The following is a 42838-nucleotide window of genomic DNA, read 5'->3' as shown; positions in this document are numbered from 1 at the left end:
ACGCCGATGCAGCGAGCTCCAGGTCGGGGCCGTTTGCGCCTCCGTTGCCTGGCTAATCCCACTTCGACCGCAACCGATACCTCGGTTGCCGGTTCGAGAAAGGGACGGTTCATGCAGGACAACGCGCCACGCTCCGGCACTGGAGCAAACACGATGCCTTCGCAGGTGAGTGGCAAGCTGACGATCTTCGACCGCTTCGCCACCGGTGCGGCCACACTCACCGCCAAAGCGGGGTTTTTCGTATTCTGCGTGCTCCTGGTCGTGGTGTGGGCGCCGACGTTCCTGGTCTTGCCCAGCGTCGACACCTGGCAGCTGGTGATCAACACCGCGACCACGATCATCACCTTCTTGCTGGTGGCGTTGCTGCAGAACACGCAGTCCCGCTCCGACGAGGCGGTCCAGCAGAAACTCAACGCCATCGCCGACGCACTGGCCGACTTCATGGGCGAACTCAGCGTCGACCATCCAGAACTCCTGCGCCACCGCCAGGAACTCGCCGACGCCGTCGGCCTCGAACGACGCGAGTCAACGTAACTTCGACCGCATAGCTCGCGTGTCAGCGCAGGCTGGCTTGGGTAGGACTTGACGTTGATGACGCAGGAAGGCAGGCAACGCCGGCCACAGCGTACGTAGTTTTGCCGCTTTCGGTCTGCGAGTCGACGATCGATTTCAGCCACGGCAGTTCGATCGGGCCGCGAATCTTTTGGCCGGTGATGAGGTCGTACTCGGCGTATGTCGGTGTGTTGTGGGAGTCGAGGTGTGAGACCGTGGTGCCGGTCACCGTTGCTTGATGCCCAAATCCCGTCGCGCCGAGGTCCCAGTCTTTGCGGACTTCGGCTGGCTGATTCAGCGGTATGGAAAGTACTGCCCCGTCGTCGCCGTTGATCCAGTACAGCCGATCCCCGGCCCGGGTCAGTGTGTTCGGCCGGGACCATGCGGAATGCCCGGCCATACCCACGTGTGACTGGGTGCGCGCACCGGTAGCGGTATCGAGTTGCACCAACTCCAGTCCGAGCGTGCCGGTCTCGTTGTGCCGCGCTTCGGCCGAGCCGTACAGATTGACGAGCGCCGAGCCGTCCGCCGAGCATGCCGCTGTCCGCGACTCGCTACGGAACCCGTTCTGCCACTCCCATTCACCGCGGAGGACGGGTTCGCCGCCCTCGATGGGGAGTTCGAATAATCGGTGCTTGATCATCGGTTGATCCGAGGTGAGGTCGTCGAACGCGGCTACTACCCCGAACGCGCGCTCGCCGCAGTGAGCCGCCGAGAGCATGATCCCAGGGACCGAACCGGTGAGTGGTGCTGTGTCCGGGGCTGTCAGGACGTAGTTGTGCCGGTATTCCGTGGTCGTTCCGCCGCGCTTGCCCGTGTTGAACCACACTAGGCTTCGGCCAGACGCGAAATCTTGTGCGATGCCTTCGACCGCGTCCTCGTCATTCGCGAGCACGTTGCGGCCGGATCGGCTGACGGATATCACCGAATCAGCTGTGGCAAGGGTGAATCCGCGATTCCAGCCGACAATACTCGCCGAGTCGATCGCACCGCCCTGAAGCTTGCCGACGACGTTGCCATCTGCGTCGATGGCAAAGGCTGAGGTGTGATCGGTCTTGGTCATGATGGGAGGTTGTGACGGCCCGACAGTGACCACGGCGATCGCCTCGCTCGGCACAGTCGCCATCTCGGCCGCAGTGATCGGAGCAGGATCTTGCCCGCAGGCCGACGCAGCGAGCACGATCGCCGTCAACGCGGCGAGGGCAGGTACGGACGACCGAAACACGGTCACTCTCCTTCGGCGGGTGGTGGATTCGGCCGGGCGGGGACTTGTGCGTGTACGGCAACGCACATGTCCCGCCACGTCCGAGTTCATCCCAGCAATCAATATCGAGTCACCCAGTTGGAGTCGCGGATGTCTTTCGGCCACACACCCCACCCGCCGTCCTTGTCCAGATCGATGCCGGCGTTGGAGACGTTCATATACGAGGCCCAGACCAATTGCGAGCAGTTGTAGGTGCCTGCCTCGCCGTCTTTCCAGTCTCGACGGTTGAACGCGAAGTCGCTGTTGTAGCCCGAGCCGACTCTTGTGCGAGCGTACGCGGCGGCTTTGGCGCGTTTCGCGTCATCGGTGTGTACCTCCTGCATGATCGGGTTGTACACGCCTTTGGAGTTGTTGCCGAGGACCAATTTAACGCCTTGGTCCGGATCCAGCGCTTGAACTGTGTCTTCTGTGTTGATGAATATGCCGTTGTGGCCGTGTTCGTACTGCACTCTGGCCACTCCGGTCGCGGCGTCGGAGTAGAAGATGTCACCGGCCCGCCTCGCCGGTGGGAGGTGGACCGCGTCTTTCTCGTCACGGGGCGTGCTCCTGGAGTCGCTGTTGCCGCTGGCTTCGCGCAGCGCCTGCTCGATCGCTTCCCTCAGTGATCGGCCGAGTCCTTCGATCGCCTTGCGTGCGTCAGCGAGTACCTGCTCGGGCGTGGCGGGCAGGTAGTCGGCCAGCTGCACCGTCGTCGGGCCGGGCGCGGTGATCGTTCCGCCCTGGAAGCGCTGTTCCACAGACACTCCGTTGTCGGGACTGGTCTGTGCCGCAACGGGATACCGGTACTGCCCGCGCTCATAGCCGGATGCGGCCCACGCGTCGAGGATCCGACCCGTGACCGGCTGCGCACCGGTCGTCGAATGCCAGTAGACAACGCCGCGTTCGAACCGGTTCATGCGCCCCTGTCCATCAGGGAGCGCAGTCTCGTCGCTGGTCGGATAGCCGAGCCAGCCGCCCTCCCAGCCTGTTTCGCCCCACTTGTCGCGGATCGCGCCGGCGATGTAGTAGGCCTCGTTGAGTTTCCAGTAGATGGTGCCGCCTTGGAAGTATTGGCGGCGGCCGACGTTGTCGGGGTTGATGATCTCGTCGGAGGTCGGATAGCCGAGGACCCCGCCTTCCCAACCGTTGCGCTGCCAGGCAGCGAAGAAATGATTCGCCACCGGGTGCGCTCCCCCGTCAGGGGACCAGTAGATGGGGCCGTTCTGAAAGGTGGAGCGTTTCCCGACCCCGTCGGGGTTGCTCAGCTCGTTGGAGGTCGGGAACAGGAGGAAGCTGTTCGGGCCGCCGAGTTCGTTGTATTTGTCGCGAATCGCGCCACACACCTCATATGGTGCCGGCCAATACACCTGACAGCCGTCTGCGGCCCGCGCCGAACGCTGCTGCGGGCGGGCTGCGAGCGCGGCCTCCATCGTTTCGGCCTTTTCGGCCTGCTTTTTGCTGAACCCGCCGGGGACCTGCTGGCAGTCCGAACGCATCCGCCCCGGCACCACACTGGACTGGGGATTGCTGGTGGGCTCCCACTTTTGGGGAGCCTGCGCGCGAGTACCCGGCGCACATGCCGGACTCGCTGGTGCGGTGGTCGGCGACGAGGGTGCGGTCGGTGCTGCGGGTAATGACGTTGTGGGCGAGGGTGATTGCGGAGCGCGGGTGGTCGGCGCTGCCGTCTTACTGGGCGATGATGGCGTGCTGCTCGGCGTCGTTGTCGATGATGCCGGTGGCGGCGGGCTCGTTGTCGGGTCCGCGGTCCCGGATTGCGCCCCTGCTACGAGCAACAGCACCGCGACACCAGACACCGCGGTACGCAACGGAATTCGATGACCTGCCCGACGCTGCCACGACAATAATATAGATGAACGCCTCATCCTTTGCCCCTCCGCGTTCGGATTGCCAGTTCATTGCTGGCGTGGGATCAGAGTCTCATGCGTTCCTGTTCCTGTCACCGGGTAACCACAACTGGGGAAATCCAACTGGACTCCGTCGGTCAGCGGGAATCCCAAGTGACAAAGGGTATTTGCCGGGCTGGGCAGGACACATCGGCAGTCGAGATCATGGGAAACTTCGCCGAAGTGGCGACGCACGGTGAACATCCCTCGGCCTGGCCCCGTTGGGGCGGTGGGCGCATGCACAAGGCACCGGCAGCCCATAGGCGGGAACGAGCGCCGCTACGCGACCGCCACCACAGCGCGGGAAAGGGCCGCTGTCAGGCGATTACGAGCTAGGAAGTGGCATTTGCACGGGGCGAAACCCGGCGGATATTCGCGCACCAGCAGACCGGTGTCGGCGGCTGTCATAGTCGACGCTCGAGACACTGCGCAGTACCCGCGCCACCCCGGTTGCGGAGGCCCACGGAATTCCGGCGGCACGGCTGATCCTGGGCGACGATGGGAACTCCGCTGTCACCACGCAGGCGTATGTGAACCTGGAACGACCGGTGGTCGATTTCGTGGACGCCCGGTGAAAAACGTTCACCCGGCGTCCACGAGTGAATGAGTTCCGGTGTGCTAGCTGCTAGAGCCCTCCGCAGGCTGCAATTTCAGTGAGATGGAGTTGATGCAGTAGCGCTTGTCGGTGGGCGTGTTGTATCCCTCGCCCTCGAACACGTGGCCGAGGTGGCTGTGGCAATTCGCGCACAGTACTTCGACTCGGTGCATGCCGAGGGTGTCGTCGGTTTTGAGGATTACCGCGTCGGATTCGGTCGGGTCGAAGAACGACGGCCACCCGCAGTGTGAGTCGAATTTCTCGGTGCTGCGGAACAATTCGGCGCCGCAGGCCCGGCATTCGTAGACGCCGTCGGTCTTGGTGTCGGTGTATTCGCCGACGAAGGGCCGTTCGGTGGCGGCCTCGCGCAGCACCGCGTACTCCTCGGGGTTCAGCTTGGCGCGCCATTCCTGGGGCGTCAGCTGGATCCGCGGCGCGGGCAGGGACGTATCGGCTTCGGAACTCATCACTCCACGCTAATAGGTTTCGCCACCGCCGTCGCGGAACCGTCGGCCGACCTGGGCGAATCGGGCGTGGCAGGCACCGGCTTGATCCAGGTGGGATCGATACCGAACTGCAGGCGGCCCTCCCGCTTGGCGGTCAGGTATCGATCCCCGAGCACGCAGAACACCACGATCAGCAACAGCCCCCAGCCGAAGGTGACCCGCAGGTAATCGAGGTCGCGGCCGAAATGCTGCCAGCCGGGTCGGTCCGACAACCACTTGTCGTATGTCATGAACCCGAAGATGGCCAACCACGCGGGCCAATTTCGCAGCACCGAACTCCGCAAGACCACCGTCATCAGGAACGGGAACAGCATCATCGAGTAGTACATCTGCCCCAGCGACGGCAGCAGGAAATACGCGGTGAGCAGCACGCCGGACGCGGTACACACGAAGAACAGCTCGTCTTGACGGTAGTAGCGCCACAGCAGCCACAGCGAGAGGGCGACCAGCACACCCATGCCGAGCCGGATGATCCAGATCAGCCACGGCGACAGCCCGTAATACTCACCGTTGCCCGGGATCGAGCTGTTGAAGTAGTCGCGGGTCTCGAACAGGTAGGGCGCGGTACGGCTGAAGAACTGCTCCGGGTCCTTCGACATCGGCCAGGCGATCGCGGTGAGCACGATCGGCACACCGAGGGCGGTGATGAATACCTTCCACTGCCCACGGACCAGCGCGATCAAAAGCAGCGGTGCCAGCGTCGGTTTCACCGCGATACTGAGTCCGAGCACGACGCCGGCCCACAGGTCTCGTCGTTTGAGCAGCAGATGCAGGAAGAGCATCTCGGCCAGCAGAATGCAGCCGTTGACGTTGGTGAAAACCAGCGTATTGGTGACCGTTTCCGACATGAACATCGCGAACAGCAGCACCGGCGCGACAACGGAATTCACCGTGAAACGGAACAGCCGAAGCAGCAGATACCAGGCGAGAATGATCGCGGCCGCGTTCAGCAGGATGAACAGCCAGCGCGCCTTTTCGTAGTCGTGCACCCAGGCCACCGGCGCGATGAGCAGCGTGCCGCTCGGGTAGTACAGGTAATGCGGGTCGACCGAGTCGAAGTTGGCCGTGTACACCGGTCGCCCGTTGAGAAAATCTAGCGACGCCTGGTAAACCGGTCGGAAGTCGTCGGTGATGAAACCGTTGACAGCCTTGATGAAAACTCGGTTCAGCACAGTCATGACCGCGAACGGCCAGAGTGCGAACTTGATCACCTCGGCGGTGGTGCGAGCACTGCGGGGCTCGAGCTGTCGAAGTAACACTGGGGCACGGTACACCGGATCAGGTTCCGACGGTTGTCCGGACCTCTTCGACGCGCCGCTAGAAGCGCTATTCGGGCAGCCAGGTCAGGCCGGGCAGGCGGTCCCGTCGGCGGGCAGTTTCGCGTCCTTCAAGTAGTCGACCATGATGCGCTGTGCGCAACTCGAGTGGGTGGACACCGGGTGCCCCCAGCCCTGCCAGGTGACGCCGGCGTGCCGCGCCCCGGCCGCGCCGAGCGCGCCGGCGACCGACGCCTGGCCCGCATTGCCGACCACCGGGTCGGCGACGCCGCCGAGCACCAGCACCGGAATGGTGAGCTTGTCCGGCATCGCGGGCGCGGTGGACACCGGCCAGGCCGCGCATTTCATCAGCCCGATCGCCATGTTCTTGCCGAACACCGGATACTTGGCGCCCCACGTACCCATCAGTTCCTTGGCCTTGGTCGGCGTCGGCGGCTGCTGAGTGTCGGTGCAGCGGTTCACGAATTGGCCGTCGCCGCTGATCGCCGCGGACTCGCGCTGGATCAGATTGCCGAGCGCGCCGCGGTCGCCGCGCCCCGCCGCCGACAGCGCGTCGGCGAGTTCGCGGACCCGGGTGGCCTGGTCGGCGCGCGGGCTGCCGAGGAAACCGGAGACCGCGGTGAGCAGCGCGTTGGCCGAGATGTCGCCGAGCCCACCGGAACCGGCCCGGTTCACCAGATCGGTGATCGCGGCCCGCGGATCCGCGCCCAGTGAACAGCTGAGCCCGGTGCAGCGCTGAGCGAACGCGGTCAGCGCCGCCTCCGCGCCTTCCAGTTGCTGCTCGGCCCGGGTGATCGCGTCCGCGCCGACGGCCTCGGGGGAGTCGACGACGAGTCTGGCCAGGTGATCGCCGTACTTGCGGGCGTAGCTGAGCGCGACCTTCGCGCCGTTGCCCGAGCCGAGCAGCGCGATGTGGTCGACCTGCCACTGCTTGCGCAGCTGCTCGATGTCGTCGGCGGCGTGCTGTGCGTCGAAGGCGCCCTCGTAGGGCTGCAGGAAGTCGCGGCAGGCGATGGTGCCGTCCTGGCTGTACGTGGTCATCGCCTCGACGGGATCGTTTGCGTCAGGCCCGAATTGGGCGTTGTCGGCCAGCCCCTTGCGGACCTCGGGCGGCAGGCAGTCGATCGGCTGCGAGCTGCCGATGCCGCGCCGGTCCACCGCGACGATCGGACGCGCGGCAAGCAGCGCGCTCGCCGGACCGACGGCCAGGCCGGCGAGGGTGGCGGTGGAGGAGCGGTCCGCGCCGGAGGTGAGCAGCAGCGGGGCGGCGTCGGCCGGGGTCTGGGGCAGCCGGGCCCGGATCGCCGCGGTGCGGAAGTTGCCGAGCACGGCGCCGCCCCCGTCGATGGGCGTGGTGTATTCCGCGCAGTCGAGCACCAGCCCGGCGGGGGCGGGACCGAGGCCGAGCAGATCGAGCGTCGGCGCGGTGCAGTCCTTCCACGCCAGGTCGGTCTTCGGCAGCTCAGCGGTCGGTGGCGGGGCCGGGGCGACCGAGGTCGGGGCGACGCCGCCGACCCGTTGGCGCTCGACGGCGACGCCGGGACGGTCGGAGGGTCCCGCCCCGCATCCGGCGATCATGGTCGAGAGTGTCGCGGCCAGCACGACGGCCCGAGTCCAGCGCATGCGCTACAGCCTGCCAGGTTCGGGCAGTTGTTTCATGCACGGGCCCATCGGGTCAGCATCGTGCCGTCGTTGTCGAGCAAGATATGCGCGCGCGACATGGGGCGGTGGAACTCGTGCGCGGACAGCGAAATTCGCCGGGCCGTGCCGCCGACCAGCACGGGTGCGGTGGTCAGGCAGAGCTCGTCGACCGCGTCGGCGGCCAGCAGCTCGCCGAACAGCTGGGGGCCGCCCTCACACAGCACGCGATGTAGTCGGCGCTCGGCGAGCACCCGCAGCAGCGCCTTCGGGGTCACCGCGAGGTCGCCCGCCTCGATGACGTCCGCGCCCGCGTCGGCCAGTTGCTGTTTGCGGTCGGCGGGGGCGGTGGTCGTGGTGATGATCAACGGCGCGACGGTGGTGTCGGTGAGCAACCGGGCGCCGAGGTCGATCGCCGCGCTCGCGGTCACCACCGCGATCGGTGGCGCCGCACCGTCCGGATGACCACCCACACCCCGCTCGTGCAGCGCACGCCGACGCCGCGGATCGGTCCTGGCGCCACCGTAGTTCTCCGAGCGGACGGTGCCCGCGCCGACGAGCACCACGTCGGCCAGTTCCCGCAGCATCAGGAACACCGCTTTGTCGGCGGGCGTGCCGAGGCCCGCGGATTGGCCGTCGCTGGTCGCGCCGCCGTCGATGCTGGCCACGAAATTCGCGCGGACGAACGGTTCGCGAAGGTCGTCCGGGTACGCGTACAACTGCGCGAGATCGTCGGGTGTCAGGTCTGTGAGCTGGATCGCATTGTGGATACGCTGCATGAACGTAGATCTCACCACGTCATTAGGCTTCGCACATGCAAGAACGCCTCGTCGACCGCCACCCTGAGGTTCCGGCCGACCAGCTCGTCGCCCAGATGGTGCCCCCGCCGATGTTCGACGAGGTCAGCTTCGGCTCCTACATTCCCGACCCGAAGGAGCCGAGCCAGGCGGCGGCGGTGCGCAAGGCCGAGGAGTTCGCCGGCGAGGTCGCCAAGATCCATCAGGCGGTGAACAAGAAGAGCCTGTTCGGCAAGAAGAAGCAGGTGTCCGGGGCCGGGCTGTATCTGGACGGCGGGTTCGGTGTCGGCAAGACCCACCTGCTCGCCTCCATCTTCCACAGCGCGCCGGCGCCGAAGTCGTTCGGCACCTTCGGCGAGCTCACCAATCTCGTTGGCGCCCTTGGCTTCACCAATGCGGTGGAGCGGTTGTCGGCGAACAGTGTGCTGTGCATCGACGAATTCGAGCTCGACGATCCCGGCGACACCATGCTGGTCTCGCGGCTGCTGACCGAGCTGTCCGCGAAGGGTGTTTCGATCGCGGCCACCTCCAACACGTTGCCGGGTCAGTTGGGCGAAGGTCGTTTCGCCGCACAGGATTTCCTGCGGGAGATCAAGAAGCTCGGCTCGATCTTCGAGCCCGTCCGGGTCGACGGCCCGGACTACCGGCACCGCGATCTGCCGCCCGCGCCGGAGCCGACCTCGTCGGCGTTGCTGACCGAACGTGCCACTGCCACACCGGGTTCCACGCTCGACGACTTCGACGAGCTGCTCAAGCATCTCAGCACGTTGCACCCGTCGAAGTTCGGCGCGCTGATCGCCGGGGTGTCGTCGGTGTTCATCGCGAACGTGCACCCGGTCACCGATCAGGCCGTGGCGTTACGCATCGTGGTGCTGGCCGACCGGCTCTACGACGCGAGCATTCCGGTCACCGTTTCCGGTGCCAAGCTGGACCAGATCTTCTCGCAGGAGATGCTCGACGGCGGGTACCGCAAGAAGTATCTGCGCGCGGTGTCGCGGTTGCTCGCGCTGTCGCGGTTCGAGGTTCCGGCGTAAACCCCCCTGGTTTGAACAACCGATGTTTCATTTGGTTTGCTGGGGTCTCGGGGGACCCGATGATTGGAGCACCCGCATGACCCGCTCGCTTCGTACCCCGATCGCGCTGGCGGCCGGACTGGCCGTGGCCTTCGGGCCGGTGACCGGTGCCGCGCTCGCCGAGCCGCCCGCCGCGTCGGCCGTCGCGTTCGACCGTTCGCTGAACCTGCAGGGTGTGCAGAACGCTCGTGACATCGGCGGATACCGGACCGTCACCGGCAAGACCGTCCGCACCGGCCTCGTCTACCGCACCGGTCAACTGAACAACGCCACCCCGGCCGACCTCGCCGAGCTGTCCGGTCGTCAGGTCCGCGTCGTCGACGATCTGCGCACGGTCTACGAACGCGCGATCGGCCCGGACAAGGTACCCGCGGGCGCGACCGCGAACTGGGATGACGTCATCGGCCAGGCCCCGCCCGAGGTGATGGCCAGCACCCTCACCGGCGGCGACAGCCTCTACCGCGCGTTCATCACCGCGCCCGGCGCCAACCAGGCCTTCGCCTCGGTGCTGCGCGACATCATCGACACCGACGGCTCGGTGCTGTTCCACTGCACCGCGGGCAAGGACCGCACCGGCTGGACCGCCGCCGTCCTGCTCACCGTCCTCGGCGTCGACCGCGACACCGTCAACCAGGACTACCTGCTGTCCAACCAGTACCGCAACGCCAACCCGAACGACCCGATCAACGGCGTCCAACAGCCCTGGCTCGACGCCGCTTTCGACCAGGCGAACCAGACCTACGGCAGCTTCGACAACTACGTTCGTGCGGGTCTGAAGCTCTCCGACGGCGACATCGCCGCACTGAAGGCGAAGCTGCTCGCCTGATTCCGGCGGGTGCTCTTCGTGTCATGTCGGGGTAGCGCTTGTGCGAGTAGCAGCAAACAGACCGTAAGGTATTGAATCATCCGCCGCTACGATCCGATCATGACGAAGTTCAAGACGTGGGACGGCCTGGAACTCAACTATCGGGTGTGGGAGGGCGAGGGTGTTCCCGTCGTGTTGCAGCACGGTGTGGTCGCGGATACCAACGCGAACTGGATGAGCCCCGGAGTGGTCGGCGCGCTGCAGGCGGCCGGGCGCACGGTGGTGTCGCTCGACGCGCGTGGGCACGGGCGCTCGGACAAGCCGCACGATCCGGCGCAGTACTCGTGGGAGTTCATGGCCAAGGACGTGCGCGCGCTGTACGACGAACTCGGCTTCGATCGTGTTGTGCAGGTGGGTTATTCGATGGGCGCGATCATCTCGCTGCTGGTCGCCGCCGCCGACGAACGGGTCGAGCGGCTGGCCATCGGCGGTATCGGTTCGGGGGTGCTCGATTGCGGCGGCGTCGATCGCCGGGTCGTCGAGCTGACCGACCTGCAGCTCGCGATGGATGACGACAACGAGCAAGCACCGCCGACCGCCATGATGTTCCGGATTCTCGCGGACGCGGTGCATGCCGACCGGCACGCCATCCAGGCGGTCGCGGCCGGCCTCGATTCCCGGCCGATCGACGGGCTGTCCGATGTCACCGTGCCGACGCTGGTGCTCGCGGGCGACAGCGATCCGTTCGCCGCCGAGCCCGAACGCCTCGCCGACGCGCTGCCCAACGGGACGCTGCACGTGGTGCGCGGCGATCACCTGATGGCCGTGGTCGCGCCGGAGTTCCACAGCGCGCTGGTCGACTTCGCGAAAGCTACTTAGAAGGCCAGTCGCATCACAAAGTCATCGTGCCGTTGATTGCCGACGGTGTTGGTCTTGGTGCCGACCGAGTGGAATCCGTGCTTCTCGTAGAACCGCCGAGCCCGCGCATTCTCCTGGCTGACACCGAGCCACACCCCGGCAAACTGCCCGTCCCGTGCCCGCTCCAGACAAGCGTGCATCAGCGCCGTCGACACTCCGCTGCCGTGATGGCCGGGCACCACATACATCTTGTTGATCTCCACCACCGGCCGCAGATCCACCGCCTCGGCAACCGCCGGATCCGCCGGGTCGCCCGCGATGAGCATCGCGTACCCGACGATCTCGTCGCCCGCGACGGCCTTGAGCACGGTCCGGGCCGGATCGCTCAGATACTCGCCGAACTGTTCGCCGGACAGCGCCTCGCTGATGAAGATGTCGATATCGTCGGCGCTCGCCTCGGGTGGGCAGGCGAGGGGAAAGGTCGCGGCCGCAACGTCACTGAGTTCTTCGGCGTCCCACAGGCCGGCCCGGTCGACGGTGACTGGGATGTTGCTCATGCCTCCGCCTCGCTAGCGCTCGGCTCCGGCATACGCAACGCGCGCTGGCACATGATTCGCTCGCTGCGCTCGCTCATGTGTCCAGTAGAGCATGATCACCCGAAGAGGTGGGATGTTTGTCTGCTTCAGGCCGCGAGTGGAACACCCGCGCCAGCCCGATCAGCACCGCCGCGAACACCAGCGGAATCACGAAGCCGATCCGATGCCCGAAGCCCGCCGCGACCGCACCAACCACCCCGCCACCCACCAAAGTGCCTGCGTAATTGAACAGATTCAGCCGCGCGATGAGCGCGTCCAGGCCACGACCACTGGTCAACTGCCCGGCCTCGCTGAAGCACAGCGGCGCGATCACCGGCATGCCGATGCCCGCGATCAGGAATCCGACGATCGCGACAATCGGCCCGGGCGCGGCGATCACAATCGCCAAGCCGACCACGCCGATGGCGGCCGCCGTCCGCACCACGCGTCGCGGTCCGAACCGGCGCACGAACAGGTCGCCGGTGAGCCGCGCGACCAACGAGGTGCCTTGGTACGCGGCCAGCCCCAAGGCCGCGGTCGCGGAACTGGCAAGGAGGTCGCCGGTCAGATACAGCGCCGACCAGTTACCAACGGCCAAATCGATGGCAAACACCAACGCCATCGCGATACCGAACACCAGATACGCACGGAAAGCGACCGGCGCGGGCTCCACGACCTCCTCGGCCGGGCCCGCCTCCGCCTCCTGCGTTCCGAGCAGCCGCGGTCCGAGCACCAACCCGATGACGAGCACGATCCCCGCCGCGCCGAGCAGTGACTCGCGCAGCGTCACCTCCAGCGCCTCACACCCCGACACGAACAACGCGCCGGTAATCGACCCCGCACTCCACGCCGCGTAAAACGACGACAGCACGAACTTCCCGTACCCGTGCTGAATGAACACCGCCTGCATGTTGGTGCTCGCGTCGACGATGCCGACCGCGATCCCGTAGCAGCTGAGCGTGCTCAGCAGCACGGCCGTGTTCGGCGCGAACGCCACCCCGGCCCCGGTGATCGCGATGAGCAGCAGCCCGATCCGCACCGTCGCCCGGCTCGACCACCGCAGCGCCAACCGCTCCGCCGCCACACTCCCGCCACCCGCGAGCAGCGACACCAACACCACCGAGCCGACAATCAACCCATCGGATAGCCCGAACTTGTCCTTCTGCTGCGGCAACTGCGTCAGCACCACGGCAAAGAAGAAACCCTGCAGCCCGAACGCGAACGAGTTCGCGATCCGGGCGCCCCGCAGGATGGGCGCGATCGAACTCATCTGCGCAGGGTAGCGGGGCAACCGGGGTCACGCGCGCGGAATGAATCGGGCGCGTCGGTGCCGATCCGCACCCGCGATCGCGACGAATGAACCGGATGCGGTGGTGATCGGCGAGCGCGCTCGGACGGGCGATGGCATCGACGCTGGCCGCAGGTGGTGGCGCGTGTCACTATCGAAGAGCCGCAACGATACTCGCGCAACGGGGAGGCCAGCGTAGATGAGACAGCTGCCGACGGACTTCTTCCAGGCGCCGTATGCCTTCTACCGGCAGCTGCGAGCCGAGGGTTCCGTGCATCAGATCGGCCTGCGCACCGGCGTCCGCGCCTGGCTGGTCGTCGACTACGACGCGGCCAAGGAGGTGCTGCGGCACCCCGATATCCGCAAGGACCCGCACTCCGCGACCGGCGCACAGGCCAGGCATGCCGCGGCGGGTAGCAGCGGGGTCACCGCGACCAACCGGCGATTGAGCTATCACCTGCTCAATGCCGATCCGCCGCATCACTCGCGCCTGCGCAAACTGGTCACCCCCGCGTTCGCGCCCGCCAGGATGGCGGCGCTCGAGTTCCGGGTGGCGGCCATCGCGGACGAACTGCTCGATCGGATCGATCCTGCCGCGGGCCGAGTGGATCTGCTGGAGGAGTACGCCTTTCCGCTACCCATCACGGTGATCTGTGAGCTGCTCGGCGTGCCCGTCGAGGATCGTGAACCGTTCCGTGAGTGGTCCGCCGCCGTGGTCGACACCCCGATGTCCACGCCGGAAGCGATGCGCGAGGCGACCGACGCCATCGTCGAGTACTTCGACGGTCTGGTGGCCATGCGGCGCGAGCACGGTCTCGGCGACGACCTGATCTCGCACCTGCTCACCGTCACCGACGACGGCGACCGGCTCAGCCACGACGAACTGATCTCGATGGCGTTCCTGATCCTGGTCGCCGGGCACGAGACGACGGTCAACCTGATCGGCAACACCGTGCTCACCCTGCTCGCCGATCCGCCGCGCTACCGCGCACTGCGCGACCAGCCCGACGCCGTCGCGCCGCTGATCGAGGAGGTGCTGCGACACAACGGCCCGGTGAACATCGCGACGCTGCGTTACACCACCGCCCCGATCACCCTCGGCGAGACCGAAATCCCCGCGGGCGAACTCGTCTTGGTCGCGCTCGGTTCGGCCAATCGTGACGAACGTCATTTCGCCGATCCCACGGCCTTCGATCCGGACCGCGCCAGCAATCACATCGCCTTCGGCTACGGCATCCACTACTGCCTCGGCGCCGGCCTGGCCCGCATGGAGGCTCGCATCGCCGTCACCCACCTGGTCACCCGCTTCCCCGAGCTGCGCCTGGCCGTCGATGACGACGAACTGCGCTGGCGTGAGAGCATTCTGATCCGCGGCGTCCAGGATTTGCCGGTGGATCTGGCCGGTGCCCCGGCGCTGCCTTGAATCGCCGATTAGGGCAACCGACTTTGCTGCGCGCCGTAAGCGACGTAATCTCCTGCGCATGACGAGCGGAAACCGCATCGCGATCGTTGGTGCGGGTATCGCAGGTCTTGCCTGCGCGAAAGTGCTGATCCAGAAGGGTTTTCCGGTCGAGATCTTCGACCGGGCGCCCGATGTCGGTGGCGTGTGGAGTGCGACCCGCAGGTACCCGGGGCTGCGAACCCAGAATTCCAAGAACACCTATCACTTCTCCGACTTCCCGATGCCCTCGGATTACCCGAAGGTGCTCGACGGCGAGCAGATGCAGGCGTATCTGGCCGCCTACGCCGACCACTTCGGCCTGCGTGCGCACCTGCGGCTCAACACCGAGGTCGTCGCCGCTGATCCGGTGGACAGTGGCTGGCTGCTGGAGATTCGTGACCAGGGCGGTATACATCGGACCTCCTGCGATCATCTGGTAATCGCCAATGGGGTGTTCAGCGAGCCCGCCATCCCGGACTTCCGCGGTATCGAGCTGTTCCGTGCCGCGGGCGGCCAAATGGGTCACGTGTCGGAATTCTTGGATGTCGAGGCGGTGCGCGGTAAGTCCGTCGTTGTCGTCGGCTACGGCAAGTCGGCCTGCGACATCGCCGAGGCCGTGAGCGACGTCGCCGGCTCGACCACCGTGGTGGCGCGCCGACTGCTGTGGAAGATGCCGCGCAAGCTGGCTCGGGTGCTCGACTACGAGCGACTGATGCTGACCCGCTTCGGCGAGGCACACTTCCATCACCTGGAACCCGGCCGGATGGACCGCTACCTGGACGGCCCCGGCGTTTCGTTCCGGACCGCCAATCTCGACCTGATCCAGGAACTCGCCACCAAGCAGATGAACCTGCGCGAGCTCGGTCTGCTGCCGGAGGGCCGGTTCGAGCAGATCGCCGAGAGCACCGTCAGCCTCGCCACCGAGAACTTCTACGAGCAGGTCGCGAACGGCCGGATCGTGGTGCAGCGCGACACCGCCATCACCGAAATGCGTGGTGGCGGTGGCGAAACGCCCGCGGTGCAGCTGTCCAACGGGCATCTCGTCCCGGCCGATATCGTCGTCTGCGCAACCGGATTCCAGCAGCGGGTGCCGTTCCTGACGCCGTATGTCCAGCGCAGGCTCACCGACGAGCACGGCAACTTCCGTCTGCACCGCCAGATCATGCCGCTCGACGTGCCGAACCTGACCTTCGCCGGCTACAACTCGTCGGTCATCAGCACCCTCAACGCCGAGGTCGGCGCGCACTGGACCGCCGCACTCCTCACCAACCAGCTCGACCTGCCGCCGCGCGACGAAGTGAGCGAGCAGATCGACGCCAGGCTGCGCTGGATGGAGGAACGCACCCACGGCCACCACGCGCGAGGCACCGCGATCACCCCCTTCTCCATCCGCAATGTCGACGAAATGCTGGCCGACCTGAAGTTCCGTCTCCCCCTGCGAACCCGTGCGTCCCAATGGTTCCGCACGGTCCGCCCGGAGTCCTACCGCGGCCTGACCACCAAACACGAGCCCGCGCCCTCCGCACCCCCCGAACACCCGATCGAGCACGCCGATGTCGCTCCCCCAGGCCCCAGCCTCGGCGCACCCCGAACCCCCGACCAGGGGATGCCGCAGACAACCGATCTCATCACCCAAGTGCCCGAGTCCCACGGTGCGCCAACGGCCCACAACCTGAACGCCGCCGCACCCACCCCACATGGTGTGCCGAGCGCCCACAACCCGAGCGCACTCGACGTACCAAGGACACACGACCTGAGCATCGCCGCCCCCACCAACCTCCTACCCGGCTCCCAGGGCAAGTAACCCTCAACCGGCAACACCCGCACCGGATTTCGATGTTGTGCGGCCGTGGCTTTTCTGAGTACGTAGTGGATGGCTGATCGCGAGTACTGCGGATCTCGGCATCGGCTGCGGGGCGTTCGGGGGTGCGGGTGGCCGGGGTGTCGAGACTCGCCGGGGGTTATCGCTAGCGCAATGTTGGTAAAGCTGCATTGCGCTGGTGATAATCCTGGGGTGGAGGCGCTGGACATGAATCTGCTGGTGGCGCTGGATGCGCTGTTGGAAACGAACAGCGTTACCCGGGCGGCCGAACGGCTGCGTACCTCGGCGCCGGCGATGAGCCGGACGCTGGCCAAGCTGCGTCGGGTGCTCGGCGATCCGCTGCTGGTGCGCGCCGGTCGCCACCTGGTGCCGACGCCGCGGGCGCTGGAATTGCGTTACGAGGTCGGCACTCTGGTCGAGCAGGGGCGGGCATTGCTGACGCCGCGGGGCGCGATCGATCCTGGCGTGCTGAAGCGGAACTTCGCGGTGCAGGCGGGGGACGCGGTGCTCACCGAGTTGGCCGCGCCGCTGCTGGCCGCCGTGCGCGCGCAGGCACCGGGCGTGACGCTGCACTTCCTGCCGGACCTCGAAGGCACCGCGGCACTGCGCGACGGCCGGGTCGATATCGAGGTCGGGGTGATCGACCATGCCGATCCGGAGACGACGGTGCGCCGAGTGCGCGGCGACCGGATCGTCGGGATCGCCGCCGCCGATCATCCGCTGGTCACCGAGCGGGTGACGGTCGCGCGTTTCGCAGCGGCCGCGCACCTGAGCATTTCGCGCAACGGTCACGCGCGCGGCCCGATCGACGACCGGTTGGCGTTGCACGGTCGCACCCGCCGCGTGGTCGCCACGGTGCCGAATCTGACCACCGCGCTGTTCGCGGTGCCCGGCAGCGATCTGATCTGCTCGGCACCCGCGTTGCTGAGCCGCTCGGCTCTGCCCGCGCTCGGGTTGCGCGCGTTCGAGATTCCGCTACCGCTGCCCGAGGTCGCGATCGGCATGGCCTGGCATCCGCGCAACACCGCCGACAGCGGTCATCGCTGGCTGCGCGAGCTGATCGAGACGATCCTGACCGGGTCGGTGGACCCTACTTAGGCGAGTTCGGCAACGCGTTGGTCGCGTCGGTTGTCGTGCTGGTTGCTGGCGCGGGGTCGGTGACCCTGGTCAGGCGGGCTCGGCAATCGTTGTCGCGTGGGTTTTCGGTGCCGTCGCGCTGCTAGCTGACCAGGTCGAAGGCCCTACTTCGGCGGACTCGACAACCGGTAGTCGCGCGGCGTTTCCGTGCTCCGCTCGGGCTGGTAGCTGTTCGAGTTCAGGTCTGTCGCGGGCGGTCCGAAGACGTCGGAGCGGCCGAGCGGGGCGGCCGCGGTCTTCTTCAGTTCGTCCAGCATCGCCTGCAGCTTGTCGACGTGGGAGTTGTCGACCGGGATCAGGTCTTCGTCGGCGCGGTGCGCACCGGTCAGCGCGGTGCCGTTCGTCCCGATGGCGGTGCCGTTCGTGCCGCGGCTGTAGTCGCCGCTGTCCGGCGCCGAGGGAACCATGCTCTCGTACGGATTCTCGTGCGGGCTGGTGAAGTTCTGATACGACGAGGTGGCCGGTTCGCGTGGCGCGGTGAAGCTGGACTGACGGACAGGCAGCGGTTCGCGTGGCGTCGGTGCGGTGAAGTTCGTCGATGGCGCCGGGCTCGGTTCGCGCGGTGTGGGCGCGGTGAAGTTCTGCGACGGTGCCGGGCTCGGCTCGTGCGCCGCGGGTGCGCTGAAGCTGCGTTGCGGCACCGAGTTCGCCTCGTGCGCCGCGGAGTCGCGTCCCGGTGGCGTGTCGCGGGGGCTGGGGGAGCCCTCGTAGCGGCGGGACACGCTCTCCCTGGTCGCCGCGGCGTTCTCGCGTGCCGCCGTGGTGTTGTCGCGGACGGTCTGGGCGATCTCGTGCGAGTTGCCGATGCTTTCCCGCGCGGTGGGAGTGGTCGCGGCGGAGGCGGATTCGCGTTGCGGCGGGACACTCTGCTCGACTGTCGCGGAGTTCCTGCGGGACGCGGCGCGCGGTAGGGGACGCTCGGCGCGCTCGGTGTCCGGCGCGGCATGCGATGGGCCACCGCCTGATTCGACCTTCTCCAGCCGCCCATCGATGCCTGAAATGTCCTGCCCGGCACGGAAAGCCCAGGCCTCGAGCTTGGCCAGTCGCGCTTCGACGCTGCGATCAGCGGGAAGCACGGTGGCAACGCTGACCCCATCGACACCGTCGACCCTGACCGCCACGGCGTCCAGTTTGTCGCTGACCTCACGGAGAACCGCCGCGATGCTCGACAGCATCGCGCCGATCGACTCGCCGGCCGCGTCTTGACCGTGCTCCATCCAGTAACCCACTTCCCCGTATCGGCCCAGCTCGCACTCGGCCGGACGATTCTATCCGTCCAGTTGGAAATACGCGGTGCGCGACGGTGCCCCGCGCACGCGCGGCTCCGTCGTGTACCGACGCTGTTGTCGGTTCGCAGACCGGCTCTGACACCGGCCCCATGGATCTGATCGAAGCAGCGTAGGCGGGCCGTCCCACGCCGGTGCAGGCGGAGGTCGACGCGATCCGGTTTGTCCGGAACAGATCTGCTTCCCATCGGCAACCAGCCGAGGCGCACCCCGACGTAGCCTAAGCGTTTTCTCGCTCCGACGGCAGTCCGAAGTGCGTGCGACAGCGCACATGGGCGCGTGGCGCGGCGACGTCGCAGGATGGCGGTTACTGTCAATCCGCCGACATATGCGTGTCGTTGTGGCCACCTGCTACGGCGAAATTCCTTGTGCCGCAGCCTACACCAGGCGTTCGACCGGAAATCTGACAATGTGGCGCACCCGGGCGCGGGGTAAAGGGGACTGGCGAGGTCGGCGAGTCTGACGCACTCTTGATCTATGGCGTAGGTCGCCAGACCTGCGGTGGTTTGGGCAGGGGAGTGGTCGCGTGAGAACGAAGCAGCGGGCGGAGATCGCCTGCGGTCGCCAGGCGATGCTCGCCGAGTTGGGTATAGCGGGTGGTCCGGGCAGAGCCCGCAAGCTGTCCGGCGGATACGGCTGTCAGTGTCCGGAATGTGACGCCGCGCAATGGGATATGCGTCGGTTGAAATATTGGGTGTGCGGCCGGTTGCTGGCATATGGCGCCGACGTGGCCGAGGTGGATCGACGGGTGGATGGGCTGCCGGTCGACATCTACTGGCGCAAGGGCGACCGCGAGTTCGTCATCGAGGTGCGCAGTGGTGCGCTGGAACGCTCTCTCGCGCAGGAACATACGGATCGGTTGCGGGCGGCGGGCATCGAGGACGTGCTGTGGCTGTGCCCGCCCGGCTACTGGGTCGATCATCTGCACGCGCTAGGCGTCGCCGATTTCGCCCCGCCCGCATGTGATTACCAGACGGTGACCGGTGTGCTGGACACCGTGCACAGCGCGGTGGCTTCGCCGCGCAAGCACCCACTCGAGCTGCGCGACTTCATCCACGGCTGGGTCAGCGGCGACATCGTCTGGGGATATCGTGATGTGACGACAGGAGGTTGGGCCACCGTGGCCGACTGGGAGCACCACACGAAAACGCAGGCGATGATCATCGCCCGGCAGCGTCAGGAGCTGGTCAACCAGCGCACGACGCTGGCCCTGTCCCGGAAAACCGTGCGCGACAAGCAGAAACACCTGATGAAGCTGACCACTCGGCTGGAGCGGGCGGAGCAGGAGGCGCAGGAGCGGGCCGATTCACTCGCGCAGGCGCGGCGCAAACTCGACGACCATCACCGGCTCGACACGTCGCTGCGCAACACCATCAAGCACCTGCAGCAGACCATCAATCACTGGCAGCTGGTGACCTGCTGCGCGATGATGCTGATCGTCACCTTCCTTGCGGGCGCGATGGTGGTGCGCTGAGCCGGAACGGGCCACGGTCCCAGCGCCATTCGTTGCGCAACACCAGCGCGATGAAGTCGAGCAGCTCCAGGCCGGTCTCGTCGCGGACCTGCCGGATGGCCGACCACGGTGCCGGTCCGTGCTCGACGACCTCGGCCAGCCTTGCCGCGCTGTTCGCGTCGACCTTTCTGGCGAGCAGATCGGGGAGGCCGAGCAGGCTGCCGGTCCAGACGAGCCAGCCCCACCCCTTGCCGTGCGCGTACGCGCGTCCCGCGGCGGCCTTCGTTCGATTGACGTGAAAGGCAACGTGTCCGAGCGGTTGCACATCGATCAGCACGACCCGGCCGTCGGTGAGCCGGGCGGCGATGCTCGGATAGCTGAGTTGTTCCGTGCCGTTCAGCTCGAATCCGACGGCGGCCGGTTGCTCCTGGAATGAGTCGACGAGATCGCTCGCGTTGAGGATCCACAGCAGCCGCGCCGCCAACCCGGAGTCGAACGGCACGTCGCGCCCGACCTTGTCCAGGTAGAAGTGTCCTCGGCCGTCGTCGTCGCTGTCGACGGTGCGGGCGGAGGCCACCGGTAGCGCGTCCGGGGTCTTGGACCCTGGCCAATCCACTTGCCCCAGCCACGGATTCAGCTGACTGGTCGCGCGCGGTTCCGCGTCGCGTAGTTTGGCCAGCCGCCGATTGGTCTTCTTCTGCCAGGCCGCGATCCGCTGCGTCACGAATCCCGCGACCCGCTTGGCGTCCTCGGAGGCGTGCCCGGCCAGCCGCAACTTCAAGTACGACAACTCGTTTGCCGCGATATCGGTGTCGGTGGCGTAGGTCTCCACCAGCAACGCGCGGACCAGCTGCTGGTCGCGCGCACCGATCGGATAGCGCTCGGCGAACACACTCGCCGCCCGATGTCCGCTCAGTTGGGCGTTGCGAATCAGCTGAGCCACGGCCTTGGTGTGCAGCTGCCGGATTCGGTCGCGGGACAGGTCGTAGCGCGCGCCGATCTTTGCCAGCGTCTCGGGTTGCGCACCGGTGACGCCGAGCCGATAGGACAGGATCTCCCCGTCCTTGGCCTTGCGATCCGCCTGCAGCGCGATCAATTCGGCCAGCAGCTCGTTGACTTCCTCGAGCCCGAACGAAATATCGTCCTGCAGATCGAGTAGCTCGGGGTCGGTCCCGTCGGGCGCCTCGACCTGCTGGCTTGCCGTCACGCTGTGACCCCCTGGCTCGGTTTCCTGTGCGGCTCAGCCTAATGCCGGCCACCGACAATTCCGGCGTACCGACCTCGACCAGGGGGTCGGTACGTGTCAGACTCCTAGCTGCTCAGCGGCCAGTGCGGTGCCCTCGACGCGCGCCCTGATCTTGGCGAACGCGGTCTCCCGCGACGTCGAGGTGTCGTCGGCGAACGGGGAGAACCCGCAGTCGTCGCAGGTGCCCAACCGGTCGACCGGCAAATGACGGGCCGCGGCCAGCACCCGGTCACGCACCTGCTCGGGCGTCTCGACCGCCGGATCGATCGGATCGATCACCCCGACGAAGATGCGCGCGCCGGCGGGCAGATACTCGGCGATGACGGCGAGCACCTTGTCCGGGTCCGGCTCGCTGGCCAGTTGGACATAGAAATTGCCCGCCTTCAGCTGCAGCAGCTTCGGCAGCAGCTCCGTGTAGTCGACATCGAGGCTGTGCGTCGAATCCTGATCACCGCCGGGACAGGTGTGAATCCCGATCCTGGCCCGCTCCTCGGGCGAGAAGCGTTCGAGCACCAGGTTGTTCAGCTCGATGAACTGGTCGAGGATGCCACCGCTCGGGTCGAGCTTCAACGACAGCCTGGCCTCGGTGAAGTCGAGCTGGACCACCGGCGCCCCGGCGTCCAGGCAGCCGCGAATGTCGGCCTCGGCCTCGTTGATCAGGTCGGTGAGAAAGGCTTCCCGTGAATAGCCGTCGATGCCGGCTGCCGGATACAGCAGGCTCATCGCCGACGGCGCGATCACCGCCTGCTTCACCGGCGCGGTCGCGTGCGCCTGCGCCGCCCGCAGATAGTCGGCCGCGTGGGCTTGATACCGGAACGGCCCGGCGGTGAGTACCGGCAGTTGCCGCTGATGCCCGTCGGCGAACGGAATCGCCACGCCCCCGGGCGCCAGCGTGCTCAGCCCGGCGATCGGATACGTGACAAAGCTCGGTTTGCTCTGCTCGCCGTCAGTGACGACCGGCGACCCTATCTCCTCTAATCGGTGGACAGTGCCACTGACAGCCCGCTGCTGAACTTCAGCCAGTGCGGCGTCATCGATCTTGCCTGCTTCGTGCGCCGCCATCGCGGCCTGCAGCTCTCGCGGACGTGGAATGCTTCCGATCGGCTCTGTGGGGATGGTCACACTTACGAGTGTAAGCGAATAACTCCAGGTGGAAATATCAAATCGACTGTGCTGGTACCAAATTCACGCGATCGGTCCGTCGATTGGGCGATCAGGTCTGAGCTGCGGCGAGGGGGTCCTCGGCTTCACTGCGTGCCGCGGCGATCAGCGAATCGAGCAGTCCGGGGAACCTGGCGTCGAGGTCTTCGCGGCGCAATGACTGCAGCGTCTCGCGGCCGGATACCCGTTGCCAGATGATGCCCGCGTCACGCAGCACCCGGTAGTGGTGGGTCAGGTTCGACTTGGGCACACCGTCCACGATCGAGCCACAGGTGTGCTCGCCCCCGTCGGCCAGTACTCGAACGATGCACAGTCGCAGGGGGTTTCCCACGGCCGAGAGCACGTTCGCCAACTGGATCTGTGCCCGCTCGGGATGTGCCGTCATCACGCGGTCCAGGATAGCTCCATTGTTGACAAACAGTTGAACTGTACGTAAGTCTTTGAACAGTTCAACTGTCTTGAAAGGTCGCCCCAGATGCGTAGTTCCCGCTTCGACGACAAGATCGCCCTCATCACCGGCGGCACCAGCGGGATGGGGTTGGCGACCGCGCGCCGCCTGCTCGACGAGGGTGCGCGGGTGGTCATCACGGGTCGCGACAAAGGTCGACTCGAGGCCGCGGTCGAGCAGCTGGACGGTGTGGATCGCGTGCTCGCGGTGGCAGGAGACGCCGCGAATCTCGCCGACCTCGACGCGCTGACGGCCGCCATCAAGGACCGGTTCGGGCGACTGGACGTGGTGTTCGCGAACGCGGGAATCGGTGCGTTCCAGCAGATTGCGGACGTGACTGAGGATGAGTTCTACCGAGTGGTCGACATCAACTTCAAAGCGGCGTTCTTCACCATCCAGAAGACCCTGCCGCTGCTGGCCGACCACGGCGCGATCGTGATCAACGCGTCGTTCGCGCTGCATCGGGGTAGTCCCGGTACCGCTCTCTACTCGGCCACCAAAGCGGCCGTGCACAATCTGGCCCGCACGCTGGCGGCTGAACTGGCCCCCAGGCGAATTCGGGTCAACTCCGTGAGTCCGGGTTATACGGCCACACCGGCGTTGGCGGCTGAAGCGTCGGCGGAGATCCAGGAGGCCGCCGCCGCCATGGTGGCCGCGGGCCGCATCGGCACGTCCGAAGAGGTCGCGGCCGCGGTCGCGTTCCTCGCCTCGGCGGAGGGAACCTACATCAACGGTCACGACCTGCTCATCGATGGAGGTCTGGTCTCCGCCACCCCTGCGGCCATGATCTAGGCCCGCGTTCAATCCCGAGCTGTCATAGGCGTATTCGCCCTCTATCGACGATCTGCGCGATCGTCGGTGGGGGGCGATTGGCTGTTTCGAGGCCGGAGGGGCGCATCGCTTGGATCTGCTCCCTCTTGCGGGCTCTGTGTCCCTGTATCTGGTGCCGTTGTCCTAGGCCTTGCTGTATTTGATGACGCGTCATGTAGAGCTGTTGTTCGCCAAATCGGCTGATTTCCCTCGTTTGGCGTCTAGCGCGCCCGTGGGGCGTCTGGTAGTGAAGTTCGAATAGGGGGGATCGACTGGACCGGTTTTGGAGGATCTGTGACGAGACTGGCCGGGTTGAATGGACATCTGTAGACCGCTTATAGCTATGATGGAAAAGTAACTAGCGGCGAACCCTTCGGCGCGTAGCGCGCAGCACGCGCGAGGACCCGTACTTCTCGGCAACACCACCCCTGGGCCTTCTGTGTGCGCTCTCGGCTGCGTCGGAGATCAACAAGTGGGGAGGTCTACCGACCAGTGGCTACCAGAAACTCCGCCTCGACCGGTCCGAGGAACAAGCCGTCCAAGCAGGACTACGACGCCGCGTCCATCACGATCCTCGAGGGGCTCGAGGCGGTCCGTAAGCGCCCGAGCATGTACATCGGCTCCACCAACGAGCGCGGCCTGCACCACCTGGTCCGGGAAATCGTCGACAACTCCGTCGACGAGGCGATGGCCGGATATGCCACCCAGATCGACGTCACGCTGCTGGCCGACGGCGGCGTCGAGGTGGCCGACGACGGTCGCGGCATTCCGGTCGAGATGCACGAGACGGGGATACCGACGGTCGAAGTCGTCATGACCCAACTGCACGCAGGCGGCAAGTTCGACTCCGACACCTATGCGGTGGCCGGCGGGCTGCACGGCGTCGGGTTGTCGGTGGTGAACGCGCTGTCGACCCGGATCGAGTTGGAGATCGACCGCGACGGCTATCACTGGACCCAGAACTATCTGCGCGCCAAGCCGGAAGAGCTGGTCCGCGGTGCGCCGACCGCGCGCACCGGCAACACGACGCGGTTCTGGCCGGATCCGGAAATCTTCGAGACGACCACATTCAATTTCGAGACTGTCGCGCGTCGCATGCAGGAGATGGCGTTCCTGAACAAGGGCCTGACCATCGTCCTCACCGATGAGCGGGTCGCCGACGATGCGGTCGCCGAGGAGCCGCAGCCCGACGACCGGACACGTACCTACCACTACCCGGGTGGCCTGGAAGACTTTGTGCGCCACCTCAATCGGACCAAGCAGCCGATCCACCACTCGATTGTCTCGTTCACCGGCGCGGGCCCCGGCCACGACCTCGAGGTCGCCATGCAGTGGAACGCGGGCTATTCCGAGTCGGTGCACAGCTTCGCCAACACCATCAACACCCATGACGGTGGCACCCACGAAGAGGGCTTTCGCGCGGCCTTGACCTCGGTGGTCAACAAGTACGCCAGAGACAAGAGGTTGCTCAAGGAGAAAGACAGCAACCTCACCGGCGACGACATCCGCGAGGGCCTCACCGCCATCGTGAGCGTGCGACTCGCCGAACCGCAGTTCGAAGCCCAGACCAAGATCAAGCTGGGCAACACCGAGGTCAGGTCATTCGTGCAGCGAACCTGCAACGAGCATCTCGCACACTGGCTGGAAGCCAACCCCGCCGACGCCAAAACCATTGTCACCAAAGCAGTCTCGTCCGCCCAGGCGCGCACCGCCGCCCGCAAAGCGCGCGAACTCGTCCGCCGCAAGAGCGTCAACGACCTCGGAGGCCTACCCGGCAAGCTGGCCGACTGCCGCTCCAAAGACCCACGCAACTCCGAGATCTACATCGTCGAGGGCGATTCCGCCGGCGGCTCGGCCAAATCCGGCCGCGACTCGATGTACCAGGCGATCCTGCCGCTGCGCGGAAAGATCATCAACGTCGAAAAGGCCCGCATAGACCGAGTTTTGAAGAACGCCGAAGTCCAGGCGATCATCACCGCCTTCGGCACCGGCATCCACGAAGAGTTCGACATCACCAAACTGCGCTATCACAAGATCGTCCTGATGGCCGACGCCGACGTCGACGGCCAGCACATCGCCACCCTGCTACTCACCCTGCTCTTCCGGTTCATGCGCCCCCTCATCGAGAACGGGCACGTGTACCTGGCCCAGCCACCCCTCTACAAACTCAAGTGGCAGCGCAGCGATCCCGACTTCGCCTACTCCGACCGCGAACGCGACGCCCTGCTCGCCGAAGGCCTGGCCGCAGGCAAGAAAATCAACCGCGACGACGGCGTCCAACGCTACAAAGGCCTCGGCGAAATGAACCCCAAAGAACTCTGGGAAACCACCATGGACCCCTCGGTCCGCGTCCTACGTCAAGTAACCCTGGACGACGCCGCCGCAGCCGACGAACTCTTCAGCATCCTGATGGGCGAAGACGTAGAAGCCCGCCGCACCTTCATCACCCACAACGCCAAAGACGTCCGCTTCCTCGACTTCTAACGCGTCAACCGCAGCAGAACGGGTCATCGCAGGGGCGTCCCACCTCACTGCCGTACGCCACGAAGCCCGCGATGGGCGCCAATATCTCCTCGGCAGTGCCGGGCTCCAGCGTCGGAGCGGACCGATCGAGCGGTTGTCCCCAAGTAGACGGCAGGTCATCGATATCGAACCGCACCACCCCATCGATGAACAACGTCCACAGCGCGTGATCGGGAAAACTGTTCATCCGCAACACCCACCAGTGCCCCTCCACCAGAGCGGCGACCAGAAAATGCGAGTCCCCAGTCCATCGCCACTGAGGCCGGGCGTCCAACTCGGGTGGTGCCATCATCACAGTCTCCTCGATCCGCCCGAGCGTGGCCGCGAGAACCGAAACCGCCGGCACGGCAACACAATTCTCGCGGCCGATCAGCTACCCGGCGGAACCTGTCCGCGGCGTGTTGTCGACCACCGCACCGCGGTAATCGATCCACAGCACGTCCTCCGAAACATCCCCGGGCGCACCACAAAAAACAGTGATCGTCACTGTCGCATGCGGCCGCACCCGCTGCCGTACCGGCACCTGCCCCGTAATCCGTCGCTCAGACCAATCCGTGCACGACGCAATCCCCTCAACCCGATACGTGTCATCGGTGTCATTGCGACACACAAACCCATCACACGAAACCCCGGGCGCCAACTCCTGCGCAGCAGCCTGCGGCGCCAATACCCCCACCACACTGGCGAACAAGGCGGCAACGCCCAGTCCGAAGCCCAACTTGTGACCCATGTACAACTCTCCAATCCAGGGGCCCGACCCACCAGCCAACCTACGGACCACCCCCACCCCGAAGATCAGTTCTCGATCATCCCCAGATCAGCCGAAACCCGTGTCCTCGCAACGCCATCGGCTCATCTCGGCCGATGCACATGGTGGCTCGACGAGGTGATTGGCGATCCGGCCGGAGTTTCGGAGTCCGGCACCCCCGGGTAGTTGGGCAGCTCGATGCCGTTGATCGCGCGCTCGACCAGCTCGGATCGGTCAACGGCGCATCCGATAGCGCAGGTGAAGCACCCGGTTGCCCTGAATCACCACGTCGGGATCCTCCAGCAGGTGCTGCACGTCGGCCGACCCGAAGTAGCGCTTGCCGGACCCGAACACGACGGGTACGACGTCCATGCGCACCTCGTCGACCAGACCTGCGGCAAGCACCTGGCCACCGACGTCGCCAGCGGCGACCTCGACCATGCGGTCACCCGCGAGCTCCTGCGCCTTGGCCACGGCTGCCTCGACGCCGTCGACGAAGTGAAACGGCGCCTCGGGGTCCCAGCCCTCGGGCTGCGGCCGGTGCGTCACGACGACCACGTGGTCGATCCCGCCCGGAGGCTTTCCGTCCCAGCCGTCCGTTATGTCGAAAACGTGGCGGCCGACGACCGTCGCCCCGATCAGGTCCCAGTACGGCCGGATGTAGTCGTAGGACGTCTGCGACACCTTCACCTCGCCGCTCCCGTCCAACGGGACGTCACCGTTGGACAACCAGTCGAACAACGGTCCGGGCTGGTCATTCTCGTCCGCGACGAAGCCGTCCACCGACACCGAGCTGTACATGGCCACCTTGCCCACGGGGCTCTCCTCTGCTTTTGGGGTGCCCCCAAATTAGCGTGTCGTGAGCTGCCGCTCTTGTAAGAAATCAATCGGCAGGCAGCGGCCAGCCGTCCAGCGCGTGGCCGGGATGTTCGCGCAGGAACCGCCGCCGGACTTCGACGTACCGCGTCGGCGTGAGCCCAGTGAACGCCCGGAACTCGTGGCCGAAGTGGGCCTGGTCGAAGTAGCCTGCGCCACCGGCGAGGTCGCTCCAGTCGATCGGTCCGGCGGGGTTGATCGTGAACACGGTGGCGGCGAAGCGGTAGGTGCGGGCCAGCCGCTTCGGCGTGACGCCGATGAGCTGCTTGAACCGCTGTGCCAGATGGGTGCTGCTGACACCGGCTGCCACGCTCAGGTCGCCGATCGCCACCGCCCCGCTGGTCGCCGCGATGACGCTGCTCGTATGGCGGACCAGCCCCAGACCGGCGGTCTCGCACAGCCGTCGCATCAGCTCCTCCTCGAGCAGCGCCAGCATCTCGTGCGGTCCGTCCGCCGTGGCCAGCCGGTCTCGCAGCTCAGCAATGGCGGGCCGGCCCCAAACCTGCTCTACCGTCACCGGCCGGTCACAGAGCTCGGCCGCGGGCATCGGCAGGAACGGCGCCAGCCCCCACGGCTTGAAGTGCACGCCGACGGACCGGGTCGGGAGCGGGTAGCCGAACTCCAACGCGCGGGTGGGCATGGTGACCACGCAGCCGTCGGCGTACTCGGCCGTCTCGATGTCGGTGCCGGCGCGGATGCGGAACGGCGCCCCGAGGTTGACGATGAGCAACGCCGACGGCATCGGCGGCAGCGTCAGCCGGGCGTACGGCGGCGCACCCTCCAGGTAGTAGAGGTCGTCGATCAGCCCGTCCAGCGGCGGTCGCGGCACTCTGCACACGTACTCCACGCCCACAGCATCGCCGACGCCCCGCCGGCATCGCGCGCCGGGATGGTCCGCCGCGCTGTTGCCAGCATCGAGCCGGGCGCCGATCCCGGACGAGCGCCCGGCCGCGGACATTTGCGTGGGATACGCGTGCTGCGTGAGAGATGGAGGATTCTCGGCCCTCCAGTGTCGCCCTGTATGGGGAGGCGCTAAACCACCCTCTGCCGCGTTACCGTGCCCTGCTATGCGGCCCGCAAACACCCTGAACTCGGCACTATCGGACGGTCCACAGCTGTCGCAATGATCGGTTCGCGCAGCGGATCTGACCATGTTCTCTCAGCGGATGACCCGCTATCGGTGGTCCCACGACTAGCAACGTGGTTGTCCCACAACGGGTGGCAAACGACAAACAAGGAACCTGGCTTCGAGATCTCAACACGCTGACTTGACAGGGAACAGCATCGCCTCGAACACCGGCGGTGCCGGATCCAGATGAACAACGTTGCCCGCCAACACAAGATGCGCCGAATTAGGAGCAAACCGAGTCACCCACCTGTTGTATAGCGTGCAACGATGCGTCAGAGGTCAGCCGCAGGTCACTCCCGACGCCTCCCGCGACCTCAACGCCGACTAGACGGGTACGACCAGGCTAAATCGACTTTGCGCGACGGCGTCGAGTGCTGCAGCAAATGCAATTCCGCCCTTTTTTCGGAATCACCAAGGAGCACAAGGCGATCCAGGAGCCGTCGTTGCATTCCGCCAGGCATGGACCAGGCCGGGCTTCGTGTGAAGTCGGGCTGCGTGTGAGGTCGAGTTTCTTGGCCTTGAACCACTGCGCCGGCAACATTGACTGCGCCACTGGCTTACTAACGGCGCTAGACCAAGCGCATCGAGAATCGCGTGACTGCGACATCCCACCCTCGGCGAGGGCGACGATTGGGCACAGGTTGGGCACAGACAGAAACAGCCCCGGTGAGAACCGGGGCTGACCTGGTACTACGGTGGTGCGCGATACTGGGATTGAACCAGTGACCTCTTCCGTGTCAGGGAAGCGCTCTCCCGCTGAGCTAATCGCGCGAGGTGGAGACGGGAATCGAACCCGTGTGCACGGCTTTGCAGGCCGTTGCCTCACCACTCGGCCACTCCACCGTGCGAAGGGGGACGGCTAAACTAATTGCCTGGCCCTACCTCTTCGAGCGGATGACGGGATTCGAACCCGCGACCCTCACCTTGGCAAGGTGATGCGCTACCACTGCGCCACATCCGCATGTGCATCTCGGTGACCGTTTTGGCCTCCGTGGTGCGAGACAGAACATTAGCGGACGCCCGGTGAAAGCTACAAATCCGCTGGTAGAACGGGGGAAATCGGCAAGGTTGCCAGAGTGGCGGAGGTGGCCGATGTGGTTTGGGAGGATTCTGCGGCCTGGCGCGACTACCGAGACCGGGGGAGTGGGCCCAGTCACGACCCCACCGAGACGGACTGCCGCCCAGCACGTTCCGCCCCTGTCCGGGTGGCGATTTGGTGAACCGCCGGTGCCGCATGCTAATGTTCCATCTCGTTCGGAAGGCGCTCCCACGCCCTCCGGCCCGCCACCATGTGGCATGAGTTCAGGTCCCATAGCTCAGCGGGAGAGCGTCCGCCTCACACGCGGAAGGTCGCTGGTTCGAAACCAGCTGGGACCACCAAGAAACGGCAGGTCATCGCCAGTTTTGATGTCGATATATCGTGTGCGTGCGGAATACGTGCAGAATCCTGGGTTCATAGTGGCGCCGTACCTCGGCAATCCGCTCATCGGATCGGACGCATAGCGTCATCAATGTCTTCGATTGCGATGCGTACCTGGCCGCGGAATCTATAGGCGGGAAGGTTGCCGTCAGCGATCATCCGCCTGATGGTGTCCGTGCTGACGCTGGCGCGTTCGGCTGCCGACTTGATGGATACGTAGCGACTTGGGTTCGGTGTGCGTTCCGGCTTGCGCATGTTGATGGCCTCTGTTTCCGCTAGTGCTGACATCCGCCGCGCCGTTTCGACACGGGTCCCTGATGCTCGGGAACTCCGGAATTCAGCAGGGGAATCAACAGCCCCACGCCGGGCGAGCAGGCTCGGCAGCGGGGAGTTGGCGGCTCGTTGAAACGCTCACCCACTTGCCGAGGCCGTGCTACTTGGTCGACCTTGCAGACCGTATCGCTGGGCACCCACTTTCACGGGTGTCGAGTTGTCGTGGAAGGGTCTCTCTGGTCTCTCTGGTCTCACTGGCTGTGGCGAGCAAACCGAATGAAAATCGAAGATTTGGCATACAAACTGCCCGGTCAACAAGTGTGCTCCCCGCGCACGCGGGGATGATCCGCGTGATGCCGAGGGCGCGATGCAGGAGACGCAGTGCTCCCCGCGCACGCGGGGATAATCCCGCCACGGTGCTGCGACGACCAACCGCCCAGCAGTGGTCCTCGCGCACGCAGGGATGATCCGCTTGAACACGAAGCGGCGCTCGGTGACATGGCGTGCTCCCTGCGCACGCGGGGATGATCCGCAGCCATCCAGCTTGCGCTGGTGTGAGCCCGGGTGCTCCCCGCGCACGCGGGTATGATCCATGTGTAGTAGCGGTAGCTGCGGGTGCGTCCAGTGGCACGTGTGCCGACCGTGGTGCGTCCGCATTGGGAGCAGCGCAGACGGCCGGGCGAGTGCATCGTCCGTAATGTCCTGTGCTGCAAGACTGTTCTGCTTTCACAGACTTTCCGGTGCCAACAATCTGGGGAGCATTGGGGAGTACCGCCCCAAGGTCATCTTGAGGCAATATTTCCGATACTGAATCCCCCCGGTGTGTCCGGAGACTTACGGGTGCGACAGCTCAGCGGTTTGCTGGGCTGGTTGTTGAGAGTAGTAGGCGGTTTCCATCTGGGCGGGTGGTATGTCACCGCAGTGCTGGTAGAGGCGCCGGTGGTTGAACCAATCGACCCATTCCGCGGTGGCCAGCTCGACGTGATCGACTGTGCGCCAGGGGCCGCGGGGGCGAACCTGCGTTGCACGAGATCCGCCTGGCCGGGGTGCGGTCGGATCGGCGATCGTGGTGCGTGTGACCCGCCCACGCACCGCCCCACGCAGTCCCAGCTCGCCCATCAATCGCTCTACGGTGCAGCGGACGACCCGGATTCGTTCCCGATTCAGTTGCAGCCATACCTTTGGCGCCGTAGACGCCGTAGTTCTGCGTGTGCACCCGTGTGATCTCTACTCTCAGTTCCTCCTCGCGTTGCTCGCGTTCGGTCGGGATCCGGTTGCGGTGCTCGTAATAGGTCGATGGGGCGATCTTCACCCCGAGCTCGGTGGGCACGGCGCAGATCAACTCGACACCCCATCGCAGGCCACCATTGTCGCGACGGCCCTGATGCTCGCTGATATATCTGACAGTCAGCGCTGTGGCCGGTCCAGTTCGGCCGCGAAGAAAATCGACGCCGATTTCAGAATTGCGTTGGCGCGCTTGAGTTCTGCGTTCTCGCGCCGCAACCGCTTCAACTCATCGGACTCCTCGGTCGTGACACCCGGGCGGGCATTCACATCGACCTGACCTCGGCGCACCCACTTGCGGACCGTTTCCGGGGTCCCCACACCCAGCAGCTCGGCGACCGCACGCATCGCGGCCCATTCCGACTCGTGCTGATCCCGTATCTCGCCATACATCCGCACAGCCCGCTCACGCAACTCGGCCGGGTATTTCTTCCTCGACGACACGACTTCATCCTTCATAGAAGATGAAGTCCCCGGACACACCGGGGGGATTCAGTCTTCTGGATGTCGGACTTCTGTCACTCTGGAGGTCATGACCGCACAGGAGGAAGTCACGGTGGTCGAAGGGACCTTCGCGTACTGCCCAGACTTGTTCGTGCAGGCGGATTGCGTTGGTGGACAGTACCGGACGACGATCGCTGGCCATAAGGTGACGGTTCTGTTGCCGAGGATCGGCGAGGAGCTGCTCCTCGGCATAATGCCGATGCTCGCTGCTCCGGACACACAATATGTGTATCCGGATCAAGCTGGCGGCCGGGTCTGGGGGATAGTCAGCACTACTGACGGAGGGTATTGCCGTTCCGCTCAGATTTCTTGTCTCGCATACCGACTCGAGGAGGTGGGGTCGGAGTCGGACGTGGAAAATACCTGTCTGGAAATCGAATCAGGTTCGAAGGACTGGTGGCTCAGTTTGGAAGCGTGGTTGGATATCTACACCGACCTTGATCTGCTTGGCCATCAACGCGGAACCGGCGGGCCGCCAACGCAGGGACACGCTCTGACTGCCCATATTGGTGACCACCCCGGTGGTACTGCAAAGCGACTCAAGTGGAGTCGACGGTCAGACGCAATGCCTCGCCAGCGAGCAGTGAACATTCCGGATTCCGCCGTTCTTGCGAGGTGCCTGCATCTCGCTGGCAGGGGCTCGTTGCCACCACAAGGGTGGTTGTACTTGCGGGAAGCACGGTCGTGGCTGAAGGCAGGTCAGACTCGACGTGCCGTCATCGACGCGTGCACCGGCGCAGAGATTTCCCTTTCAGATCAGATTCGACGGCATGCCAAAGCAGATCCCGTTGTTGTTGACCAACTGCTTGAACAGTGCAAGGGGATCGCCGAGGTTACGAAGGTCCTCACCAGGATCGGAGGTGTGACGGCCAGTCGGAACTCCATTACGTCCAAGCTGGCTGATGTCAGGAACAAGGCGGTCCACGCCGGGTGGGAACCTGATGTCGAGACAGCAGAGCAAGCCCTAGCGGTGGCCACGGAGGTAGTGGAGCACGCTTGGCCCTACGCGGCGCTCTGCCCGGATCCGCCGACAACGAATGCCTAAGGCGTTCTGGTGGCGGAAGGAAGTCGAAAGGTTAAGGCAGTCGTTGGCGGCGTGGCTGACGTCGGTGGATGCGAGCGTGCGGTCCTCGACGCAGACGACAAAACTGATCACCGATGCCCACCCAGAAGTGGGCTCGCGCATTTCAGCCCCTCGCAGAGGCAACATTACCGCCGCTAATCGACATCCGGTCATGTCGCATACCGCGCTGACCGAACCGGCCGACTCGCGATTGTTCGACGGTCGACTCTGAGCTGACTCCATCGGCGATCGAACTCGCTGCGCGGCGCGCGCTCGAGAGACCGGCCACTACGGCGGGCCGGTCACGCCGCCCAGCGCACGCCGAGCGAGATCAGAGACCGCAGGGAGTGCCAGCCACGTCCAACGCAGCGATGAGAGCGGGATCCTCCATCACCCTGTAGAAGTCATCCATGTTCGTCGCGGTCTCGAGCCGATTCATGTGTGCCGCAGAAGTATTGAGCGCGTCTTTCAGCGATCCCTGATCCGCGGCGTCCGCCACGACGCGGAGATCCTCCGCTGTGTCGAGGTAGATCCGCCGCAGTTCGGAGAACGAGCCCGGGCCGCCGAGTGCTCCGAGCCGGTTGTTCAAATCGGTCCAGGCCTCGTTGAAGGAGACGCAGGTCGCCTTATCGTCGACCGCGCCCGCACTACCAGAAACCGCGGTGAGGCCGCAGGTGACGACCACCAGCGCCGACACAATGAAAGCTGTTCGTCGCATTGACATGTCCCTTCTCCCGAGGCGATCCCCGGCACCGGGCATCTTCTCAGCACAGCGAAGTGGTGCGCGACGCGGGGGACAGCTCCGGCCGCACTGTGCAGGCATCGGTGGAAGGTCGTTTCGAGGTTGAGCCTTACCGACGCTGTTGCGCCACCAGATCCGATGCGACGAGCCTCTTGGTCCGAAGGCACAGTCGACCCGTCCCGCTTCTCGCCGCTCGGCTCGAATCGGAGGTGGGTGTTCGTCGGCAAACGTCCTGTAATGCCGCGACCCGCGCGTTCGTCGCAGCGGCAACTATCGGAACTGTTGGTTCATTTCGCAACCCTGCCGGTAGACACAGCGACATACTGTGCCTACCAAGACAATCGGACCATAACCGCGACCGCGGCGATCACCGTGGCGCTGATGAGCAACGTTCGCGCGAGACACTCCTCCGCGAGTTATGCGCGCGGCGGACCGTGGTCGGGTGCCAGGCGGCGGTTATCGTCGTGTCCAGGCAGTAGCGGGCGCATGAAGGTCCGTTCGTAACGGAGCACGCATCCGCTCTCATCTCGGATTCGGTCCGCTTCCAGAAAATCGGGGTCGATACCGAAACGCGCACGATACTGTTCGTAGACAGCCAGGCTCGAAAAGCTGAACAGCGCAAGAGCTTTGTCGCTCGCGCCCTCGGCTGGAAGAAAGTAGCCGTGATGCGTGCCACCGTGGCGATCGACCAGCTCCATCCATCGAGTGGCGAAGCGCTCGAACGCGTCAATCTTCCGAGCGTCGATGACGTACTCGACGACACAAGTGATCACACCCCAACATAGCAACGCGGCGTCGGGATGGACGTGACTCTGGGCCAGGCCAGGGACCCCGTCGCGCACATCCGCGAACGCTTCGATCCGGCTCGGCATCTGAGATTGCCTGGCCGCGAGCATGGCAGACTGCACAGGTGTTCAATGATCTTCCCGACGGCCTGACACCGCGGCACCTCCGCGAGGACGACCACGCGCGCGTACTGGCGGTACTGGACACCTGGTGGGGCGGGCTGAAAGGGCCCGCGGGCGCGATGGAGCGGGCATTGCTGTTGCCTCGGCTCTACTTCCAGCACTTCACCACCACCAGTTTCGTCGTCGAATCGAACAATGGTGAAATCGCTGCGTTCCTCGTGGGTTTCCTGTCCCAGACCGACTCCGAGTCCGCCTACGTGCATTTCGTGGGCGTCGACCCGGCGCTGCGCGGGCAAGGCGTCGGACATGCCCTCTATCGGGCATTCTTTGCTCTGGCCCACACCCGCGGGCGGCGCTACATACAATGCATCACCAGCCCGGAAAACGTTGCGTCCCAGGCCTTTCACGCTCAACTCGGCTTCATGGCCTCGCAGGTTCGACCGGACTACGACGGCCCAGGACTCGACCGCGTGACCTTCACCATCGATCTCGCGTCGAACCCGGTGATCAGCTGAGACAACTCAACCCACCATATTGCCGATGTGCGTGATCGAGCCGGTCGGAGGTGCCGTGAGCCGAACTAGAGTCTCAGCATGAACGTTGACATCGCGCGGGAGATGGCCGAGAACTACCTCGCCTCTTATCGTTCGCGCATTTTTGGCCCAGGGGAATTGGCGGTCTACCCGGAGCCGGACGATCACGGTTGGTGTAAACCCGCGGCGCCGGCCTGGGGCGCGCCCAATGCGACCGCCCAGGCTACTGTGCCGAGCGCCGCGAGCGCGAGACCGGTCCGGTTCGAGGCAATCACTGTAAAAACCTTCATCCGCAAGGGATTTCCCGACTATTGACCGTGCAAGCATGCCACGTCAGAAGCCCGTTCAAGCCCATGAAGTTCGGCGCTTGACACGATCAGGGCGCTGATGAGCCAACGGGATATTCACTCGCGTCGGGAGAACTCGCCGTAGCGTGCCGGCCGTTATCGTTTTGCCGCCGGCCGATGGGCAGAGCCGAATATCAGTCTGCGCGTAGGTGGTCCAGCGCGGTGGCGAGTTCGGGGCTGGTCCGCACGCCGGGCAGGCGGCTTTGGAGAGCGACGCCGAAACCCGCCATGCGGATCGTGTTGTCGATGAAGGCATCCAGATCCTCGGGCCAGGGCAGATCGGGCTGGGTGATGAGCAACGTGACGCAGCCGTGCGCCGCCGACCACAGGTGCAGGGCCAGCGTGCCGGGGTCGCCCCGCATCAGCCCGGTGTCGACGCAGGTGGCGATCGCCTCGGTCATCAACCGGAAACAGGTTGTCGCGGCTGGGTTTTCGGAACTGGACGTGCGCATCAGCAGGACCCGGTATTGGACGGGATGGGCGAGTGCGAACTTGACGTAGGCGCGGCCGAACCGGCCGAGGGAATGGAACGGATCCGCTACCCGAGAGCGATGGAACAGCTCTTCCAGCTGGCCCCAAACCCGGAAGCAGACCGCCTCGAGCAGTGCCTCACGATCGGCGAAGTGCAGGTAGACCGACGGAGTGGAAACTCCGGCGGCCTTGGCGACAGCGCGCACCGTCACTGCCTCATCGGTGCCGGTCGCCTCGAGCAACTGCTCGGCGGCCGCCAAAATCTCTTCCCGGAGCCGGCCGCCCTCGCCGGGATTGGCCCGCACCCTCCTGGTTTCCATCCGACCATATTGACAGTGTCAACCTGACGGTGTCAATGTGAGGCAATGCAGACCTTTGCCGAAGCGACGGCGGTACTCCCGAGCGACAACGCCTTCGCGGCCGACCTCGACCCGCAATGGGCCATAGGTGACAAGCTCCACGGCGGCTACCTGATGGCGGTGCTGGCCCGCGCGGCCACAGCCTGCTCCGAGCACTCAGACCTCACCGCGATCAGTGCCTCGTTCCTGGCACCGCCGGCACCTGGCGCGGCGAGGATCGCCGTCGAAGTTCTTCGCGCTGGGCGCAATTCGACCCAGCTGCGCGCGCGACTCGAGCAGAACGGCCGGCCCTGCATCGAAGCTCTGATCACCCTCGGTCTGCTCGAAGATTCCGACCCGTGGTGGACGACCTCGACCGCGCCCACCGTCCCGGCCGAGCATGGTTGCTTCCATTCCCCGGCAAATCCGCCGGGCGCGCCGTTTCCGGTGCCGCTGCTGGAGGTCGTCGAACACCGGCTGGACCCGTCGACCTTGGGTTTCGTCGCCGGTCGGCCCTCCATGGCGGGCCGGATCGCCGCATGGCTGCGCCTGGCCGACGGCTCGGACTGGGATTCGCTCAGCTTGCTGATCGCCTTGGACCCGATCCCCCCGGCCTCCCTCACTCTGGGATTGCCCGGCTGGGCACCCACGACCAGCTTCACCGGCTACCTTCGCCGCCGACCCGCGCCGGGCCCGCTCCGCGTCATCATGCAGGCCACCGATGTCACCGCCGACCGGATGCACGAGACGGCCGAAACCTGGGACAGCGCAGGCAACCTCGTCGCCTGGGCCACCCAACTGGCTGCCGTCCGAGTCCCTCGTCAACGTTGATCCCCGACCCGGAACTCAACTGCAAGCGCCGACCACAAGTCGACCTGTACCGGGCCACAGGATCTACGGGCAGACCGAGGGCTGAGCGGGCATTCGGAGTGCGATCAACCGGAAACGAGACCTGCCTTATGGGCCAATAACGCGGCCTGTACCCGGTTTTCGAGCCCGAGCTGGGTGAGGATTGCGCTGACGTGGCCTTTGACGGTGCCCTCGACCAAGTGCAACCGACCGGCGATCTGAGCGTTCGACAGTCCGGTCGCGAGCAGCGCGAGGACGTCACTTTCGCGCGCGGTGAGGCGCTGCACCGCGGCTCGCGACTCGGGCGAACCCGGCGAGCGCAGGGCGCCGAGCACGCGGACGGCCACGCCTTGCGACAGGTAGGCGCCACCGGACGCGACCGCGTGGACGCCCGCCAACAGTTCGCGCGGATCGCCGGATTTGAGCAGGAAGCCACGCGCGCCGCCATCGAGGGCCCGAGTGATGTACTCGTCTTCGCCGAAGGTGGTCAGTACGGCCACGCCGACATCGGGCAGCATCCGGGCGATCTCGGCGCTCGCCGCGAGGCCGTCGAGATGCGGCATGCGGATGTCCAGCAGTGCGACGTCGGGGTGATGCGCCAACGCTAGATCGACAGCTTCCCGGCCGTCGGCGGCCTCGGCCACCACCTCGATCACGGGATCGGTCGCGAGAATGGCGCGCACGCCGGCGCGGATGAGCCGCTCGTCATCGGCCAGCAGGACGCGAATCACGAACTACCCTTGCGCGGCAAGACCGCGATCACTTCGAAGACCCGGCCCCGCACACCTGCACGAAGCGTTCCGTCGATGCGGAGCAAGGAGTCTCGCAGTCCGGTCAGTCCTGTGCGGCTGCCCGGTCCGCGTTGATTGTCCGGCAACAGCGGGTTGGTCACGGTCACGGTGGTCGCGGTGGATCCCGCGCCGATATCGATGTGGACGGGGATGCCGGGCGCGTGCTTCATGGCGTTGGTCAGCGCTTCTTGGACGACCTGATGGACAGCTTGTTCGGCCTCCGGCGGCACCTCGGTGCGCCCGAGCTCCACCGTCATGCCGGCTCGCCCGGCCCGATCGAGGAGGTCGTCGAGCCGTCCCGTGGCGGGTGCGAGCGGAGCGGGCGCGTCGCCGCGCAGAACTGTGATGATCTCGGCGAGGCGGGCGGTGGCCGACGCGACGCCGGCGCGAATCTCGCCCGCCGAGTGGCGATGGCGGCGGCCCAGATCGGAATCCAATTCGAGGGCGCCGGCGCGCAATGCGAGCAGGCTCAGTTCATGTCCGAGAGTGTCGTGCATGTCGTGTGCGATTCGACTCCGCTCCCGCAGCCGGGCCTGGTGTGCGGTGAGCATGACGAGCCGATCCTGTTGGTGCAGATAGCGTCCCAGCGCCCACGGCAGCGCGACCACCAGGGCAAGCAGTAGTATCCCGGTCCCCCAACCGCTACCGGTGATCGAACCCAGCACGACATTCGCGATAGCCGCGGCCACCAGCACCACCAGGCCGGGTGCGGAGCGCGTCATCCGGCGGCCGGACACCAGACTGGCGCTCAACAGCACCACGCCCACCGCGCCGAAACCCACCGGCACCGAATTGCGAATCGTTTGTGCCGCGGCGATATCCACCGCGGCGGCGGCGGCGAACAGCACCAGCCACCAGGTTTCCGGAAGTCGTCGGTGGTTGTCGATCACGATCATCGACGTTACCCAGCCGGACTCGTGCGCACCGTGGCGGCACGGTGGAAGCGCACCAGCATCACCAGGCGAGCCGCTAAAACTCCCACGTTCGCGACTGCCACCACGGTGACGCACACGACCAGCGGAAACGAGTAGTACGCCAGCTGCTCGAATGTCAGATCACGTCCACCGCCGAACACGGCGCCCAGCAATCGCGGCAGGATCGCCAGCACCGCCAAGGGGAGTAATCGCGGCAGCAGACGAACCGCAGTGAGCCACAACGGTTTACCCGACCACGCACGGGCGCGGGTCCGGGACCGCCGAAGGGCTCGGATTCCGAGCGCCACACTCGCCAGCGTGACCGCGGCCACGACGATGTCGACGATCAATCGCACCGGCGCGAACACCCCCGGGGTACCGCCGGTGATCAACTGGGCAAGCGCGTCGGCCAACCGGTCGGTGCTTTCGTTGCCGAGGCCGATTCCGCTGTTGCCGAGCACTGCAATGCCATAGCCGGAGGGCAGCAGCAGTTGACTGGCGGTGTAAGTGAACCACACACCGTTGTGGCGCACTCGGCCGTCATCGTCCTGCTCCCAGCCCATACCGTAGGTCCAGCGCGGATCCGACGACTTGTGCATGGCCGCAAGGCTTTGCGCCGATATCACCCGGGTGCCGTCGCCCGCTGTGCCACCGGAGCTCTGCATGGTCAGCCACCGCGCCATGTCCGCGGCGGTCGTGATCACGCCGTCCGAACCGCCGACGAACCGTGTCGGCTCGGTGCGCGCCACCGATGCGCCGTAGGCATAGATGTGGCCTTGATGAACCTGGTCAGGCAGATCGCGCGGTGTCTGGTCGATACTCAGGGTGTCTCGCATGCCCAGCGGCCGGAATATGTTGTCTCGCAAGTAATCTGCGAACGGGATCCCGGCGACGACTTCCACCAGGCGGCCCGCCAGGTGATAGTTCGTGTTCGTGTAGGCGTGCCTGGTGCCGGGTTCGGTAGCCAGCGTCGCCTGCCGGGCTCGCCGCACGGCCTCGGCCAGGGAGCTCGGCTGCGGCAGGCTCTTCTCCCGCAGGGTCTGATCGGTGATTCCGGACGTCTGGTTCAAAAGCTCACGCACCGTGATCCGGTCACCCCGCGCATCGGCCAGGCGGAATTCCGGAAGATACTGCCGCACCGGCGCATCCAGCTGCACCCGGCCCGCCTCCACCAGCTGCAGCACCGCCAGCGCGGTGAACGACTTGCTCACCGAGGCGACCGGCATCGGCGTTGTCGCCGACACCGCCGCGCCCGTCGAGTCGTGACCGTATCCGCCGGAGTACAGCAGACGGTCCCCCTTCGTGACCGCCACCGCGAGCCCCGGATAACCAGAGTTGCGGGCATAATCGCTCATCAGCCGCATGACGTCCGGAGTCGGCTCATCGGCCCTAGCCGCCGGAGCGGCCACCAGCACGGCCAGCCCGACGACCACCGCCGTCATGCCCCGCCACCAACAAATCCAGCCCTGCGCCACCGTGTACTCCGATCGAATCGAGTGTCAGGAGAGCACGTTACGAAGGACCGGCAACCACCGCCCGACCCCATCGGCAGCCATACCCCTTACTTTCGTCAGGGTGCCGGCTGCCGGATCGGCCCTGAGCACTCCCACACATGAACCGCGCTCCGGAGGACGAAGACGTTTGCGAAGCTGCTGGGGACATGATGGTTCGAATTCGATCGGGGTCAACCCGCCCAGAGGGGCCTGCCGACGGTGTATACCAGGCAGTACTCGGCGTTTTCGGCGATGTCGATGATGTTGTTTTAAGTGATCTGCAGCGAGGTCGTCTGTTTCGATTTCGGCTCGGGCAGGGATCTGGCCGCTGATCACCTCTAACGGCTTGCGGCGCATTACAGCACGCTCATGTAGTTTCCGTAGCGACCGTTCAGGGCGTCAGTTGCGGCTTTGGCGATGATCTGGCGGTCGTCTTGCGAGCACCGGCTCAGAAACGCCCACACGCGAGTTCCGGACCAACCGGCTGCTGCGACCGCCTGGCCGGTACGGCAGGTATTTATGGTTGAGATCGTGGAAATTGGCCTCGGCGTAGTCGAGGACATGATCGACCGCGGTGTCCGGCAAGTCCAATTGAAGCATCGCGACTGCGTAGAGCGCCGTCAGCGAGAAGTTCGACGTCTTGTCGCAGGCACCGCAGGGCGGGGGCGGGGTCGTTGTCGGCCTCGCGACCTAGGCGGGCGATGGCGTCGCCAAGGGCGGTGTTGACCATCGTTGCCGAGCGAGGTTGCAGCGCTAATCTTTTCAACAGTTCGATATCACTGTGGCTGCCAGTGGTTCCCAGTGCCATGATCAATTGGTACTGCGTTCCCAGGTGCGTTTGTCCCTCACTTCGCGTTCGAGCGCGGTGCGGACGTGGGCCGCTGTCGTCGGGTCTGCGAGCGCGCGCAGCCGTTTTGCTCCCCGTCGCCGCCGCGCCGAGACAGAGTCTGCCAGTAGCGCCAATGCGTCATCGCGAGTCAGCGTCACCCCGTTCGGCCTAACTGTGTTTCAGGTGTTTTCGATCCAGCGCAAATCGTTCCACACCCAGTTGACAGAGACGGGTTCCCCTTCTTCGCGACCACCCGCTCATAGCCGACTACCAGACGTTTCCCCAAAAGCGACCTCCAGAGCCAGGGTTGGGATTGGGCCGACTCGGGCCTCCAGCAAGTGAACGAGCCTGGTAGCTGACGAGTGCTATGGCCGATCCTCTACGAGTCGTCCCGGACAGAGATCCAAGGCTCACCGTATGGCGCGCTGTACCGGTCCGGGGGCTTGTTGGTGCTCTCAAAACTCTGGCTATAGATCTTGCCGAGGTACGACACCTGCTCGCCGTACGTTCTGTAGGTCTTGTCGCTGCTCCATGGTGGTACGCCGCTGCTGCCCGGAGCCGTCATGTCGCCTGCCCTACCTCGATCGTCCAGTGATACCAGCGCAACCTATCATCGAGCTCTCCACGCCACACCCAACATCGGTGCAGCCCAATGCCCTTGACGGTTTGGCAGTCTGCGCGCCGCAGAAAGGGCCGTGGCTTGGCTATTTAACGAATCGGAGGTTTGTCACGTCGGCGACGGCTCTGTCAACGACCGGAGCCAGACCGGAAGTCAGTGACGATTCGACTCCACGAACGCGCGGTAATGGCTCCCCTCTCGTGTCAAGGCGTGGTTTGCAGGTCGGGGTTAGTCTGGTTAGTGGTGAGTCCGGGTTGTGGCTTGTCCGA

General features: G+C 65.6%; 38 protein-coding genes, 4 tRNA genes and 1 pseudogene. 16 read left to right on the top strand and 27 right to left on the bottom strand.

Annotated features, from left to right (window positions below; translation table 11 throughout):
- The first annotated feature begins 153 nt into the window (after window positions 1-153).
- Window positions 154-534, top strand: a complete 381-nt coding sequence (locus tag ACIBCN_RS43710) for a low affinity iron permease family protein (RefSeq protein WP_396998677.1) — start codon at window positions 154-156, stop codon at window positions 532-534.
- A 22-nt stretch (window positions 535-556) separates the two neighbouring features.
- Here the strand turns inward: ACIBCN_RS43710 and ACIBCN_RS43705 are convergent, their stop codons facing one another.
- Together ACIBCN_RS43705 and ACIBCN_RS43700 are read right to left on the bottom strand one after the other, a co-directional pair.
- Window positions 557-1777: a hypothetical protein gene (locus tag ACIBCN_RS43705; protein WP_396998675.1), complete on the bottom strand. Its 1221-nt coding sequence runs from the start codon at window positions 1775-1777 to the stop codon at window positions 557-559.
- Between the two features lie 98 nt (window positions 1778-1875).
- Entirely contained in the window at window positions 1876-3291 is a 1416-nt protein-coding gene (locus ACIBCN_RS43700; RefSeq protein WP_396998673.1) for a hypothetical protein, read from the bottom strand.
- 34 nt (window positions 3292-3325) lie between these two features.
- Here ACIBCN_RS43700 and ACIBCN_RS43695 point away from each other — a divergent pair, with 34 nt between their 5' ends.
- Window positions 3326-3634: a hypothetical protein gene (locus ACIBCN_RS43695; protein WP_396998671.1), complete on the top strand. Its 309-nt coding sequence runs from the start codon at window positions 3326-3328 to the stop codon at window positions 3632-3634.
- Window positions 3635-3978: 344 nt separating this feature from the next.
- Here ACIBCN_RS43695 and ACIBCN_RS43690 read toward each other — a convergent pair whose 3' ends face one another.
- The 5 genes from ACIBCN_RS43690 to ACIBCN_RS43670 all read right to left on the bottom strand — a co-directional run bounded on the left by ACIBCN_RS43690 (window position 3979) and on the right by ACIBCN_RS43670 (window position 8494).
- Window positions 3979-4107, bottom strand: a complete 129-nt coding sequence (locus ACIBCN_RS43690; protein ID WP_396998669.1) for a DNA-processing protein DprA — start codon at window positions 4105-4107, stop codon at window positions 3979-3981.
- A 210-nt stretch (window positions 4108-4317) separates the two neighbouring features.
- Window positions 4318-4761, bottom strand: coding sequence for a peptide-methionine (R)-S-oxide reductase MsrB (gene msrB / locus ACIBCN_RS43685; RefSeq protein WP_396998667.1), 444 nt, complete (start codon window positions 4759-4761; stop codon window positions 4318-4320).
- Window positions 4761-6059, bottom strand: coding sequence for a glycosyltransferase family 87 protein (locus ACIBCN_RS43680; protein WP_396998665.1), 1299 nt, complete (start codon window positions 6057-6059; stop codon window positions 4761-4763). Before ACIBCN_RS43680 ends, msrB begins: the two co-directional genes overlap by 1 nt.
- Window positions 6060-6143: 84 nt before the next feature.
- Window positions 6144-7700, bottom strand: a complete 1557-nt coding sequence (locus tag ACIBCN_RS43675; RefSeq protein ID WP_396998663.1) for an alpha/beta hydrolase — start codon at window positions 7698-7700, stop codon at window positions 6144-6146.
- 32 nt (window positions 7701-7732) lie between these two features.
- Window positions 7733-8494, bottom strand: a complete 762-nt coding sequence (locus tag ACIBCN_RS43670) for a pyrimidine reductase family protein (protein ID WP_396998682.1) — start codon at window positions 8492-8494, stop codon at window positions 7733-7735.
- A gap of 35 nt (window positions 8495-8529) precedes the next feature.
- Between ACIBCN_RS43670 and zapE the strand changes: the two genes are divergently transcribed.
- The 3 genes from zapE to ACIBCN_RS43655 all read left to right on the top strand — a co-directional run bounded on the left by zapE (window position 8530) and on the right by ACIBCN_RS43655 (window position 11269).
- Window positions 8530-9546: a cell division protein ZapE gene (zapE, locus tag ACIBCN_RS43665; RefSeq protein ID WP_396998661.1), complete on the top strand. Its 1017-nt coding sequence runs from the start codon at window positions 8530-8532 to the stop codon at window positions 9544-9546.
- 76 nt (window positions 9547-9622) lie between these two features.
- On the top strand, window positions 9623-10411 hold the full coding sequence (locus ACIBCN_RS43660) for a tyrosine-protein phosphatase (protein ID WP_396998659.1): 789 nt from the start codon (window positions 9623-9625) through the stop codon (window positions 10409-10411).
- A gap of 99 nt (window positions 10412-10510) precedes the next feature.
- Complete coding sequence (locus tag ACIBCN_RS43655; RefSeq protein ID WP_396998657.1) at window positions 10511-11269, top strand: alpha/beta fold hydrolase; 759 nt, start codon at window positions 10511-10513, stop codon at window positions 11267-11269.
- On the opposite strand, the gene ACIBCN_RS43650 is transcribed toward ACIBCN_RS43655, so the two are convergent.
- Window positions 11266-11805 carry a GNAT family N-acetyltransferase gene (locus ACIBCN_RS43650; protein ID WP_396998655.1) on the bottom strand — a complete coding sequence of 180 codons (540 nt, stop codon included), beginning with the start codon at window positions 11803-11805 and terminating at the stop codon, window positions 11266-11268. The two genes, ACIBCN_RS43655 and ACIBCN_RS43650, sit on opposite strands and share 4 nt — an antisense overlap.
- A gap of 73 nt (window positions 11806-11878) precedes the next feature.
- Window positions 11879-13093 carry an MFS transporter gene (locus ACIBCN_RS43645; protein ID WP_396998653.1) on the bottom strand — a complete coding sequence of 405 codons (1215 nt, stop codon included), beginning with the start codon at window positions 13091-13093 and terminating at the stop codon, window positions 11879-11881.
- 217 nt (window positions 13094-13310) lie between these two features.
- Here ACIBCN_RS43645 and ACIBCN_RS43640 point away from each other — a divergent pair, with 217 nt between their 5' ends.
- The 3 genes from ACIBCN_RS43640 (at window position 13311) to ACIBCN_RS43630 (ending at window position 17472) form a co-directional block, all read left to right on the top strand.
- Complete coding sequence (locus ACIBCN_RS43640; protein WP_396998651.1) at window positions 13311-14534, top strand: cytochrome P450; 1224 nt, start codon at window positions 13311-13313, stop codon at window positions 14532-14534.
- A gap of 58 nt (window positions 14535-14592) precedes the next feature.
- Window positions 14593-16356 carry an NAD(P)-binding domain-containing protein gene (locus tag ACIBCN_RS43635; protein ID WP_396998649.1) on the top strand — a complete coding sequence of 588 codons (1764 nt, stop codon included), beginning with the start codon at window positions 14593-14595 and terminating at the stop codon, window positions 16354-16356.
- Between the two features lie 219 nt (window positions 16357-16575).
- Window positions 16576-17472, top strand: coding sequence for a LysR family transcriptional regulator (locus tag ACIBCN_RS43630; RefSeq protein WP_396998680.1), 897 nt, complete (start codon window positions 16576-16578; stop codon window positions 17470-17472).
- A 143-nt stretch (window positions 17473-17615) separates the two neighbouring features.
- Here the strand turns inward: ACIBCN_RS43630 and ACIBCN_RS43625 are convergent, their stop codons facing one another.
- Window positions 17616-18728: a hypothetical protein gene (locus ACIBCN_RS43625; RefSeq protein WP_396998647.1), complete on the bottom strand. Its 1113-nt coding sequence runs from the start codon at window positions 18726-18728 to the stop codon at window positions 17616-17618.
- 595 nt (window positions 18729-19323) lie between these two features.
- Between ACIBCN_RS43625 and ACIBCN_RS43620 the strand changes: the two genes are divergently transcribed.
- The gene (locus ACIBCN_RS43620; RefSeq protein WP_396998645.1) at window positions 19324-20271 is read left to right on the top strand and encodes a hypothetical protein; all 948 of its coding nucleotides are present in this window, start codon (window positions 19324-19326) and stop codon (window positions 20269-20271) included.
- On the opposite strand, the gene ACIBCN_RS43615 is transcribed toward ACIBCN_RS43620, so the two are convergent.
- From ACIBCN_RS43615 to ACIBCN_RS43605, 3 genes are all read right to left on the bottom strand, one after another.
- Window positions 20237-21457 carry a sigma factor-like helix-turn-helix DNA-binding protein gene (locus tag ACIBCN_RS43615; protein WP_396998643.1) on the bottom strand — a complete coding sequence of 407 codons (1221 nt, stop codon included), beginning with the start codon at window positions 21455-21457 and terminating at the stop codon, window positions 20237-20239. The genes ACIBCN_RS43620 and ACIBCN_RS43615 overlap by 35 nt on opposite strands.
- 96 nt (window positions 21458-21553) lie before the next feature.
- The gene (locus tag ACIBCN_RS43610) at window positions 21554-22618 is read right to left on the bottom strand and encodes a cobalamin-independent methionine synthase II family protein (protein ID WP_396998641.1); all 1065 of its coding nucleotides are present in this window, start codon (window positions 22616-22618) and stop codon (window positions 21554-21556) included.
- 91 nt (window positions 22619-22709) lie between these two features.
- Window positions 22710-23042 carry an ArsR/SmtB family transcription factor gene (locus ACIBCN_RS43605; protein WP_396998679.1) on the bottom strand — a complete coding sequence of 111 codons (333 nt, stop codon included), beginning with the start codon at window positions 23040-23042 and terminating at the stop codon, window positions 22710-22712.
- 90 nt (window positions 23043-23132) lie between these two features.
- Here ACIBCN_RS43605 and ACIBCN_RS43600 point away from each other — a divergent pair, with 90 nt between their 5' ends.
- Both ACIBCN_RS43600 and gyrB read left to right on the top strand, forming a co-directional pair.
- Window positions 23133-23897, top strand: a complete 765-nt coding sequence (locus ACIBCN_RS43600; protein ID WP_396998639.1) for a glucose 1-dehydrogenase — start codon at window positions 23133-23135, stop codon at window positions 23895-23897.
- Window positions 23898-24407: 510 nt separating this feature from the next.
- On the top strand, window positions 24408-26399 hold the full coding sequence (gene gyrB, locus ACIBCN_RS43595) for a DNA topoisomerase (ATP-hydrolyzing) subunit B (protein WP_396998638.1): 1992 nt from the start codon (window positions 24408-24410) through the stop codon (window positions 26397-26399).
- A gap of 4 nt (window positions 26400-26403) precedes the next feature.
- Here the strand turns inward: gyrB and ACIBCN_RS43590 are convergent, their stop codons facing one another.
- The 6 genes from ACIBCN_RS43590 to ACIBCN_RS43565 form a co-directional block, all read right to left on the bottom strand.
- Window positions 26404-26730: a hypothetical protein gene (locus ACIBCN_RS43590; RefSeq protein ID WP_396998636.1), complete on the bottom strand. Its 327-nt coding sequence runs from the start codon at window positions 26728-26730 to the stop codon at window positions 26404-26406.
- A gap of 690 nt (window positions 26731-27420) precedes the next feature.
- The gene (locus ACIBCN_RS43585; RefSeq protein WP_396998634.1) at window positions 27421-28002 is read right to left on the bottom strand and encodes a dihydrofolate reductase family protein; all 582 of its coding nucleotides are present in this window, start codon (window positions 28000-28002) and stop codon (window positions 27421-27423) included.
- Between the two features lie 67 nt (window positions 28003-28069).
- Entirely contained in the window at window positions 28070-28891 is an 822-nt protein-coding gene (locus ACIBCN_RS43580) for a helix-turn-helix domain-containing protein (RefSeq protein ID WP_396998632.1), read from the bottom strand.
- Window positions 28892-29887: 996 nt separating this feature from the next.
- Window positions 29888-29962, bottom strand: a tRNA-Val gene (locus ACIBCN_RS43575).
- Window position 29963: 1 nt separating this feature from the next.
- Window positions 29964-30034, bottom strand: a tRNA-Cys gene (locus ACIBCN_RS43570).
- A gap of 46 nt (window positions 30035-30080) precedes the next feature.
- A tRNA-Gly gene (locus ACIBCN_RS43565) sits at window positions 30081-30152 on the bottom strand.
- Window positions 30153-30496: 344 nt separating this feature from the next.
- Between ACIBCN_RS43565 and ACIBCN_RS43560 the strand changes: the two genes are divergently transcribed.
- Window positions 30497-30571, top strand: a tRNA-Val gene (locus ACIBCN_RS43560).
- A 103-nt stretch (window positions 30572-30674) separates the two neighbouring features.
- On the opposite strand, the gene ACIBCN_RS43555 is transcribed toward ACIBCN_RS43560, so the two are convergent.
- Window positions 30675-30899 (bottom strand): excisionase family DNA-binding protein, encoded by a 225-nt coding sequence (locus ACIBCN_RS43555; protein ID WP_396998630.1) that lies wholly within the window; start codon window positions 30897-30899, stop codon window positions 30675-30677.
- Window positions 30900-31718: 819 nt separating this feature from the next.
- A pseudogene (locus ACIBCN_RS43550) lies at window positions 31719-32612 on the bottom strand (IS3 family transposase).
- Window positions 32613-32700: 88 nt separating this feature from the next.
- On the opposite strand from ACIBCN_RS43550, the gene ACIBCN_RS43545 reads away from it, so the two are divergent.
- Complete coding sequence (locus ACIBCN_RS43545) at window positions 32701-33717, top strand: hypothetical protein (RefSeq protein WP_396998628.1); 1017 nt, start codon at window positions 32701-32703, stop codon at window positions 33715-33717.
- Between the two features lie 349 nt (window positions 33718-34066).
- On the opposite strand, the gene ACIBCN_RS43540 is transcribed toward ACIBCN_RS43545, so the two are convergent.
- Both ACIBCN_RS43540 and ACIBCN_RS43535 read right to left on the bottom strand, forming a co-directional pair.
- Complete coding sequence (locus tag ACIBCN_RS43540; RefSeq protein ID WP_396998626.1) at window positions 34067-34453, bottom strand: hypothetical protein; 387 nt, start codon at window positions 34451-34453, stop codon at window positions 34067-34069.
- Between the two features lie 440 nt (window positions 34454-34893).
- Window positions 34894-35349, bottom strand: coding sequence for an NIPSNAP family protein (locus ACIBCN_RS43535; RefSeq protein ID WP_396998624.1), 456 nt, complete (start codon window positions 35347-35349; stop codon window positions 34894-34896).
- 38 nt (window positions 35350-35387) lie between these two features.
- Here ACIBCN_RS43535 and ACIBCN_RS43530 point away from each other — a divergent pair, with 38 nt between their 5' ends.
- Both ACIBCN_RS43530 and ACIBCN_RS43525 read left to right on the top strand, forming a co-directional pair.
- A complete protein-coding gene (locus tag ACIBCN_RS43530; RefSeq protein ID WP_396998622.1) occupies window positions 35388-35900 on the top strand; it encodes a GNAT family N-acetyltransferase in 513 nt (170 codons plus the stop codon).
- Between the two features lie 78 nt (window positions 35901-35978).
- Window positions 35979-36233, top strand: a complete 255-nt coding sequence (locus ACIBCN_RS43525; RefSeq protein WP_396998620.1) for a hypothetical protein — start codon at window positions 35979-35981, stop codon at window positions 36231-36233.
- A 166-nt stretch (window positions 36234-36399) separates the two neighbouring features.
- Here ACIBCN_RS43525 and ACIBCN_RS43520 read toward each other — a convergent pair whose 3' ends face one another.
- Window positions 36400-37056, bottom strand: a complete 657-nt coding sequence (locus ACIBCN_RS43520; RefSeq protein WP_396998618.1) for a TetR/AcrR family transcriptional regulator — start codon at window positions 37054-37056, stop codon at window positions 36400-36402.
- Between the two features lie 45 nt (window positions 37057-37101).
- Here ACIBCN_RS43520 and ACIBCN_RS43515 point away from each other — a divergent pair, with 45 nt between their 5' ends.
- A complete protein-coding gene (locus tag ACIBCN_RS43515) occupies window positions 37102-37905 on the top strand; it encodes a thioesterase family protein (protein ID WP_396998616.1) in 804 nt (267 codons plus the stop codon).
- Between the two features lie 104 nt (window positions 37906-38009).
- Here the strand turns inward: ACIBCN_RS43515 and ACIBCN_RS43510 are convergent, their stop codons facing one another.
- Genes ACIBCN_RS43510 through ACIBCN_RS43500 form a run of 3 tightly spaced genes read right to left on the bottom strand, consistent with a single transcriptional unit; the run spans window position 38010 to window position 41070 of the window.
- Complete coding sequence (locus ACIBCN_RS43510; RefSeq protein WP_396998614.1) at window positions 38010-38654, bottom strand: response regulator; 645 nt, start codon at window positions 38652-38654, stop codon at window positions 38010-38012.
- Complete coding sequence (locus ACIBCN_RS43505; protein ID WP_396998613.1) at window positions 38651-39604, bottom strand: sensor histidine kinase; 954 nt, start codon at window positions 39602-39604, stop codon at window positions 38651-38653. Before ACIBCN_RS43505 ends, ACIBCN_RS43510 begins: the two co-directional genes overlap by 4 nt.
- A gap of 11 nt (window positions 39605-39615) precedes the next feature.
- On the bottom strand, window positions 39616-41070 hold the full coding sequence (locus ACIBCN_RS43500) for a serine hydrolase domain-containing protein (RefSeq protein WP_396998611.1): 1455 nt from the start codon (window positions 41068-41070) through the stop codon (window positions 39616-39618).
- Window positions 41071-42838: the final 1768 nt, after the last annotated feature.

Source organism: Nocardia sp. NPDC051052 (assembly GCF_044456045.1).
Classification (GTDB): domain Bacteria; phylum Actinomycetota; class Actinomycetes; order Mycobacteriales; family Mycobacteriaceae; genus Nocardia.
Note: the sequence above shows the minus strand (reverse complement) of the source record. Positions and strands in the feature narration are given on the sequence as shown.

Bases quoted from the DNA above. Each gene is read 5' to 3' on its own strand.
- ACIBCN_RS43710 (WP_396998677.1), top strand. From the start codon at position 154: ATGCCTTCGCAGGTGAGTGGCAAGCTGACGATCTTCGACCGCTTCGCC.
- ACIBCN_RS43700 (WP_396998673.1), bottom strand. From the start codon at position 3,291: ATGCGTTCGGACTGCCAGCAGGTCCCCGGCGGGTTCAGCAAAAAGCAG.
- ACIBCN_RS43690 (WP_396998669.1), bottom strand. From the start codon at position 4,107: ATGACAGCCGCCGACACCGGTCTGCTGGTGCGCGAATATCCGCCGGGT.
- msrB (WP_396998667.1), bottom strand. From the start codon at position 4,761: ATGAGTTCCGAAGCCGATACGTCCCTGCCCGCGCCGCGGATCCAGCTG.
- ACIBCN_RS43675 (WP_396998663.1), bottom strand. From the start codon at position 7,700: ATGCGCTGGACTCGGGCCGTCGTGCTGGCCGCGACACTCTCGACCATG.
- ACIBCN_RS43670 (WP_396998682.1), bottom strand. From the start codon at position 8,494: ATGCAGCGTATCCACAATGCGATCCAGCTCACAGACCTGACACCCGAC.
- zapE (WP_396998661.1), top strand. From the start codon at position 8,530: ATGCAAGAACGCCTCGTCGACCGCCACCCTGAGGTTCCGGCCGACCAG.
- ACIBCN_RS43660 (WP_396998659.1), top strand. From the start codon at position 9,623: ATGACCCGCTCGCTTCGTACCCCGATCGCGCTGGCGGCCGGACTGGCC.
- ACIBCN_RS43655 (WP_396998657.1), top strand. From the start codon at position 10,511: ATGACGAAGTTCAAGACGTGGGACGGCCTGGAACTCAACTATCGGGTG.
- ACIBCN_RS43650 (WP_396998655.1), bottom strand. From the start codon at position 11,805: ATGAGCAACATCCCAGTCACCGTCGACCGGGCCGGCCTGTGGGACGCC.
- ACIBCN_RS43645 (WP_396998653.1), bottom strand. From the start codon at position 13,093: ATGAGTTCGATCGCGCCCATCCTGCGGGGCGCCCGGATCGCGAACTCG.
- ACIBCN_RS43640 (WP_396998651.1), top strand. From the start codon at position 13,311: ATGAGACAGCTGCCGACGGACTTCTTCCAGGCGCCGTATGCCTTCTAC.
- ACIBCN_RS43635 (WP_396998649.1), top strand. From the start codon at position 14,593: ATGACGAGCGGAAACCGCATCGCGATCGTTGGTGCGGGTATCGCAGGT.
- ACIBCN_RS43625 (WP_396998647.1), bottom strand. From the start codon at position 18,728: ATGGAGCACGGTCAAGACGCGGCCGGCGAGTCGATCGGCGCGATGCTG.
- ACIBCN_RS43605 (WP_396998679.1), bottom strand. From the start codon at position 23,042: ATGACGGCACATCCCGAGCGGGCACAGATCCAGTTGGCGAACGTGCTC.
- ACIBCN_RS43600 (WP_396998639.1), top strand. From the start codon at position 23,133: ATGCGTAGTTCCCGCTTCGACGACAAGATCGCCCTCATCACCGGCGGC.
- ACIBCN_RS43590 (WP_396998636.1), bottom strand. From the start codon at position 26,730: ATGATGGCACCACCCGAGTTGGACGCCCGGCCTCAGTGGCGATGGACT.
- ACIBCN_RS43555 (WP_396998630.1), bottom strand. From the start codon at position 30,899: ATGTCAGCACTAGCGGAAACAGAGGCCATCAACATGCGCAAGCCGGAA.
- ACIBCN_RS43545 (WP_396998628.1), top strand. From the start codon at position 32,701: ATGACCGCACAGGAGGAAGTCACGGTGGTCGAAGGGACCTTCGCGTAC.
- ACIBCN_RS43540 (WP_396998626.1), bottom strand. From the start codon at position 34,453: ATGCGACGAACAGCTTTCATTGTGTCGGCGCTGGTGGTCGTCACCTGC.
- ACIBCN_RS43535 (WP_396998624.1), bottom strand. From the start codon at position 35,349: ATGCCGAGCCGGATCGAAGCGTTCGCGGATGTGCGCGACGGGGTCCCT.
- ACIBCN_RS43525 (WP_396998620.1), top strand. From the start codon at position 35,979: ATGAACGTTGACATCGCGCGGGAGATGGCCGAGAACTACCTCGCCTCT.
- ACIBCN_RS43520 (WP_396998618.1), bottom strand. From the start codon at position 37,056: ATGGAAACCAGGAGGGTGCGGGCCAATCCCGGCGAGGGCGGCCGGCTC.
- ACIBCN_RS43515 (WP_396998616.1), top strand. From the start codon at position 37,102: ATGCAGACCTTTGCCGAAGCGACGGCGGTACTCCCGAGCGACAACGCC.
- ACIBCN_RS43500 (WP_396998611.1), bottom strand. From the start codon at position 41,070: ATGACGGCGGTGGTCGTCGGGCTGGCCGTGCTGGTGGCCGCTCCGGCG.